General features: G+C 66.5%; 55 protein-coding genes and 2 tRNA genes. 32 read left to right on the forward strand and 25 right to left on the reverse strand.

Translation table 11 applies throughout. The annotated features are described in order from the left end of the window. Nucleotides 1–181: 181 nt before the first annotated feature. Entirely contained in the window at nt 182–1927 is a 1746-nt protein-coding gene (locus PMI14_RS23055) for a methyl-accepting chemotaxis protein (RefSeq protein ID WP_007857844.1), read from the forward strand. A gap of 177 nt (nt 1928–2104) precedes the next feature. On the opposite strand, the gene PMI14_RS23060 is transcribed toward PMI14_RS23055, so the two are convergent. After that, nucleotides 2105–2992 (reverse strand): aldo/keto reductase family oxidoreductase, encoded by an 888-nt coding sequence (locus PMI14_RS23060; protein WP_007857846.1) that lies wholly within the window; start codon nt 2990–2992, stop codon nt 2105–2107. Between the two features lie 120 nt (nt 2993–3112). Between PMI14_RS23060 and PMI14_RS23065 the strand changes: the two genes are divergently transcribed. Then, a complete protein-coding gene (locus PMI14_RS23065) occupies nt 3113–4069 on the forward strand; it encodes a LysR family transcriptional regulator (RefSeq protein WP_007857848.1) in 957 nt (318 codons plus the stop codon). On the opposite strand, the gene PMI14_RS23070 is transcribed toward PMI14_RS23065, so the two are convergent. Next, nucleotides 4037–5254 (reverse strand): GNAT family N-acetyltransferase, encoded by a 1218-nt coding sequence (locus tag PMI14_RS23070; RefSeq protein WP_007857851.1) that lies wholly within the window; start codon nt 5252–5254, stop codon nt 4037–4039. The genes PMI14_RS23065 and PMI14_RS23070 overlap by 33 nt on opposite strands. A 107-nt stretch (nt 5255–5361) precedes the next feature. Between PMI14_RS23070 and PMI14_RS23075 the strand changes: the two genes are divergently transcribed. Further along, nucleotides 5362–7026 carry an NAD+ synthase gene (locus tag PMI14_RS23075; RefSeq protein WP_007857853.1) on the forward strand — a complete coding sequence of 555 codons (1665 nt, stop codon included), beginning with the start codon at nt 5362–5364 and terminating at the stop codon, nt 7024–7026. A gap of 75 nt (nt 7027–7101) precedes the next feature. Further along, on the forward strand, nt 7102–7440 hold the full coding sequence (locus PMI14_RS23080) for a P-II family nitrogen regulator (protein ID WP_007857855.1): 339 nt from the start codon (nt 7102–7104) through the stop codon (nt 7438–7440). 117 nt (nt 7441–7557) lie between these two features. Here PMI14_RS23080 and PMI14_RS23085 read toward each other — a convergent pair whose 3' ends face one another. The 6 genes from PMI14_RS23085 to PMI14_RS23110 form a co-directional block, all read right to left on the reverse strand. Beyond that, complete coding sequence (locus PMI14_RS23085; RefSeq protein ID WP_007857857.1) at nt 7558–8154, reverse strand: TIGR00730 family Rossman fold protein; 597 nt, start codon at nt 8152–8154, stop codon at nt 7558–7560. Beyond that, nucleotides 8147–8548, reverse strand: a complete 402-nt coding sequence (locus PMI14_RS23090; protein ID WP_007857859.1) for a diacylglycerol kinase — start codon at nt 8546–8548, stop codon at nt 8147–8149. Before PMI14_RS23090 ends, PMI14_RS23085 begins: the two co-directional genes overlap by 8 nt. A 72-nt stretch (nt 8549–8620) precedes the next feature. Next, the gene (locus PMI14_RS23095; RefSeq protein WP_081497378.1) at nt 8621–9172 is read right to left on the reverse strand and encodes an RDD family protein; all 552 of its coding nucleotides are present in this window, start codon (nt 9170–9172) and stop codon (nt 8621–8623) included. Nucleotides 9173–9203: 31 nt separating this feature from the next. Then, nucleotides 9204–10106, reverse strand: coding sequence for a DUF3106 domain-containing protein (locus tag PMI14_RS23100; protein WP_007857861.1), 903 nt, complete (start codon nt 10104–10106; stop codon nt 9204–9206). A 20-nt stretch (nt 10107–10126) separates the two neighbouring features. After that, entirely contained in the window at nt 10127–10582 is a 456-nt protein-coding gene (locus PMI14_RS23105) for a DUF3619 family protein (RefSeq protein ID WP_007857862.1), read from the reverse strand. Beyond that, nucleotides 10579–11148: an RNA polymerase sigma factor gene (locus PMI14_RS23110; RefSeq protein ID WP_007857863.1), complete on the reverse strand. Its 570-nt coding sequence runs from the start codon at nt 11146–11148 to the stop codon at nt 10579–10581. The genes PMI14_RS23105 and PMI14_RS23110 overlap by 4 nt, the downstream gene beginning before the upstream one ends. A gap of 317 nt (nt 11149–11465) precedes the next feature. Here PMI14_RS23110 and PMI14_RS23115 point away from each other — a divergent pair, with 317 nt between their 5' ends. The 6 genes from PMI14_RS23115 (at nt 11466) to pbpG (ending at nt 19072) form a co-directional block, all read left to right on the forward strand. Further along, complete coding sequence (locus PMI14_RS23115; RefSeq protein ID WP_007857865.1) at nt 11466–13265, forward strand: acetolactate synthase 3 catalytic subunit; 1800 nt, start codon at nt 11466–11468, stop codon at nt 13263–13265. A gap of 166 nt (nt 13266–13431) precedes the next feature. Next, entirely contained in the window at nt 13432–13923 is a 492-nt protein-coding gene (gene ilvN / locus PMI14_RS23120) for an acetolactate synthase small subunit (protein WP_007857867.1), read from the forward strand. Between the two features lie 64 nt (nt 13924–13987). Next, nucleotides 13988–15004: a ketol-acid reductoisomerase gene (ilvC, locus tag PMI14_RS23125; RefSeq protein ID WP_007857869.1), complete on the forward strand. Its 1017-nt coding sequence runs from the start codon at nt 13988–13990 to the stop codon at nt 15002–15004. Nucleotides 15005–15291: 287 nt separating this feature from the next. Next, on the forward strand, nt 15292–16125 hold the full coding sequence (gene pssA / locus PMI14_RS23130; RefSeq protein ID WP_007857870.1) for a CDP-diacylglycerol--serine O-phosphatidyltransferase: 834 nt from the start codon (nt 15292–15294) through the stop codon (nt 16123–16125). Between the two features lie 216 nt (nt 16126–16341). Next, the gene (locus tag PMI14_RS23135) at nt 16342–17880 is read left to right on the forward strand and encodes a 2-isopropylmalate synthase (RefSeq protein ID WP_007857872.1); all 1539 of its coding nucleotides are present in this window, start codon (nt 16342–16344) and stop codon (nt 17878–17880) included. Between the two features lie 115 nt (nt 17881–17995). Beyond that, nucleotides 17996–19072 (forward strand): D-alanyl-D-alanine endopeptidase, encoded by a 1077-nt coding sequence (gene pbpG / locus PMI14_RS23140; RefSeq protein WP_007857875.1) that lies wholly within the window; start codon nt 17996–17998, stop codon nt 19070–19072. Nucleotides 19073–19196: 124 nt separating this feature from the next. Here the strand turns inward: pbpG and PMI14_RS23145 are convergent, their stop codons facing one another. From PMI14_RS23145 to PMI14_RS33685, 4 genes are all read right to left on the reverse strand, one after another. Beyond that, nucleotides 19197–20042 (reverse strand): IclR family transcriptional regulator, encoded by an 846-nt coding sequence (locus PMI14_RS23145; RefSeq protein WP_007857877.1) that lies wholly within the window; start codon nt 20040–20042, stop codon nt 19197–19199. A 111-nt stretch (nt 20043–20153) separates the two neighbouring features. Beyond that, on the reverse strand, nt 20154–20918 hold the full coding sequence (locus PMI14_RS23150) for an arginyltransferase (protein ID WP_007857880.1): 765 nt from the start codon (nt 20916–20918) through the stop codon (nt 20154–20156). Beyond that, a complete protein-coding gene (gene aat / locus PMI14_RS23155; RefSeq protein ID WP_007857882.1) occupies nt 20915–21670 on the reverse strand; it encodes a leucyl/phenylalanyl-tRNA--protein transferase in 756 nt (251 codons plus the stop codon). The genes PMI14_RS23150 and aat overlap by 4 nt, the downstream gene beginning before the upstream one ends. 90 nt (nt 21671–21760) lie before the next feature. Further along, nucleotides 21761–22405, reverse strand: coding sequence for a lysozyme inhibitor LprI family protein (locus tag PMI14_RS33685; protein ID WP_007857884.1), 645 nt, complete (start codon nt 22403–22405; stop codon nt 21761–21763). 234 nt (nt 22406–22639) lie between these two features. Between PMI14_RS33685 and PMI14_RS23170 the strand changes: the two genes are divergently transcribed. Both PMI14_RS23170 and PMI14_RS23175 read left to right on the forward strand, forming a co-directional pair. Then, nucleotides 22640–23236 carry a hypothetical protein gene (locus tag PMI14_RS23170; RefSeq protein WP_007857885.1) on the forward strand — a complete coding sequence of 199 codons (597 nt, stop codon included), beginning with the start codon at nt 22640–22642 and terminating at the stop codon, nt 23234–23236. An 89-nt stretch (nt 23237–23325) separates the two neighbouring features. Then, the gene (locus PMI14_RS23175) at nt 23326–23739 is read left to right on the forward strand and encodes a hypothetical protein (RefSeq protein WP_007857886.1); all 414 of its coding nucleotides are present in this window, start codon (nt 23326–23328) and stop codon (nt 23737–23739) included. Between the two features lie 37 nt (nt 23740–23776). On the opposite strand, the gene PMI14_RS23180 is transcribed toward PMI14_RS23175, so the two are convergent. From PMI14_RS23180 to PMI14_RS23190, 3 genes are all read right to left on the reverse strand, one after another. Further along, nucleotides 23777–23959 carry a DUF3606 domain-containing protein gene (locus PMI14_RS23180; RefSeq protein ID WP_007857887.1) on the reverse strand — a complete coding sequence of 61 codons (183 nt, stop codon included), beginning with the start codon at nt 23957–23959 and terminating at the stop codon, nt 23777–23779. Nucleotides 23960–23987: 28 nt separating this feature from the next. Beyond that, the gene (locus tag PMI14_RS23185) at nt 23988–24227 is read right to left on the reverse strand and encodes a hypothetical protein (protein ID WP_007857888.1); all 240 of its coding nucleotides are present in this window, start codon (nt 24225–24227) and stop codon (nt 23988–23990) included. Nucleotides 24228–24348: 121 nt separating this feature from the next. After that, nucleotides 24349–24930 carry an XRE family transcriptional regulator gene (locus PMI14_RS23190; RefSeq protein WP_035205300.1) on the reverse strand — a complete coding sequence of 194 codons (582 nt, stop codon included), beginning with the start codon at nt 24928–24930 and terminating at the stop codon, nt 24349–24351. A gap of 97 nt (nt 24931–25027) precedes the next feature. Here PMI14_RS23190 and PMI14_RS23195 point away from each other — a divergent pair, with 97 nt between their 5' ends. The 3 genes from PMI14_RS23195 (at nt 25028) to PMI14_RS33690 (ending at nt 28321) form a co-directional block, all read left to right on the forward strand. After that, the gene (locus PMI14_RS23195; RefSeq protein WP_035205323.1) at nt 25028–25558 is read left to right on the forward strand and encodes a GNAT family N-acetyltransferase; all 531 of its coding nucleotides are present in this window, start codon (nt 25028–25030) and stop codon (nt 25556–25558) included. A gap of 175 nt (nt 25559–25733) precedes the next feature. Then, nucleotides 25734–26057 carry a hypothetical protein gene (locus PMI14_RS35030; protein WP_146187922.1) on the forward strand — a complete coding sequence of 108 codons (324 nt, stop codon included), beginning with the start codon at nt 25734–25736 and terminating at the stop codon, nt 26055–26057. Nucleotides 26058–26323: 266 nt separating this feature from the next. After that, the gene (locus PMI14_RS33690) at nt 26324–28321 is read left to right on the forward strand and encodes a fibronectin type III domain-containing protein (RefSeq protein WP_158279161.1); all 1998 of its coding nucleotides are present in this window, start codon (nt 26324–26326) and stop codon (nt 28319–28321) included. A gap of 86 nt (nt 28322–28407) precedes the next feature. On the opposite strand, the gene def is transcribed toward PMI14_RS33690, so the two are convergent. Further along, complete coding sequence (gene def / locus PMI14_RS23205) at nt 28408–28947, reverse strand: peptide deformylase (RefSeq protein WP_007857894.1); 540 nt, start codon at nt 28945–28947, stop codon at nt 28408–28410. A gap of 202 nt (nt 28948–29149) precedes the next feature. Here def and PMI14_RS23210 point away from each other — a divergent pair. Together PMI14_RS23210 and PMI14_RS23215 are read left to right on the forward strand one after the other, a co-directional pair. Then, a tRNA-Asn gene (locus tag PMI14_RS23210) sits at nt 29150–29225 on the forward strand. Between the two features lie 111 nt (nt 29226–29336). After that, nucleotides 29337–29412: transfer RNA gene (locus tag PMI14_RS23215), tRNA-Asn, on the forward strand. 362 nt (nt 29413–29774) lie between these two features. Here PMI14_RS23215 and PMI14_RS23220 read toward each other — a convergent pair. Continuing rightward, on the reverse strand, nt 29775–29981 hold the full coding sequence (locus PMI14_RS23220; protein ID WP_007857896.1) for a hypothetical protein: 207 nt from the start codon (nt 29979–29981) through the stop codon (nt 29775–29777). 31 nt (nt 29982–30012) lie between these two features. Then, nucleotides 30013–31163, reverse strand: a protein-coding gene (locus tag PMI14_RS23225) for an IS3 family transposase (RefSeq protein WP_085947309.1) whose coding sequence is annotated in 2 segments (ribosomal slippage) — nt 30013–30926 and nt 30926–31163 — 1152 coding nt in all. Because the reading frame shifts where the segments join, the coding sequence is not laid out codon by codon here. Between the two features lie 77 nt (nt 31164–31240). On the opposite strand from PMI14_RS23225, the gene PMI14_RS23235 reads away from it, so the two are divergent. Together PMI14_RS23235 and PMI14_RS23240 are read left to right on the forward strand one after the other, a co-directional pair. Beyond that, nucleotides 31241–31807, forward strand: a complete 567-nt coding sequence (locus PMI14_RS23235; protein ID WP_007857903.1) for an SOS response-associated peptidase — start codon at nt 31241–31243, stop codon at nt 31805–31807. Then, complete coding sequence (locus tag PMI14_RS23240; RefSeq protein WP_007857905.1) at nt 31758–32117, forward strand: hypothetical protein; 360 nt, start codon at nt 31758–31760, stop codon at nt 32115–32117. Before PMI14_RS23235 ends, PMI14_RS23240 begins: the two co-directional genes overlap by 50 nt. Nucleotides 32118–32144: 27 nt before the next feature. Here the strand turns inward: PMI14_RS23240 and PMI14_RS23245 are convergent, their stop codons facing one another. Continuing rightward, nucleotides 32145–32630, reverse strand: coding sequence for a GAF domain-containing protein (locus tag PMI14_RS23245; protein WP_007857907.1), 486 nt, complete (start codon nt 32628–32630; stop codon nt 32145–32147). A 199-nt stretch (nt 32631–32829) separates the two neighbouring features. On the opposite strand from PMI14_RS23245, the gene PMI14_RS23250 reads away from it, so the two are divergent. Continuing rightward, nucleotides 32830–33474, forward strand: a complete 645-nt coding sequence (locus tag PMI14_RS23250; protein ID WP_007857909.1) for a hypothetical protein — start codon at nt 32830–32832, stop codon at nt 33472–33474. A 72-nt stretch (nt 33475–33546) separates the two neighbouring features. Next, on the forward strand, nt 33547–33981 hold the full coding sequence (locus PMI14_RS23255; protein ID WP_007857910.1) for an SHOCT domain-containing protein: 435 nt from the start codon (nt 33547–33549) through the stop codon (nt 33979–33981). On the opposite strand, the gene PMI14_RS23260 is transcribed toward PMI14_RS23255, so the two are convergent. Continuing rightward, on the reverse strand, nt 33935–34912 hold the full coding sequence (locus tag PMI14_RS23260; protein ID WP_007857911.1) for a LysR family transcriptional regulator: 978 nt from the start codon (nt 34910–34912) through the stop codon (nt 33935–33937). The two genes, PMI14_RS23255 and PMI14_RS23260, sit on opposite strands and share 47 nt — an antisense overlap. Before the next feature lie 74 nt (nt 34913–34986). On the opposite strand from PMI14_RS23260, the gene PMI14_RS23265 reads away from it, so the two are divergent. Then, entirely contained in the window at nt 34987–35583 is a 597-nt protein-coding gene (locus PMI14_RS23265; protein WP_007857912.1) for a GNAT family N-acetyltransferase, read from the forward strand. Next, nucleotides 35583–36776: an MFS transporter gene (locus tag PMI14_RS23270; RefSeq protein WP_007857913.1), complete on the forward strand. Its 1194-nt coding sequence runs from the start codon at nt 35583–35585 to the stop codon at nt 36774–36776. The genes PMI14_RS23265 and PMI14_RS23270 overlap by 1 nt, the downstream gene beginning before the upstream one ends. A gap of 101 nt (nt 36777–36877) precedes the next feature. Here PMI14_RS23270 and PMI14_RS23275 read toward each other — a convergent pair whose 3' ends face one another. From PMI14_RS23275 to PMI14_RS23285, 3 genes are all read right to left on the reverse strand, one after another. Then, nucleotides 36878–37636: a 3-hydroxyacyl-CoA dehydrogenase gene (locus PMI14_RS23275; protein ID WP_007857914.1), complete on the reverse strand. Its 759-nt coding sequence runs from the start codon at nt 37634–37636 to the stop codon at nt 36878–36880. A gap of 101 nt (nt 37637–37737) precedes the next feature. Further along, entirely contained in the window at nt 37738–38790 is a 1053-nt protein-coding gene (locus PMI14_RS23280) for a Fe(3+) ABC transporter substrate-binding protein (protein ID WP_007857915.1), read from the reverse strand. Between the two features lie 357 nt (nt 38791–39147). Next, nucleotides 39148–39696, reverse strand: coding sequence for a phasin family protein (locus PMI14_RS23285; RefSeq protein ID WP_007857916.1), 549 nt, complete (start codon nt 39694–39696; stop codon nt 39148–39150). Between the two features lie 200 nt (nt 39697–39896). Here PMI14_RS23285 and PMI14_RS23290 point away from each other — a divergent pair, with 200 nt between their 5' ends. From PMI14_RS23290 to PMI14_RS33695, 9 genes are all read left to right on the forward strand, one after another. Beyond that, nucleotides 39897–40874, forward strand: a complete 978-nt coding sequence (locus PMI14_RS23290) for a histone deacetylase (RefSeq protein ID WP_007857918.1) — start codon at nt 39897–39899, stop codon at nt 40872–40874. A 2-nt stretch (nt 40875–40876) separates the two neighbouring features. After that, the gene (locus PMI14_RS23295) at nt 40877–41335 is read left to right on the forward strand and encodes a thioesterase family protein (RefSeq protein WP_007857920.1); all 459 of its coding nucleotides are present in this window, start codon (nt 40877–40879) and stop codon (nt 41333–41335) included. Between the two features lie 135 nt (nt 41336–41470). Beyond that, entirely contained in the window at nt 41471–42691 is a 1221-nt protein-coding gene (gene pncB / locus PMI14_RS23300) for a nicotinate phosphoribosyltransferase (protein WP_007857922.1), read from the forward strand. 74 nt (nt 42692–42765) lie between these two features. Next, nucleotides 42766–44175, forward strand: a complete 1410-nt coding sequence (locus tag PMI14_RS23305) for a sodium:proton antiporter (RefSeq protein WP_007857924.1) — start codon at nt 42766–42768, stop codon at nt 44173–44175. Nucleotides 44176–44193: 18 nt separating this feature from the next. Beyond that, nucleotides 44194–45189 carry a D-glycerate dehydrogenase gene (locus PMI14_RS23310; protein ID WP_007857926.1) on the forward strand — a complete coding sequence of 332 codons (996 nt, stop codon included), beginning with the start codon at nt 44194–44196 and terminating at the stop codon, nt 45187–45189. A gap of 54 nt (nt 45190–45243) precedes the next feature. Beyond that, a complete protein-coding gene (gene rmuC, locus PMI14_RS23315) occupies nt 45244–47028 on the forward strand; it encodes a DNA recombination protein RmuC (RefSeq protein WP_007857929.1) in 1785 nt (594 codons plus the stop codon). Further along, nucleotides 47025–48200 (forward strand): MFS transporter, encoded by a 1176-nt coding sequence (locus PMI14_RS23320; RefSeq protein ID WP_007857931.1) that lies wholly within the window; start codon nt 47025–47027, stop codon nt 48198–48200. Before rmuC ends, PMI14_RS23320 begins: the two co-directional genes overlap by 4 nt. A gap of 178 nt (nt 48201–48378) precedes the next feature. Beyond that, nucleotides 48379–49722, forward strand: coding sequence for a surface lipoprotein assembly modifier (locus PMI14_RS23325; protein ID WP_007857932.1), 1344 nt, complete (start codon nt 48379–48381; stop codon nt 49720–49722). 17 nt (nt 49723–49739) lie between these two features. Further along, entirely contained in the window at nt 49740–50819 is a 1080-nt protein-coding gene (locus PMI14_RS33695; protein ID WP_199234353.1) for a FecR domain-containing protein, read from the forward strand. Nucleotides 50820–50876: 57 nt separating this feature from the next. Here PMI14_RS33695 and PMI14_RS23335 read toward each other — a convergent pair whose 3' ends face one another. Beyond that, entirely contained in the window at nt 50877–51740 is an 864-nt protein-coding gene (locus PMI14_RS23335) for a TIGR00730 family Rossman fold protein (protein ID WP_007857935.1), read from the reverse strand. A gap of 67 nt (nt 51741–51807) precedes the next feature. Then, nucleotides 51808–52194 carry a fluoride efflux transporter CrcB gene (gene crcB / locus PMI14_RS23340; protein ID WP_007857936.1) on the reverse strand — a complete coding sequence of 129 codons (387 nt, stop codon included), beginning with the start codon at nt 52192–52194 and terminating at the stop codon, nt 51808–51810. Between the last annotated feature and the right edge of the window lie 140 nt (nt 52195–52334).

A 52334-nucleotide genomic window follows, 5' to 3' on the forward strand; every position in this document is an offset into this window, starting at 1 on the left:
AGGCCCCGGCCAAGGCGGCTGGGGGTGGGGATGATGAATGGGAGAGCTTCTGATCCCAGGGTTCGCTGGCTGACAGGCCAGCCTGGAAGACCCTGTGAGGAGAAGGCAGGGTTTGGGGAGGTGCTTGCGGGCCCGGATCCTGCTATCCTGTGTTTACAGGTTGTTACTTCGGGAGCAGGCCATGAACCGGTTCAAGATCTCGACCCGCCTCGCGGGGCTTTTGGCGGTGCTGTGCTGCCTTGTGTTGCTGGTCGGCGGGGCCGGCTTGCTGGGCATGGGGCAGTCCAACGCCGGGCTCAAATCGGTGTACGACGACCGGGTGGTGCCCCTCAAGCAGATCAAGATCGTGGCCGACATGTACGCGGTCAACGTGGTCGATGCGGCGCACAAGGTGCGCGATGGCGGCATGACCGCCGCACAGGGCCTGCAGTCGGTGGCGGATGCGCGCAAGGCCATCGAATCCAACTGGAGCGCCTACCTGGCCACCAGGCTGGCGCCCGAGGAAAAGACGCTGGTCGACCGCTTCAAGCCCCTGCAGACCAAGGCCGACGCTGCCACCGAGACCCTGGTGGGCCTGTTCAAGGCAGGCGACGTAGCCGCCCTCACCGGCTTTGCCGCCAAGGACCTGTACCCGGCCATGGACCCGCTGCAGGAAGTGCTGGGCCTGCTCATGCAGGTGCAGCTCGACCAGGCCAAGATGGAGTACGACCGCGCTGCCGCCGGCTACCAGACCCTGCGGGCACTGGTCGTGGGCGCCGTGGTGCTGGGCGTGCTGCTGGCCGTGCTGATGGGCGGCGCCATGATCCGCCAGATCTCGCGCTCGCTGCGCAATGCAGTCGAAATCACCGATGCCGTGGCGCGCGGTGACCTCACGGTGTCCATCCAGGCGCAGGGGCGTGATGAGATCGCGCGCCTGCTCGGTGGCCTGACCGCCATGCGCGACAACCTGGCCCAGGTGGTGTCGGGGGTGCGTGGCAACGCCCAGGGCGTGGCCTCCGCGAGCGCCGAGATCGCCTCGGGCAACCATGACCTGTCCATCCGCACGGAGGAGCAGGCCAGCGCCTTGCAGGAGACCGCTGCCTCCATGGAGGAGCTGAGCTCCACCGTGCGGCAGAACGCCGACAACGCGCGCCAGGCCAACCAGCTGGCGATGAGTGCCTCGACCGTGGCCGTGCAGGGCGGCGATGTGGTGTCCGAAGTGGTCGAGACCATGAAGGGCATTAACGACAGCAGCAAGAAGATTTCCGACATCATCGGCGTCATCGACGGCATCGCCTTCCAGACCAACATCCTGGCGCTGAACGCCGCCGTGGAGGCCGCGCGTGCCGGGGAGCAGGGGCGCGGCTTTGCCGTGGTGGCCAGCGAGGTGCGCAGCCTCGCGGGCCGCAGTGCGGACGCCGCCAAGGAGATCAAGGGCCTGATCCACGCCAGCGTGGAGCGCGTGGAGCAGGGCACCACGCTGGTGGACAAGGCGGGCGCCACCATGACCGAGGTGGTGGCCTCGATCCGCCGCGTGACCGACATCATGGGCGAGATCAGCGCCGCCAGCACCGAGCAGAGCCAGGGCGTCTCCCAGGTGGGTGATGCGGTCACGCAGATGGACCAGGTGACCCAGCAGAACGCCGCCCTGGTCGAGGAAATGGCCGCCGCCGCGGGCAGCCTGAGCCACCAGGCCCAGGCCCTGGTCAGCGCCGTGGAGGTGTTCAAGCTGTCGGCCGACGCGCCGGCGGTCCAGGCCGCAGCAGCGCCTCGCCCGCGCCCTCCGGCAGCGCCGCCAGCCGCCCGCCCACCGGTCGCCAGCGTGGCACAGCGCAAGCTCGCGGCACCTGCGCCCGCCAAGGCGCAGGCCGTCTCCAAGTCGCCTGCTGCCGCGCCGCGGGCGGCAACTGCGACGACTGCCTCCGACGATGAATGGGAGAGCTTCTGAACCAGGGGGCAGCCGCTGCGCTTTGAAGGTACGGACCCGCACCAAAATGGGTTGCTTGTTGGCGTGCGGCGGCTGATCTGCTGCGGATTGCACTGATTTGGTGCTTGTGGTGTCGTGTTGAACCGTTGTGGTGCGCCGGTGGGCTGTTGCCCTGGCGCTTGGTGATCGGCCGCTGGCTCAGCGCGTTGCGGTGGTACCCGCCTCTTGCAAGGAGTCCAGCCGTGCCACGGCATCGGGCGGCAATGCCAGCTGTGCCGACGCCATGTTCTGCTGCAGGTGGGCGACCGACGAAGTGCCCGGGATCAGCAGGATGTTGGGCGAGCGCTGCAGCAGCCAGGCCAGTGCCACCTGCATGGGCGTGGCGCCCAACTGAACGGCCACGGCAGACAGGGCGTCCGACTGCAATGGCGTGAAGCCGCCCAGCGGAAAGAAGGGCACATAGGCTGTACCCTCGCCCGCCAACTGCGTGAGCAGGGCTTCGTCTTCGCGGTGGGCCAGGTTGTACAGGTTCTGCACGCAGGCGATCGGCGCGATCCTGCGCCCGTCCTGCACCTGGCGCGCCGTCACATTGCTCAGGCCGATGTGGCGGATGAGGCCCTGGCGCTGCAGTTCGGCCAGCGCCGTCAGCGGTTCTTCCAGTGAGCCTTCCGCCGGCCCGTGCACGCTGAACATGGCACGCAGGTTCACCACGTCCAGCACGTCGAGGCCCAGGTTGCGCAGGTTGTCGCGCACCGCCTGCGTGAGTTCGGCCGCAGAGAACGCGGGCAGCCAGGAAGCATCGTCGCCACGCCGCGCGCCCACCTTGGTCACGAGGGTCAGGCCATCGCGGTAGGGGTGCAGTGCCTCCCTGATGATCTGGTTGGTCACGTGCGGGCCGTAGAAATCGCTGGTGTCGATGTGGTCCACGCCGCTTTCCACGGCGGCGCGCAGCACGGCCACGGCTGCGGCCCGGTCCTTGGGCGGGCCGAACACGCCCGGGCCGGCCAGTTGCATGGCGCCGTAGCCCAGGCGCTTCACATCACGGTGGCCGAGCCGGTAGCTGCCGGCCTTGTCGATTGCTGTCATGGAGGTGTCCTTTCAAATGGGGGATGCATCGACTGTAGGCACTCCGCCTGTGTACGATAAGCCGGTTGAGTGCGCACGGGTTGTGCGGTACAGCGAACAGTCAAGCGAAGGGTTCTGTCCATGGCCGAGCAGTTGGGTGATCTGGCCGCCTTTGTCGCGGTGGCACGCGGCGGCGGTTTCCGCGAGGCGGCGCGCCTGGGCGGCGTCGGCGCGTCGAGCCTGAGCGAGGCCGTGCGCCGGCTGGAGGCCCGCTTGGGCGTGCGCCTGCTGCACCGCACGACGCGCAGTGTGGCGCCCACTGAGGCGGGCGCCCGCCTGCTCGAACGCCTGGGCCCGGCGCTCGGCGAGGTGCAGGCCGCGCTCGACGTGGTCAACGGCTTTCGCGACCGGCCTGCCGGCACCTTGCGCCTGAATGTGCCCGCCAGCGCCGCACGCCTGGTGCTGCCCGCCATCGTGCCGCCCTTCCTCGCGGCCTACCCCGACATCCGCCTGGACGTGGTGGTGGAGGAGGGCTTCGTCGACATCCTGGCCGAGGGCTGCGACGCCGGCATCCGCTATGACGAGCGCCTCGAGCAGGACATGATCGCCCTGCCCATCGGCCCGCGCTGGCAGCGCATGGCCACGGCCGCATCGCCGGCCTATTTGGCTGCGCGCGGCCGGCCGCAGCACCCGCGCGATCTCATGCAGCACGCCTGCCTGCGTGGCCGTTTTGCCAGCGGCACCATGCCCACCTGGGAGTTCGAGCGCGATGGCGAGGTGGTCGCCGTGGACCCCACCGGCCCCTTGATCGTGCGCATCTCGGGCGGCGTGGACCTGGCGGTGGAGGCGGCGCGCGCGGGCTGCGGCATCATCCACATGTTCGAAGGCTGGCTGCAGCCGCATCTCGACAGCGGGGCGCTGGTGCCGGTGCTCGAAGACTGGGCCCGGCCTTTCACCGGGCCGTTTCTCTACTATCCCGGGCGGCGCTATCTGCCGGCGCCGCTCAGGGCGTTTGTGGATTTTGTGCGGGAGCAGTCTGCGGCCGCCGGCATGGAGGGGCAGGCGCTACACGTGCCTGAACGGACTGCGCCCCTGTAGCTCTTCCAGATAGCCTTCCACCCCCTGGCCCTCGCGTTCCAGAAAGCGCTCCACCGCTTCGGCAAACGCCGGGTGCGCGATCCAGTGGGCGCTGCTGGCCTGCACCGGGAGCAGGGCGCGGGCCATCTTGTGCTCGCCCTGGGCGCCGCCCTCGAAGCGTGCCGCGCCGTGGGCTATGCACCACTGCAGCGGCTGGTAGTAGCAGGCCTCGAAGTGCAGGCAGTCCACGCGCTCCAGCGCCCCCCAGTAGCGGCCATAGGCCACGAGCCCGTCCGTGCCATCGTCCCCCAGCGCGATCAGGCTGCTGGCGATGGGGTAACCCTCCTTCTCGGCGATGAACAGCAGCCAGGCCTCGGGCATGGTGCCGGCCATGCGCGCGAAGAAGTCGCGCGTGAGGTAGGGCGGGTTGCCGTGTTCGAGGTAGGTGCGCTCGTAGCAGCGGTAGAAGAAATCCCAGTCGGCGGTGCGGATGTCGGCGCCGCGCGACCAGCGGAACGTGACGCCCGCTTCGGCCACGCGGCGGCGCTCCTGGCGGATCTTCTTGCGCTTGTCCTGGGCCAAGCTGGCCAGGAAGTCATCGAAGCTCGCGTAGCGGGCTGGGGTGTCCTTCCCTTCCAAGGCGCCTTGTGAAGATGCGCTGGCTGGTGGTTCGTTCTTCCAATGGAATTGCACCGTGTGGCGCAGCATCAGGCCTTCATCGGCGCTGGTCTTCACATCGTCGCCGCTGGCGAACAGCACATGCACGGACGAGACATCCTGGCTCTCGCACCACTGGCAGACGGCCTGCACCAGCAGGGTGCGGCTCTCTTCGTCGCGTGCCAGCAGCCGGGTGCCGGGCACTGGCGTGAAGGGCACGGCGATGGTGGCCTTGGGGTAGTAGGGCACGCCGTGCTGCTCATAGGCATTCGCCCATGCCCAGTCGAAGACGTATTCGCCGTACGAATGGCTCTTGAGGTACAGCGGGCAGGCGGCGATCAGCGCATCGCCGTCCCACAGCGTCATGAAGCGCGGCGTCCAGCCGCGTTGGGGCGTGGCGCTGCCGCTCTCGTGCAGGGCCGTGAGGTATTCGTGGCGCAGGAAGGGCGTGGGGTGGCTCTGCAAAGCCAGCAGGCCGTTCCAGGCATTGGCGTCCACCTCCTGCGGGGAGGCCAGCACGCGGGCGATAATGTGCACTTCTTCAGCCATGTGCGCCCTGCGGCCTGCACTGCACTGCCATAGGGCGGTCAGCGGCGGGTTGCGGGCCTGCATTGGCGGTTGTCTTCAACCTGGCCCCAGGGGCCTTCTCCAGTTCCATGACGCTCTCCATTTGCACAGCGCAGCTCAATTTCGTGGTGGGCGACATGCCCGGCAATGCGCAGAAGATCATTGCCGCGGCGCGTGACGCCCATGCCCAGGGTGCGCAGTTGCTGCTCACGCCCGAGCTGGCGATCTGCGGCTACGCGGCAGAGGATTTATTCCTGCGCCCGGCCTTCATCGCCGCCTGCGATGATGCCGTGAAAACCGTGGCCCGTGAGACCGCAGGGTTGAAAGGCCTGGCCATCGTGCTCGGGCATCCGCAGGCCGTGCGCGCCGATGCCCCGGCCTTCAGCGCCTGCTTCAATGCCGCCAGCGTGCTGCGCGATGGCGTGGTGGAGCAGACCTATGCCAAGCGCGAACTGCCCAACTACCAGGTGTTCGACGAGCGCCGCTACTTCGTGGCCGGGCAAGCACCCTGCGTGTTCGAGGTGGCCGGCGTGCGCGTGGGTGTGCTGGTCTGCGAGGACGCCTGGTTCGCCGCCCCCGCGCGCGACGCGGCAGCGGCCGGGGCGCAACTGCTGGCGGTGATCAACGCCTCGCCCTTCCATCTGGGCAAGAGCGCCGAACGTGAAGACACCATGCGCGAGCGCGTGAAGGAGACGGGCCTGCCCCTGGTCTATGCCCACCTGGTGGGCGGGCAGGACGAGGTGGTGTTCGAAGGCCGCTCCTTCGCCCTGGGCGCCGACGGTGCCGTGGCGGCGCGGGCCCCGGGCTTCGAGGAAACGCTGTTCACCGTGCAGGTGCAGGCCGGCCAGGGCGCCACGCCGCCGGCAGTGCACGGCGACATCGCACCGCTGCGCAGCACCGAGGCCGACCTGTGGGACGCGCTGGTCCTGGGCGTGCGCGACTATGTGGGCAAGAACCGCTTCCCTGGCGTGCTGCTGGGCCTGTCGGGCGGCATCGACTCGGCCCTGGTGCTGGCCATCGCCGTGGATGCGCTGGGCGCGGACAAGGTGCGTGCGGTGATGATGCCCTCGCCCTATACGGCCGACATCAGCTGGATCGACGCGCGCGACATGGCGGCCCGCCTGGGCGTGCGCTACGACGAGATCTCCATCCAGCCGCAGTTCGAGGCCTTCAAGGCCGCGCTGGCCAGCGATTTTGCGGGTCGGGCCGAGGACACGACCGAGGAGAACCTGCAGGCACGCATCCGCGGCACGCTGCTCATGGCGCTCTCCAACAAGTTCGGCTCCATCGTGCTGACCACGGGCAACAAGAGCGAGATGTCCACCGGCTACTGCACGCTCTATGGTGACATGGCCGGCGGCTTCGCCGTGATCAAGGACGTGGCCAAGACCACCGTGTTCGCGCTGTGCCGCTGGCGCAATGCCCACGACCCTTATGGCACGGGCACGGGCCCCATCCCCGAGCGCATCATCACCCGCCCGCCGAGTGCCGAGTTGCGCCCCGACCAGAAGGACCAGGACAGCCTGCCGCCCTACGACGTGCTGGACGCCATCGTCTCGCGCTACATGGAAAACGACGAGCCCATCGAGTCCATCATCGCGGCCGGCTTTGCGCGCGCCGACGTGGAGCGCGTGACCCGGCTCATCCAGATCAACGAATACAAGCGCCAGCAGGCGCCCGTAGGGATTCGCGTCACCCGCCGCAGCTTCGGCAAGGATTGGCGTTACCCTATCACCAACCAGTTCCGAGCTTGAAGCAGTCAGTGTTGATGGCCTGAGCCGAGACCGCGAGCACGCCTTTCCTTTTTTCGTATCCACAGGAGACCCGCCATGAAAATGATCACCGCCGTCATCAAGCCCTTCAAGCTCGAAGAAGTCCGCGAAGCCCTGGCCGAGTGCGGCGTGACCGGCCTGACCGTCACCGAAGTCAAGGGCTTCGGCCGCCAGAAGGGCCACACCGAGCTGTACCGTGGCGCCGAATACGTGGTGGACTTTCTGCCCAAGGTGAAGGTCGAAGTCGTCGTGAAGACCGAGGACGTGGACCGCTGCGTCGATGCCATCGTCAACGTGGCGCGCACCGGCAAGATCGGCGACGGCAAGATCTTCGTGACCGCCGTGGAGCGCGTGGTGCGCATCCGCACCGGTGACCTCGACGACGCAGCTGTATAAGCTCCCCCCTGAGTCGCTTCGCGCCTTCCCCCCTGAGGGGGGACGCCCCCAGCGCGGCGGGGCGGCCCTTGCGCGGGGGCGCTGGCCTCGGCAGTGCCCGTTTCGTAGTTCTTGGGCTTAGATCACCGACCGCAGTGGGATCTGGCTGGCATTGTTTCCGGCCTGCTCGACCAGGGTCTGGAGCAGGGTGGTGGTGTCGCTGCCGGCGTGCAGCAGCCCCATCTGCCACTCACCCATGAAACCGCTGGCCACGCTGTGGTCCAGGAAGGCCAGCAGGCCGTCATAGTAGCCGGCCACGTTGAGCAGGCCCAGGGGCTTGTCGTGGTAGCCGAGCTGGCGCCAAGTCCAGACCTCGAACAGTTCCTCGAAGGTGCCGATGCCGCCGGGCAGGGCGATGAAGGCATCACTGCGCTCGGCCATCATGGCCTTGCGCTCGTGCATGGTCTGCACGATGTGCAGTTCGTCGCAGGCCCGGTTGGCCAGTTCCTTGTCCACCAGGGCCTGGGGGATGATGCCGACCACGCGGCCGCCGGCCTGGCGTGTGGCCTCGGCCACGGTGCCCATGAGGCCGCTGCGCCCACCGCCATACACCAGTTGCCCGCCATGGGCGCCGATCCAGGTGCCCACCGCCGTGGCCGCCTGGGCATAGGCCTCGTTCTCGCCGGGGCGCGAGCCGCAGTAGACGCAGATGGAGAAAGCCGGTTTGTCAGCCATGGGTGATCCTCTGGAAGATGGCCCCCGCCCAGATGCCCACGCACAGCAGCAGGGCTAGCAGCACCGCGGCGCTGCCCATGTCCTTGGCGCGCTTGGACAGGTCGTGCCACTCGGGCCCGATGCGGTCGATGGCGGTCTCGATGCCGGTGTTGAGCAGCTCGACGATCATCACGATGACCACCGAGCCGGCCAGCAACGCCACTTCGACCCAGCTGCGGCCCAGCCACAGCGAGACAGGCAGCAGCACGATGGCGGCGATGGCCTGGCGAAAGGCCTTTTCACCCCAGCCGGCGCGCAGGCCCTCCAGCGAGTAGCCGGCAGCGTGCCAGATGCGGTTCAGCCCGGTGCGGGCTTTCTGGGGGTTGGCGGGGGCGGTGGGGCGGGGTGTGGACATAGGGAAAACCGCGATTCTCGCGCAGTGTTGTGACGGCGGGCTTAAGGACGTCGAAACGCTCCCGCCCAGGGCTTATTTCTTGCGGTGCTCGAAATGCACCAGCCGGGTGCCGGCCAGTGCATCGTGCCAGAACTGCCGCTGCGGATGAAAGCGCGCAAGAATGGCCCATATGGCCACCCAGCCGATGACGAGCACCGTGGTCTCCGCGCCCGAAAGTGCAAAAGGCGACACGGCGGCCAGCGGCGGCAAAAACCACAGCCAGCTGAGCACGTAGCGCAGCAGGGCGCGCGGCTGGCTGATGGGGCGCCCGGCGCGGTCCACCACGCGGATGTTCCAGGTCTTCATGGCCAGGGTCTGGCCCTTGGCCCAGAACCAGGTGAAATAGATGCCGAACACCACGAACAGGAAGGCCTGCAGCGCATGGCGGTTGTCCAGCGCATGGCGTGTCTGGCTCAGGGTGCCGAAGAGGTAGCCGGCGATGAACACCACGCCGAACATCAGCATGCCCTCGTACAGCCAGCAGGCCATGCGGCGCATGAGGCTGGGGGTCGCCGCGGCAGGTGGTGTGCCCGGGGGCGCCGTGGCGTCTGCCGGCGGCGTGCTGGAGGTGGGGGAGGCGGGCATTCCGGACTGCGGATCGGCGCGGCGGGCGCCGTCAGTTGTTGGGGTACAGGCCTGAATTGTCGGCGCTGGGCGGTGCGGCGGGGGTTGCCGGGTCGGAGCCCGCGGGCGCCAGCGGTGGCAGTGCAGCGGGTACGGCGGTGGGTACGGCCACGGGGGCGGTTTCCACCACCGCAGGGGCGGCCGGGCTGGAGGCCGAGGCCTCCGTGGGGGGCTGCGCTGCAGAAGGTACCGGCATGGCCAGACGCGGGCCATGGTCGGTCAACGGCGGGATCTTGGGCGCGTTGGGGCGCAGGGGGTTGGCCTGCGTGGCGGCGGGCACCTGCGCCAGTTTGCGGGTAGGCACCGGGCGCAGCGCGGTTGCCGCGCCCTGGGGCTTGGGCGGTGCCGTGGCGGCCAGCAGGTCGCGCTCCTCGGCGGTCAGCGCCTGGTAGGCCTCCCACTGCGCGAGCTTGTTGTCCCGGGCCAGGCGGTTGGTGCTGGCGTAGTTCAGCCGTGCCTGGCTGCGCTGCTGGGCGCTCAGGCTGGCCCATTCGGTCATGCGGCTGTGCAGCTTGGCCTGCTCTTCCTCGGGCAGTTCCGGAAAATTCACTGCCAGCGCCAGCCAGCGGCGCTTTTGCACCTCGCTGATCAGCGCCCAGCGCTCAGCCAGCGGGTAGAGCGCCAGCTTTTGCCGGGTGTTCAGGGTTTCCCAGCCGGGGCCGGCGGCCACTTCGGCCAGGCCTTCGGAGGGCAGGGCGGTGGCGCTGCCCGAGGGGCGCAGGGCCGTGGCGGCCGTGGGGGTGGGGCGCGTGGCGGCAGAAGGCAGCAGGGTGGCCGGCGCCATGCCCACCCGTTGCACGACCATCACGGAGACGGCGGTCAGCGCGCCCAGAAGCGCCAAAGCCAGCACGATGGCTGGCAGTGGTGGGCGGGCGTCGGGAAGTCCTTTATGCATGCATCGGGCAGTGGGCCAAATCAGTGATTCTGCGCTGCCGTCTTGAGGAACTGGACAAATCCCGGGTCGGAATAGGCTTCTGGCGGCAATTCGTCGGTCAGCAGGGCGGCATCGACTTCGGCGATCTCGTTGGCGCCGAACTCATCCTGCACCGTGCTGATGAAGAACAGGCCCACCACCAGGGCGATCAGCGGCACAGCCGACACCAGGGCATTCCACCAGCTGTTGCCTTCGCCGCCACCGGCGCCCAGGCTGGCCGAGGAGCCGCTGGCCAGCACCACCGGGGCGCTTGCCCGGGCGGGGGCGCGCACGGGGGCCAGCACCTTGCGCCGCGCCAGTGCCTGCATGCGCGATGCGCGCAGGCGCTCCGAGATGTCATAGGGCAGATCCTGCGAGCCGTCCGTCAGCCGCGCCGATACGCGGCGGGCAAAACGTTCTGCTGCAGCTTCCTGGGAGGAGGTAAGGGTGGTGTTCACAGTTCTATTCCTTTGGCTTTCAGTGCCTTGCTCAGGGTTTGTATGGCACGAAAACAGTGCGTTTTCACACTGCCTTCCGAACAACCCATCGCGGCTGCCGTTTCTGATACATCCATTTCTTCCCAGTAACGCATGAGGAAGGCTTCCCGTTGACGTGCTGGCAATTCTTCTATTTCCGCCTCGATGCTGCGGAAGATCTGGGCTCTTTCGGTCAGGTCTTCGGCACTCGCGGCCTTGTCGCCGTCTTCCGGGCCGGAGTACGCCTCCAGTAGATCAAAATCCATGCCATCTTCGCCGGGCCCTTCGAAGTCGCTCATGCTCGAAAACAGTGCATTGCGTGTCTTCTGGCGCCGAAACCAGTCCAGAGTGCTGTTCGAGAGGATGCGCTGGAACAGCATGGGCAGCTCGGCCGCCGGCTTGTCCCCATAGTGCTCGGCCAGCTTGAGCATGCTGTCCTGCACGATGTCCAGGGCCGCTTCCTCATTGCGGACGTGGTAGACCGAGCGCTTGAATGCGCGCTTTTCTACACTTTTGAGGAAATCGGAGAGTTCTTGTTCGGTTGCCAAGACGGGTCAGCCCGGGAATGGGACGCGTGTCGGGCACGCCGGTGCGGCGCCCCAACAACAGGTGCAGAGCCCCCTCCACGAAGGAGCCCAGCCGCCGATTATCGCATCCCCCGGTGTTTTTTTAGGCATGGTGCGCAATTGGGCGTGTTGCAGTGCGATAATCGCGGCTGCAATTCAAAAGGCAAACGGGTCACGGTCCGGCGCGGCAATCATCCACGCCCATGTCCTTGGCCTCAAGTTCCAAGCTGGCTTCACAAGGGTCCATGCGAGGAGCACCCAAGGTTTTTCGTCAGAGAAATTCACAAAGGTTGATCATCATGGAAATCTCCAAGGCCGAAATCACTTCGGCGGCCGCTGCTGCGCAGGGCAATTCCCCTTCTTCTTCCGCTCCCGGCTCTGTGGACCTCATGGGTTCCGAGATCCTGGTCAAGTCGCTGCAGGCCGAGAACGTCCAGTACATCTGGGGCTACCCCGGCGGTGCCGTCCTGTACATCTACGACGCGCTGTACAAGCAGGAAACCATCCAGCACGTGCTGGTGCGCCACGAGCAGGCTGCCGTGCACGCCGCCGACGGCTATGCCCGCGCCACCGGTGAAGTCGGCGTCGCCCTGGTCACCTCGGGCCCCGGCCTGACCAACGCGGTCACCGGCATCGCCACGGCGTACATGGATTCGATCCCCATGGTGATCATCTCCGGCCAGGTGCCCACGCCCGCGATCGGGCTCGACGCCTTCCAGGAGTGCGACACCGTCGGCATCACGCGCCCCATCGTCAAGCACAACTTCCTGGTCAAGGACCCGCGCGACCTGGCCGTCACGCTCAAGAAGGCCTTCCACATCGCCCGCACCGGCCGCCCCGGCCCCGTGGTGGTCGATATCCCGAAGGACGTGTCCTTCAAGAAGGCCGCCTACAGCGGCTACCCCCAGAGCGTGGAAATGCGCTCGTACAACCCCGTGCGCAAGGGCCACAGCGGCCAGATCCGCAAGGCCCTGCAACTGCTGCTGGCCGCCAAGCGCCCCTACATCTACACCGGCGGCGGCGTGCTGCTGGGCAATGCCACCAACGAGCTGCGCACGCTGGTGGACATGCTGGGTTACCCGGTCACCAACACGCTGATGGGCCTGGGCGCCTACCCCGCGTCGGACCGCAAGTTCCTGGGCATGCTGGGCATGCACGGCACCATCGAAGCCAACAACGCCATGCAGAACTGCGACGTGCTGCTGGCCGTGGGCGCGCGCTTCGATGACCGCGTGATCGGCAACCCCAAGCACTTCGCGCAGAACGACCGCAAGATCATCCATGTGGACATCGACCCGTCGAGCATCTCCAAGCGCGTGAAGGTCGACATCCCGATCGTCGGCGACGTGAAGGATGTGCTCACCGAGCTGATCTCCATGGTCCGCGAAAGCAGCACCCGCCCCGACGCCGGCGCGCTGGCCGCCTGGTGGGACACCATCGAAGGCTGGCGCAAGCGCGACTGCCTGAAGTACAGCATGGGCAGTCCCGACGTCATCAAGCCCCAGTACGTGGTGGAAACGCTGTGGAACATGACCAAGGACGTCGACACCTACATCACGTCCGACGTGGGCCAGCACCAGATGTGGGCAGCCCAGTACTACCGCTTCGATGAGCCGCGCCGCTGGATCAATTCCGGCGGCCTGGGCACCATGGGCGTGGGCATTCCCTACGCCATGGGCATCAAGCTGGCCAAGCCAGAGGCCGAGGTGTTCTGCATCACCGGCGAAGGCTCGGTGCAGATGAACATCCAGGAACTGTCGACCTGCCTGCAGTACAACACGCCGATCAAGATCTGCTCGTTGAACAACCGCTACCTGGGCATGGTGCGCCAGTGGCAGGAAATCGAGTACTCCGGCCGCTACAGCCACAGCTACATGGATGCGCTGCCCAACTTCGTGAAGCTGGCCGAGGCCTATGGCCACGTGGGCCTGCTGATCGAGCACCCCAAGGACGTCGAGCCCGCGCTGCGCGAAGCGCGCAAGCTCAAGGACCGCACGGTGTTCCTGGACTTCCGTACCGATCCCACCGAGAACGTGTTCCCGATGGTGCAGGCCGGCAAGGGCATCACCGAAATGCTGCTGGGCTCCGAGGACCTGTAAACACAGGCCTTCGGCTCCCGCTGCGGCCTGCAGCCACAGCAGTGTGATGCTGCAGGCCAATCTCCTGCTATCAGTTCGATAGCTTCACTTCGACGAATCTATTGTCTGCCGAGCCTGCGCATTACCGTGCGCAGGGGAGGGCAGCGAAAAGAGGAATGTCTTCATCATGAAACACATCATTGCCGTTTTGCTGGAGAACGAACCCGGCGCGCTGTCGCGCGTCGTGGGCCTGTTCTCTGCCCGTGGCTACAACATCGAATCGCTCACCGTGGCGCCCACCGAGGATCCATCGCTCTCGCGCATGACCATCCAGACCACGGGCTCCGACGATGTGATCGAGCAGATCACCAAGCACCTGAACCGCCTCATCGAAGTGGTCAAGGTGGTCGACCTCACCGAGGGTGCCTACACCGAGCGCGAGCTCATGATGGTGAAGGTGCGCGCCGTGGGCAAGGAGCGCGAGGAGATGAAGCGCATGGCCGACATTTTCCGCGGCCGCATCATCGATGTGACCGAGAAGAGCTACACCATCGAGCTCACCGGCGACCAGTCCAAGAACGACGCCTTCCTGCAGGCCATCGACCGCACCGCCATCCTGGAAACCGTGCGCACCGGTGCCAGCGGCATCGGCCGCGGCGAGCGAATCTTGCGCGTGTAAGACAATCCACCCCGCATTTCCCGATTTCAACCCCCCAAACAACGCATTTCAACCGGAGCGACCCATGAAAGTTTTCTACGACAAAGACTGTGACCTGAGCCTGATCAAGGGCAAGACCGTTGCCATCATCGGCTATGGCTCGCAGGGCCACGCCCACGCACAGAACCTGAACGACAGCGGCGTGAAGGTCGTGGTCGGCCTGCGCAAGGGCGGCGCCTCCTGGGACAAGGTCGGCAAGGCCGGCCTGAACGTGATGGAAGTCAACGACGCCGTCAAGGCCGCCGACGTGGTCATGATCCTGCTGCCCGACGAGCAGATCGGCGAGGTCTACACCAACAACGTGGCCCCGAACATCAAGCAAGGCGCTTCGCTGGCCTTCGCCCACGGCTTCAACGTGCACTACAACCAGGTCGTGCCCCGTGCCGACCTCGATGTGTGGATGGTTGCCCCCAAGGCCCCCGGCCACACCGTGCGCAACACCTACACCCAGGGCGGCGGCGTGCCCCACCTGGTGGCCGTGCACCAGGACAAGTCCGGCAAGGCCCGTGACCTGGCCCTGTCCTACGCCATGGCCAATGGTGGCGGCAAGGCCGGCATCATCGAGACCAACTTCAAGGAAGAAACCGAGACCGACCTGTTCGGCGAACAGGCCGTGCTGTGCGGCGGTGCCGTCGAGCTGATCAAGATGGGTTACGAAACCCTGGTCGAAGCCGGCTATGCCCCTGAAATGGCCTACTTCGAATGCCTGCACGAGCTCAAGCTCATCGTGGACCTGATCTACGAAGGCGGCATTGCCAACATGAACTACTCGATCTCGAACAACGCCGAGTACGGCGAGTACGTGACCGGCCCTGAAGTCATCAACGAGCAGTCGCGCGTGGCCATGCGCAATGCCCTGAAGCGCATCCAGAGCGGCGAGTACGCCAAGATGTTCATCCAGGAAGGCCGCCTGAACTACCCAAGCATGACGGCACGCCGCCGCAACACCGCCGACCACAGCATCGAAGTGGTGGGTGGCAAGCTGCGCGCCATGATGCCTTGGATCGCCAAGAACAAGCTGGTCGACCAAACCCGCAACTGATCGGCGACCACGCGCCTCGCGTACACGATCCCAAAAGGCCACCTCGGTGGCCTTTTTTCATGGCCGGCGGGGCCGCATGCCCTGGTGTGGCGCGGCTCGCTGGGCCGGTCATGCATTGTTGACAGGCCGCCTTCGCCCAGGCCCCCAGGGTGCAGCTACACTGCGCCTTCGGTCTGGAGCGTGCACACGCTCCCGGGAGGGGTGCCGTGCGCCATGCGTGCGCGTGCCAATTACTATAATTTTGATAGCTGTTCACGCCGGCTGGCCTGGCGATGGAGATTTTTTCGATGCATGACGGCAAGGATCTGGCCGACGGCTCCGGTGTGATGGTGCGCAAGCGGCGCAAGGGCATCTACATCCTGCCCAATCTGTTCACGCTGGCGGCCTTGTTCGGGGGCTTCTATTCCATCGTGATGGCCATGAACGGGCGCTTCGACCTGGCGGCCGTGGGGGTGTTCTGCGCCATGGTGCTCGACAGCCTGGATGGCCGCGTGGCGCGCATGACCAACACGCAAAGCGCCTTCGGCGAGCAGATGGACTCGCTGTCGGACATGGTGTCCTTCGGTGCCGCGCCCGCGCTCATCGCCTACGAGTGGTCGCTCAAGGGCCTGGGCCGCTGGGGCTGGATCGCCGCCTTCGTGTACTGCGCCTGCGCCGCGCTGCGGCTGGCGCGCTTCAATGTGAACACGGGGGTGGTCGACAAGCGCTACTTCCAGGGCCTGCCGTCGCCTGCGGCGGCCGCGCTGGTGGCTGGCTTCATCTGGCTCATGACCGAGCTCGGTGTGCGCCGCGGCGTGGACCTGTGGCTCACCTGGGACCAGGTCACCTGGGTGATGTTCGCCTTCACGCTGTATGCCGGGCTCACCATGGTGACCAATGTGCCGTTCTACAGCTTCAAGGACATCCAGATGAAGAAGAGCGTGCCCTTCGCCGCCATCGTGCTGATCGCGCTGGGCATCGCCGTCATCAATATCCATCCGCCCATCGTGCTCTTCAGCGTGTTCGTGTTCTATGGGCTGAGCGGCTACGGCGTCTACGCCTGGCGCAAGGCCAAGGGGCAGCACAGCAGCGTGATCAGCACGTCCACCGACGAACCCGACGAGCGCGGCCTGCACAAATGACGGCTGGGAACCGCGCGCCCTGCACTTGTGCTACATTGCACTGCATGAACACGTTGGCCATTGCAATCCTACTGCTAGCTCCCCACGGGCGGAGACGGTAGGCGCACGCGCACACGTTTTCCACAAAGGCCCGTATGCACCCGCAACGGGCCTTTTGCTTTGGGCGCCAGAATTCAGCGTTGCGGACCACCCCACCATCAATACCAGGAGAACCCCATGGCCGACAAACTCATCATTTTCGACACCACCTTGCGCGACGGCGAGCAATCGCCCGGCGCCTCCATGACCCGGGACGAGAAGCTGCGCATCGCACGCCAGCTCGAGCGCCTGAAGGTGGACGTGATCGAGGCCGGGTTTGCCGCCAGCTCCAACGGCGACTTCGAGGCCGTGCAGGCGATTGCCAACGCCATCAAGGACTCGACCATCTGCTCGCTCTCGCGCGCCAATGACCGCGACATCTCGCGGGCGGCCGAGGCCCTCAAGGGCGCCAACAGCGCGCGCATCCATACCTTCATCGCCACCTCGGCGCTGCACATGGAAAAGAAGCTGCGCATGACGCCCGAGCAGGTGCTCGAGCAGGCGCGCCAGTCGGTGCGCTTTGCACGCAACCTGGTGGCCGACATCGAGTTCAGCCCCGAAGACGGCTACCGCAGCGACCCGGACTTCCTGTGCCGCGTGCTCGAAGCCGTGATCGCCGAAGGTGCCACCACCATCAACGTGCCCGACACCGTGGGCTACGCGATCCCCGAGCTGTACGGCAACTTCATCAAGACGTTGCGCGAGCGCATTCCCAACAGCGACAAGGCCATCTGGTCCGTGCACTGCCACAACGACCTGGGGATGGCCGTGGCCAACTCGCTGGCCGGCGTGAAGATCGGCGGTGCCCGCCAGGTCGAATGCACCATCAACGGCCTGGGCGAGCGTGCCGGCAACTGCTCCCTCGAAGAAGTCGTCATGGCCATCAAGACGCGCCGTGACTACTTCGACCTGGACCTCAACATCGACGCCAAGCACATCGTCGCTGCCAGCCGCATGGTCAGCCAGACCACCGGTTTCGTGGTGCAGCCCAACAAGGCCGTGGTGGGCGCCAACGCCTTTGCGCACGCCAGCGGCATCCACCAGGACGGCGTGCTCAAGGCGCGCGACACCTACGAGATCATGCGTGCCGAAGACGTGGGCTGGAGCGCCAACAAGATCGTGCTGGGCAAGCTGAGCGGCCGCAATGCCTTCAAGCAGCGCCTGCAGGAGCTGGGCGTGAGCCTGGACAGCGAGACCGAGGTCAACAGCGCCTTCACCCGCTTCAAGGAGCTGGCCGACCGCAAGAGCGAGATCTTCGACGAGGACATCCTGGCCCTGGTCAGCGACGAAAGCGTGACGGCGGAGAAGGAGCAGTACGGCTTCGTCTCGCTGTTCCAGCAGAGCGAGACCGGCGAGCAACCCCGTGCGCGCATCGTCTTCACGGTGGACGGCCACGAGGTGCGCGGCGAGTCCGAGGGCAACGGCCCGGTGGACGCGTCGCTCAAGGCCATCGAGTCCCACGTCAAGAGTGGTGCGGAGATGGTGTTGTATTCCGTCAACGCCATCAGCGGCTCCACCGAGAGCCAGGGCGAGGTCACCGTGCGCCTGCAGAACAGCGGCCGCGTGGTCAACGGAGTGGGCGCTGACCCCGATATCGTGGTCGCGTCAGCCAAGGCCTACCTCAGCGCGTTGAACAAATTACAAAGTAAAGCTGACCGGGTGGCTGCACAGGGATAAGCGTTGAATTTATAATTCATTCACTTTCTTGGAAAGTCGCGCAAGGTCTTGATCTTGCGCGACTTTTTTTGATTCTGTACACTGGCCCACACTTCTTACCCTTTGGAGCACTTTGATGCACCATGGCCGCAGCACCGCAATGAACCGTTTTTTCCAGCTTCTGGGCTTTGTTGTTGTGAGTGCGGCGCTCGCGTCGCCCATGGCACACGCCAACGAGCGCAAGAAGGCGCCCGCCAAGAAGCAGGTGGCATCGGCCACCGCCAAGAAGTCCGCCGGCCCGCGCAAGGCCGCCGTTGCCGCCAAGCCTGTGCGTATCACCGCCAAGACCTCCAAGGCCGCCACCCGCGTGGCCTTCATCCCCGCCAAGCCTTCCTTCGGCCAACTGGCGGGCCTGCACGAAGTCAATGACCCGCTGGACCTCAAGTCCAGCGTGGCCCTGGTGATCGACCAGGAAACCCATGAAGTGCTGCTCAGCAAGAACGACCATGCCGTTCTGCCGATCGCATCGCTCACCAAGCTCATGACCGGCCTGATCATCTCCCAGGCCAAGCTGCCCATGGACGAGCAGCTCACCATCACCCAGGACGACGTGGACACCGAAAAAGGCAGCCGCTCGCGCTTGACGGTAGGCTCCACGCTGACCCGCGGCGAAATGCTGCACCTGGCCCTGATGTCCAGCGAGAACCGCGCCGCCCATGCGCTGGGCCGCACCTACCCCGGTGGCCTCGATGTGTTCGTGGCGCAGATGAATGCCAAGGCGCGCCTCCTGGGCATGACCGACACCAAGTACGTGGAGCCCACGGGCCTGTCCAGCCGCAACCAGAGCAGCGCCCGCGACCTGGCCACCCTGGTCAACGTGGCCCATGGCGACCCGGTGATGCGCGAGCTGTCCACCTCGCCCGGCTACGAGCTGGCCCTGGGTGCGCGCACCCTGCAGTTCAACAACACCAATGGCCTGGTGAAGAACCCCACCTGGGACATCGGCCTGCAAAAGACTGGCTACATCTCCGAAGCCGGGCGCTGCCTGGTGATGCAGGCGCAGGTGGCCGGCCGCAAGATCATCATGGTGTTCCTGGATTCCGCCGGCAAGTTCAGCCGCCTGGGCGACGCCGAGCGCGTGCGCCACTGGGTCGAATCCATGCCCGCCGCCATCAGCCCCGTGAAGACGGTAGTGCACAGCTCCAACGGGTGATCGATCAGAGCACCACGGCCCCTGGCACCCCGTTCCCGTGGCGGCCAGGGCATCAAAAAACCCCGGTGGCGCAGGCTCCCGGGGTTTTTTGTTTTTCAGGCCGGGGCTGCGCGCCCTTCGGCGATCACTCGACCGGTGTGTGCAGGACCTCGCTGCCGTGCAGGGAGGAGGACAGGGGCGAGGTGGGCACCTTGGTCGGCACATAGCCCAGCGCCAGCGAAATCTCCTGCGCCGTGGCCTGCAGCTTGGCCATCCAGCCCTCGTCGAGCCGGTCGGCCGGGGCCGAGATGGACAGGCCGGCCACCAGCTTGGCCTGGTCGTCGTACACGCCGGCGGCCATGCAGCGCACGCCCAGCTCCAGCTCCTCGTTGTCGCGGGCCGTGCCGTACTGGCGTGCCTTGGCCAGCTCGCGCTCGAGCACGGGCAACTGGGTAATGCTGTTGCGGGTGTGGCCCGCCAGCCCGGTGCGGGTGGCGTAGGCGCGCACGCGCTGGGGGTCGTCCAGCGCCAGGAAGAGCTTGCCGGTGGAGGTCAGGTGCAGCGGCGCGCGGCCGCCGATGGCGCGCACCACCTGCATGCCCGAACGCTCGCTGTAGGCGCGCTCCACGTACACGATCTCATCGCCCTGGCGCATGCTCAGGTTCACCGGCTGCTGGATCAGCTTGTGCAGGTTGCGCATCGGGGCCAGGGCCGCATCGCGCACGCTCAGGCGGGCCTTGACCAGGTTGCCCAGCTCCAGCAGGCGCATGCCCAGCCGGTAGCTGCCCGACTCGGGCCGGTCCACGAAGCGGCCGATGGTCAGGTCGTTCAGGATGCGGTGCGTGGTGGACGGGTGCAGCCCCGTCTTCTCGCTGATCTCCTTGAGCGAGATGGCGTCCTCGCGCGATGCGAGCACGTCGATCAGCGTGAACATGCGCTCCAGTACCTGGACGCTGGGTTTGATCGGGATACCAGGGTCGATTTTTTTCATGGGCGGCAGGAATGCGGGAATGGTGTGGAGTAAGGGATATCCACAACATCCTCTGATCGCCGCATCTTACCTTGTGAAATGCAACGGCACCATCGGGCGCCTTGGAAGCCGTCAGCCGCTGGCACCTGGGTGACGCTGGTCCACCCGCCGCCATTCGCTGCCCTGGCGGATCTCGTGCGGCAAAAAGCGCGCCTTGTAGTTCATCTTGGGGCTGGCCTCGATCCAGTAGCCCAGGTAGACATAGGGCAGGCCCATGGAGCGCGCCTGCTCGATCTGCCAGACCACGTTGTAGGTGCCGTAGCTGGCCCGCGCCTCGGGCTCGTAGAAGGTGTACACGGCCGACAGGCCGTCGTTGAGCACGTCGAGGATGGACACCATCTTCAGCGCCCCCGGCTCACCGGTTTCCGGATCCACCTCGCGGAACTCCACCAGCCGCGAATTGACGCGGCTTTGCAGCAGGAACTGGGTGTACTGGTCGATGCTGTCCTGGTCCATGCCGCCGCCCGCGTGGCGCCCGTTCTGGTAGCGCAGGTACAGCTGGTAGTGCTCGGGCACGAAGCACAGGCGCAGCACGCGCGCCTGCAGCGCGCCATGCTGCAGCGCAGCGCGGCGCTGGCTGCGGTCGGGCCGGAACTCCTGCGCGCGCACGCGCAGCGGGGTGCAGGCCTGGCAGCCATCGCAATAGGGGCGGTAGGTGAACATGCCGCTGCGCCGGAACCCCGTGGCCACGAGGCCCGAATACACATCGCTCTGGATCAGGTGGCTGGGCGTGGCGACCTGCGAACGCGCCTGCCGGTCCGGCAGGTAGCTGCACGGGTAGGGCGCTGTCGCATAGAACTGCAAGGTCTGCAGCGGCAGGTCGTTGAGTTGCGTCATGCCATGGGCGAGGGGTGGGGCAACAGTTGGTTCCAGTATACGGGCTCGAAACGCCAGGTGCCGCCCGGAAGGTCTTGCGCCGCGGCGATCTTGCCCAGGAACTCGCTGCGCGGGATCTCGCGCGCCCCCATCGACGCCAGGTGGCGCGTGTTCTGCTGGCAGTCGATCAGCGCCACGCCGTGCACGCGGCAAATCGCCACCAGCGCCGCCAGCGCGATCTTGGAGGCATCGGTCGCATGCGCGAACATCGACTCGCCGAACACCGCGCGCCCGAGCGCCACGCAGTACAGGCCACCCACCAGCCGCCCATCGGCCCAGGTCTCCACGCTGTGGGCCGAGCCCGCCGCATGCAGCGCCTCGTAGGCACGCACCATGTCGGGCACGATCCAGGTGCCCGCCTGGCCCTCGCGCGGCGTGGACGAGCAGGCGCGTATCACCTGGCCGAAGGCCGTGTCCACCCGCACCTCGCAGTGGCTGCTGGAGGCGAATTTCTGCAGCGTCTTGCGCAGCGAGCGATGCAGCCGGAACTCGGCCACCGGCAGCACCATGCGCGGGTCGGGCGCCCACCACAGGATGGGCTGGCCCTCGCTGAACCAGGGGAAGGTGCCCTGCCCGTAGGCCGCCCTGAGGTGCTTCACATCCAGAGCGCCCCCGGCGGCCAGCAGGCCGGGCGCCGGGTCATCGGGGCCCCAGGCGCTCGCCGGGCTGGGGAAGGGGTCAAGGGGTTCCAGCCAGGGGAGTTGGGCGGGCATGGGGGCGAGGCAGGGATGCGAAGGAACGACGAATGAATGGTTTGATTGTGCGGCAAGCACCGCGGCTGACGCAGGCCCGTGGTGTTTGCGCTACTTGCGCCGGTACTCGCCCACAAAGCTCACGTTCATTCCGCCGCAGCCATCGTCCTCCCTCACGGCCAGGCCGCCGCGCTGCAGGGCCAGTGTGGCCGTGCAGCCGTCGCTGTCGTACGCCAGCAGCCCGTTGCGCAGGGTGCCCACGCCCCGTATCTCACCCACGTTGACCTGGCCATTGGCGGCGTTGGGGCCGAGCCAGACGGCGTCGCCCGCCAGGTAGACCTTGCCGCCCTGCAGGCCGACGACGGCCAGGCTGGCGCTGTCCTTGTCGGGCTTGCCCTGGAGGTAGCGCGTGTAGCTGCCGTTCCACTGGGCACTGGGCCTACTGGCGGGCGCAACGCTTTGCAGCAGCGCAATGCGGCCCGAGAACTCCTGGGCCAGGCAGCGCGCATCCTTGCACTGCGTGACCTCGTACGACTTGAGCCACTCGCGCTGCCACTGCACCAGCTGCGGCCGGGCCTTGGAGCGGGTGATTGCCTCCTTGAAGGCGGTGTTGAGCTGCTCGTCCAGCGCCGAGAGCGGGGCGTCCGAGCAGATCAGCTTTTCCATGGGCGACTTGGCCTTGGTGCAGTCGAAGCTGGCGGCGCTGGCCAGTGGGGCCAGGGCCATCAGCAGGGCGGCGGCAATACAGGGGCGCATCGTTCTGTTTAGGGGCATGGTGCGTTCAGTGGGCTGGATCGTGGTGGGCGGGCGGTATCCATCATACGAAGCTGCACGGTGGGCCACTTTGTACTGCGCAGGGTGCGCTTTGTACTAGAACAAAGAAGGGGGAGAGGGCGCGGCAGCCAATCGGCACTTGACACTCCGGGGCGCTGGACGCACCCTACGGCCCGCCGCAAATCTGCGCACCACACAACACAGGAAAGAACCAACATGATCAACAAGCGCCATTTCGTCACCACCATCGGCCTGGCCGGCGTGCTGCCCGCTACCAGCGCCATCGCAGCCCCCAATGCCAAGGCCGGTGTTGCCCAGCCCGTCTTGCTGACCGTGAGCGGTGCCGTCGGCAAGACCAACCGCGGCGCGCTCGACCCTGTCATCGACCAGATGATGGGCAAGCACAAGATCCAGTTCAGCAAGGCCTTCGCGTTCGACGCAACTGCGCTGCAGCGCCTGCCCGCGGTGACCATCAAGCCCACGCTCGAATACGACGGCAAGCCCCACACGCTGGAAGGCCCGCTGCTGGTCACCGTGCTCGAAGCCGCTGGCGTGCCGCGCGGCAGCAATGTGCAGCTGGGCCTGCGCGCCGTGGACGGCTACAACGTGGCCGTCAGCCTGGCCGATGCGGCGCAGTACCGCATGATCGTGGCCACGCGCCTGGACGGCCAGCCCATGGCGCTGGGCGGCCTGGGGCCACAGTGGGCCGTGTACGACGCGGACAACGTCGCGCCCTTCAAGGACAAGCCCGTGAAGGAGCGCTTTGCGCTGTGCCCCTGGGGCCTGTACCACATCGACGTGAAGGCGGCCTGAGCTGTAGGACTGCACCGGAAATCGCGGGCGTGCCCCCGCGGCTGGCCTACCATCGCTGAGCATCCGAACACTGATGGAAGGCAATCCCCGTGGCAACCGTTCAAGAAGCCCGTGTCGTCAGCCAGTCCGTGGCGGTGGCGGCCAACACCGTCTATGACTTTGCCCACCGCATGGAGAACCTGCCGCTCTGGGCATCGGGCCTGGCCACAGGCATCGAACAGCGCGATGGCCAGTGGTTCACCGATTCGCCCATGGGCAAGGTCCGGGTCGACATGGCACCCCACAACCCCTTTGGCGTGCTCGACCACGATGTGACCTTGCCCGACGGAACCACGGTGCACAACGCCTTTCGCGTCACACCGTGTGGTGGGCATGGCAGCCTGCTGAGCTTTGTGGTGCTGCGCTTCGAGGGCGTGGGCCAGGCCAATTTCGAGGCCGACGTGGCGCATGTGCGCAAGGACCTTGCCGCACTGCAGCAACTGCTGGAGCGGCAGGCTTCCTGATGCCGCGGCTGGACGGCTGCGAATGGCCTGAAGCCAGTCAATCCTTGTTGCGCGTCAGATGGTTGAGCACCGCATCCGCCGAGTTGCCCACTGCCGCCACCGCGTCGCGCAGCTCCTGTTCGGAGCATTCGAGGGAGGTGGTCCAGGCGTGGATCTCGTGGTCCTGCGCCAGGCTGATGAAACGGCGGTCCGTATCGGCATCGTGCGGAATGTCGGGCATGGTGGAGGGCCTCGCGTTGGCGCTTGGCCTAGCGCTGCTTGTCGTCGGTCTCGCCCGTCACACCCGTGCCCTGGCGTGATGCCGGCTTGGGATCCGGGTGCTCTTCGATCACGCCCAGCCGGTGGCCCGAGGGGTCTACCGCATCCAACGGGCCCACCCCCGGCTGTTCTCCGCCCGGGCGGTTGGCATAGGTCTCGCCCAGCGTGCCGGAGGCGTCTTTCAAGCCATACTGGTGGTGGCCGGGTTTCGGGGTGGTGCTGTCGGGCATGGCGTGCTCCTCAGGGAAGAAGCCTTGATGCTAGGGGCGCAGCGCACGGCGGGCTGTAGGACCCCATCGGCTACGCCGGTGCTCGCCGTCCTGCCCGGGCCGTGGCGACAGGGGGGGGGGCTCAAACGCGGCGCAGCACCACCACGGCGTAGGTGCAGTCTGCCGCCGTTTCGTTGCGGAACACGCAGTCCGCAGGCGGCCCCAGTTCCAGGCAGTCGCCGGCATCCATGGCATGCCGGGTGTCGCCCTCCATGAACACCAGCGAGCCTTGCAATACCCAGATCAGCTGCCGTTTCGCGGTGTAGGCAGCAGCCGGCATGGGCACCCGCGCACCGGCGGGCAGCACCACCTGCACCAGGTCCAGCGGCAGGTCGGAGGGGGGCGATACGTGCGTGCGCACATAGCCGGTCTGCGGGTCGGTCCACACGGGCTGGTCGGCCCGGCGCAGCAGCCGGCCCTCCTTGGCCTCGGCGCGGGCGATCAGTTGCGACATGCTCAGCCCGAACGCGCCCGACAGCCGTGCCAGCAGCGTTGCCGTGGGGCTCGATTCACCCCGCTCCAGCTTGTGCACCATGGCCCGCGACACGCCGGAGTGCGCCGCCAGATCGGTCAGCGACCAGCCCCGGCCTTCGCGCTCGATGCGCACGCGGGCGCCAATGCGTTGGCTCAGGCTATCGACTGCTAAATCTACTTTGGTGGACATGTGTTTCATCATGGTGGACAATAATCCACCAAAATACCTTATTCGTCCATCATAGTGGATGGTAAACCGTGCAACCCCTGACAGCCGCGCCATGACCCTGCAGATACGCGATGCCCACACGGGCGACATCGAAGGCATCCTTGCCATCTACAACGACGCCGTGGCCAACACCACCGCCATCTGGAACGAAACCCTGGTGGACGCAGCCAACCGCGCCGCCTGGCTGGCCGACCGCCAGCGCCTGGGCTACCCCGTGCTCGTCGCCATCGACGACCAGGGTGCCGTGGCCGGCTACGCCTCGTTTGGCGACTGGCGCGCTTTCGACGGCTACCGCCACACCGTCGAGCATTCCGTGTACGTGCACCAGAACGCCCGCGGCGCAGGCCTGGGCAAGCTGCTGATGCAGGCCCTCATCGAGCGTGCCCGCGCCATCGGCAAGCACGTCATGGTCGCCGGCATCGAGGCCGGCAACACCGCATCGATCCAGCTGCACGAGCGCCTGGGCTTCATCCAGGTGGGCCTGCTGCCCGAAGTGGGCACCAAGTTCGGCCAGTGGCTGGACCTGGCCTTTTTGCAGCTCAAGCTCGATGCGCGCACCGATCCCGATGGGGCAGGGCGCGGCGGTTGACCGCCCCGCTTGGCCGGCGCTTCTTTCTCTGCGGCCGAGCGCGGCCGCTGCAGCGTGGGCCAGCCCTGGAAAATGGGCTCAGATCCATTTCCCCGTGCATATTGGCATCATGTGATCTGCCTTTTCATGTCTTGTTATGAAGCCAAACGCTGCGACTCGCAGATTGCAGTGGAAAATGCGGAAAGGCGTGGCCGCAGATAATGGTATCCGGAAGGCATTGAAAATACCGGTGGTCCATTGGATTCAACCGCTCGGCGAGAGACTCTGGTTTTGCCTGCCGGTGTTTGCTAAGGGATGGTTTGCCCGCAAAGGCCCTGCACATGCGGCCCTCATGCCTTTCGGGCGGTGGCCGGGCGCCGCTCTTGGTGCCATCTGTGCTGCTTTGTCCAGATCAAAGTCCACCCATTTCACTATTTTCTACCGCCAGTGCCTGCTGGTTGCCTTGGTTTTCTCTTTGGTGGCGATGGTCGATGGAGTGAATTATGCTGGCTCGGATTGAATCGTATCAAATGGTACCTGTTGTTATGGAAGACTTCGCATTTGATTTTCAAAAACCAAGCGCCTACATTTCCCCCTCCCCTGTAAGTCCCCCAGAGGACACGCAGGTTCTTTCAAATCAGGGAGGGTATGAAAATGGCGGTAGCGGTACAGCGGTCGGTATGGGCGGTAGAGATGCTTGTTCTTGCATCCTTGGCTGCCTGCGGTGGGTCCGGCAACGGGGACGAAGCCCCTGCGCTGCAGCAGGGCAGAGCCGTATCGGCCGCGGTGCAAGGGCCTGACACAACCCAGGCCGCGGCGGCGGCCATTCCTGATGCTGTGGCCGTGGTGCCGTTGCAGGGCGGTGTCGACGACATCGCCCCGTCTGCGCCCCACAGCGTCAGCGCAAGCGCCACTGCGGATGGCCGGGTGGCGCTTTCCTGGTTGCCTGCCAGCGACAACGTGGGTGTCGCCAGCTACCACGTCTGGCGCGACGGCCAGCCCCTGCACAGCGTCAACGGCAGTACCACGGCCTATACCGACAGCTCACTCGCCAGCGCGACCACCTATGTGTACCGCGTCAGCGCCGCGGATGCGGCAGGCAACAGCTCGCCCCAGAGCGTCGAATACAGTGTGACCACGGCCAAGGCGGTGCCAGCAGGCGAGAACGAAGTGCCCGCCGCGCAGGGCGGCGAGCGCATTGCCGCAACCACCAGCGTGCGGACCGTGCAGGCCGCGCTGGTGCCGCGCGAGCCCGACACCAGCTCGCCCACCAACCCTCCTGACTTGGTGGCGCACAGCCGCACCGAATCGAGCCTGGTGCTGCAATGGCGCGAAAGCACCGACAACGTGGGCGTGGTGGGCTACGACGTGTTCAAGAACGCCGTGTGGGTGGGCGGCACATCGGGCCGCGAATTTTCCTTTCGCAACCTGGCGCCAGCCAGCCGCTATGAGTTCAGCGTCAGGGCTTATGACGCGGCCGGCAACCGGTCTGCCGCCACCACGGTGACCACGGCAACGCTGGGCGGCGCGAGCCCGGTCGACATCGTTGCGCCCACCATCCCGGCCGGCGTGACCACCGGGGCGGTCACATCGTCCAGCGTGGTCGTGCAATGGAAGGCCAGCAGTGACGCCACCGGGGTGGCCGGGTACGAGCTGTACCAAAACGGAATATCGACCGGTGAAGTGACCCGCCAGACCAGCTACACCTACGGCGACCTGGCCGCCGGCACGGCCTACAGCTTTGCCGTCAAGGCCTTCGATGCCGCGGGCAACAAATCCGCGGCCAGCGCCCCGATCAGCGTGCGAACCACCCCCGCAACGGTGCTTACGGCCAGGTGGATCGCTGGCGGCGTTGTGATCGAAGGCCGCAACCCCTGGAACGAAAACCCCATGATGTTCTGGGACGACGTGGCGACCGCCTTCGCCGCGTCGGGCCTGCCCGACGGTGCTGAAGTGCCCGCCGGTGCGGACAAGCTCTACGGTGCCAGCAGCACCGTGGTGGCGTCGCGCTTCAAGTACCAGCGCACCAGCGAAACCCGCTCCGGCGAGGCGGGCGTGGTGTATGCCGCCACCGGGCACAAGCCGGTGCTCAGCTACCCCAACTACAACGGCCCCGCACGCACCTTCAACAAGATGTATGTGTCGTGGTGGTACAAGCCCTCTGTCTCGCCCGGGGCGGAAGGCGCATCCAACAAATTCATCCGCCTGTGGGACAACGGCAACGGCTATGGCACCCGCATCTCCTGGACCCAGATGCACATGACCTGCGCCGTGCCCGCCGACTACAAGCCCGAAGTCAGCTGGGGCAACTGGTGGGACAAGGGCGGTGTGGCCGGTCGGTGGAACCGGCATGAGGTGGAGGTAGACCTGTCGGTGCCGCACGTGCGCACCTGGGTCAACGGCGTGGCCGGGCACAACCACCCCTGTGTGAAGAGTGCGGACTATGCCAACTCACCCATCCGCATCGGGCTCATTGGTTTCGACCACGGCGGCTACGCCGACAACACCCACGGCTACGACACCATGAAAACAGCCATGGACGACATCTACATCGCCAACAGCCCTGCACGTGTGGAACTGTCGGACAGCCCCACCTGGTCGACCACCAGCAACCGCGAAGTGCTGCCCGTCAAAAGCTGGGCGCCCAACCGCATCGAGCTAGGCCAGGTGCGCGGCGTGCTCAAGGGCGCCGCAAAGCTGTATGTCTACGTGGTCGCGCCGGACGGCAGCGTCAACGCCAACGGCATGGCGTTGAGCTGCGGCAGCAGCACGGCCTGCCCGTAAGCAAGGCCTTGGAGTGTGCCGAGCGTGCCGCCCTTCTGCCCTTCTATAGTTAGAAGGCGGCCGCTTCGCGATTGCCAGGCGCCGCCTCAGTCGTCTTCCTGGGCGCTGATGTCGGGAAAGAGAACTTCGGTGAATCCGAACTGCGTGAAGTCCCGCACCCGCATCGGGTACAGCTTGCCAATCAGGTGGTCGCACTCGTGCTGCACCACCCGGGCGTGGAAGCCATCCACCGTGCGGTCGATCGGGTCGCCATACAGATCGAACCCCGTGTAGCGGATGCGCGACCAGCGCGGCACCTTGCCGCGCAGGCCCGGCACCGACAGGCAGCCCTCCCAGTCCTCTTCTTCCTCATCTCCCAGTGGCGTGATCACCGGGTTGATCAGCACCGTGGGCGGCACGATGGGCCTGCTCGGGTAGCGCGGGTTGCGGTCGTTGGAGCCGAAGATCACCAACTGCAGGTCCACCCCGATCTGGGGCGCCGCCAGCCCCGCGCCGTTGACGGACTGCATGGTCTCCAGCATGTCGCGCACCAGCAGGTGCAGCTCGTCCGTATCGAACGCGGTCACGGGCTGGGCCACGCGCAGCAGGCGCGGGTCGCCCATCTTCAGGATGGTGTGGATGGTCATGGATGGCGTGGGAAGAAAGAATGCGATGCTGGTCATCGCGGTCAGCAGCAGCCACACATCATGCCGCAACGTCGACAGCCCCGCCGCCGTAGGGCGAGGCTGGCGGCGACCCCGCACAGCGCCAAAACTTTCCTCCAGATTGCACGCAACAGCACCCGGACTGGAAAACGCCCGAATTTTGTGTATATAATCTAAGTCTTGTTCCTCGATAGCTCAGTCGGTAGAGCGCCGGACTGTTAATCCGTAGGTCCCTGGTTCGAGCCCAGGTCGAGGAGCCAAGAATTCGCGTGCTGTGCCCCGCTGCAATCGGGCACACCACCGGCAAGCCGTGAGCAAGCTTGCCACCACCGCAGCACACCATCATTGTTGATGTCGTCAGTACCGATCATTCCTCGATAGCTCAGTCGGTAGAGCGCCGGACTGTTAATCCGTAGGTCCCTGGTTCGAGCCCAGGTCGAGGAGCCATTCATTGGCAGTAAAAGGCTACCCTTTGCGGGGTGGCCTTTTTGCTTTGGGGCGGCCGTTCATGCTGGTCATTGGGCACTGCGATGAGGCGTACATCATCGGGTGATGGCTGAGGGCATTGCGGGTCGGTGCGGTTCGGCTGGCTCAGCGGCGAGAGTGTTGCGGGGCGAGGCTCAGCGGACTGCTCGGGGCTGCGAACCCTCGGCTATGGGCTGATGATGGCCGGCATTGGCGAGTGCTATGCGAAGGCGTGGCGGGCTTCAATGTGGGTGGCCTGGCCGGGGCTCATTGAGGCGATAGATGGTGCACGGATTGATGCTGGGTGGATTAATGGCGGCTATGGTTCGTCTGGCCTTGCTCAGCTATGCAGCAGCGCGCTCAAACTCCATGAACTCCGCAAAGCGTTGGTCAACCTCAGGTTTCATCGCCATCAACTCTTTCCTGCGTTCGCCCTTTGCTTTTCCTAGCTGGGCGCGGAGTTCTTGAGGTGCATGTTCGTCATAGCTGTTCTGGGCTGCCACATAGTCGGCCATCTTGTGCCACAGGTCTCCCTCCAAGAACTCCTGCATGTCTTTGCCGAACTGAATCGCCCCGGCTTATCTAGACACTTTTGAGCCGTTGGGAATGTCGCTGTTCGAACTCTACAGGGGATAGTCCTGCCGCCGATGAATGACGGCGCTGTGAGTTGTAGAACATTTCGATGTAGTTGAAGACGTCCGCTCTCGCATCATCACGGGTTGCATAGACCCGCCTGCGGATGCGTTCGCGCTTGAGCAGTTGGAAGAAGCTCTCGGCCACAGCGTTGTCGTGGCAGTTGCCACGCCGGCTCATGCTGCTGACCAGGTTGTGCTCGCGCAGGAAGGTCTGCCACTCGTGGCCGGTGAACTGACAGCCTTGATCGGAATGAACCATGACAGGTGTACGCGGCTGGCGGCGCCATAGCGCCATCAGCAGTGCATCGAGGACCAGGCTCGTGTCAATGCGGCTGCCCATGGACCAGCCCACTACCTGGCGTGAGAACAGATCGACCACAACCGCCAGGTACAGCCAGCCTTCGTGGGTTCGGATGTAGGTGATGTCAGTGACCCAAGACTGATTGGGCTCATCCACCTTGAACTGACGCTTCAGATGGTTTGGTGCGACCACGGCGGGCTTGCCGCCTCGCACTCCAGGCCGGCGGCCGTAGCCCGTCTGCGATCGCAGGCCTTCGATCTTGAGCAACCGCGCCACGCGATGCTTGCCGCAACGCTCGCCCAGGTCGCGCATGTCCAGCGTGAGTTTGCGGTAGCCGTAGACACCGCCACTCTCCAGCCATGCCTGCTTGAGCAAGCCCTGAAGCCTGTGGTCGTCCTTGGCCCGTGGGCTATGCGGCGCTGCCTTCCACGCGTAGTAGCCGCTGGGGTGTAGCTGCATCACATTGCACATGCGCCGCACGCTGTGTTCCTGCGCATGCTGCTTGATGAACGCGTACCTCACCCGGACTGCCTGGCAAAGTACGCGGCGGCTTTTTTTAGGATGTCACGCTCCTCGGTCACGCGCTTGAGTTCAGCCTTCAGCCGTCGCAGCTCCTCGGTCTGGGACGTCTGCATCTGTCGTTCTGGCGCAGGCACCGAATAGACCTTGATCCACTTGTACAGGCTGTGCTGGCTCACGCCGATCCGGGCGGATACATCGGCTACTCGGTGGCCTCGCTCCGTTATCTGCTTGACCGCTTCGATCTTGAACTCTTCGGGATATGGCTGCTTTGTCATGGCACCTCCTATTGGGCCTCAGGTTTGAGGCTCGAAGGTGTCTAGTTCAGCCGGGGCGATTCAGTAGCGCCAGGCCCGTGGAGCTGGTCATTGGGCAATGGGGGCTCATCCCGGCCTTCTCCGCGACATCCCACGTGGCCTACTCCACCAGCAACGCCAAGTCAGAGGAACTGCTGGGCAAGCCGAGCTACCGGCATCCCTGGTTGAGCGGTCAGAGATGCCTGATACCTGCCATGAGTTTCGATGAGCCGTGCTGGGAATCCGGGGTCAATCAGTGGTGGCGCTTCCACCGCGCAGATGGTCGGCCGTGGGCGCTGGCGGGCCTGTGGAATACCTGGACTGATCGGCTGACGGGTGAGGCCTTCGAGAGCTACACCATGCTCACGGTCAATGCGGATGACCACCCGGTGATGTGCCGCATGCACAAACCCAAGTTCCACCCGACGACCCGACGGCCGTTGATCCCCCAGGACAAGCGCAGCGTGATTTCCATCGAGGCCCGTGACGTGGGCACATGGTTGTTCGGCACGGTCCAGCAAGCGCAGCGACTGCTCAAACCACCATCGGTAGAACACCTGAAAGGAGCGCCCCACCATGACACACACCATCAGCATCTACGCACCACACCTCAACTGTTCGCCTGAGACCCTGGAGCGGGCAAAGGCAGCCGCCGTGACCATCCTGGAGCACCTTGGGGTGACCCTTGAGCAGGCCATGGACGCGAGGTTTGAAATCGAATGCTGGGACGACATGGGCTGCCCCGACGACCACAACTTCGCGGATGTGGACGGCAAGCGCTTGGAGGCTTTTCATGCGGCACACCAAGCGGCCATGCAGGTCTGTGGAGTGAACTTCGATGACGGAATGTTCGACATCGGGATAGACGAGGTAGACCTGCCGCAGCATCTGCCCGAATGGCTGCCCGCGTATGGTCCCTTCGCGCTATCGACTTGACCCGTCGATGCTTCCGCCTGCTTCGCGTCAGGTCGTGACAGCCGGGTAGGGCGGCACCAGATCGTTCATGGTCAGGTAGCTGGCCACCAGCAACATCAGCTTGGTGTCGACCTGCGCCACATCCCTGGGCACCAGGTCGTAGTGGCACAGCGTGCCCACGATGGCGCCGTTGGAGTCCATCACCGGGACGCCCACGTACGACGCCACGGCATCCTTGGCGGGGTGGGATGCCAGACGCTCGTCGAGCAGTGCGTGGGGCGTCTTGAACGGTGCACCGCTTTCGCGCACATAGCAGCAGTAGGTGGCGGTTTGTGGCACCACGCCGGATGCGATGGCGGAGGGGTCGAGGCGGTCGAAGTGCACGGCGGCAGTGGCCATGCCGTCCTGGAATCGCCAGATGCCGATGTACCGAAAATCGGTCAGGGTGAGCAGCTTGGCCAGCGCATCGCGCACGGACTTCGTTTTGGCGGTGAGGACGAAATCGGCAAAGGTGGCGCTGCTGGGCTTGGTCATGGGATCTCAACGGGGGTGGGCAATTGATTGTGCAGTACCCCGGGCGGTGCTATTGCCTCGCAAAACGGGTCGCCCATCTCCAACCCTGTAGGACAAATGCCCGAGAGCGATGGCATGGGGCGGGGCCTGGCTTTCGCTCTGCGCAAACCAGTACGATCTGCACAGGCCAGGTGGGCAGGCTATGCGCAGGAGAACATTCATGATGATCCGCAAAAGGCCTCGGTGGGGTTGGCAGGCAGCAGCACTGCGGTGGTGCATTGCCATGGCCTGTTGCGGCCTTTTGGGCATGGCCGCATCGGCTGGCGTGACCGATGGCGACCTGTTCGGCCACCGCCTGGGCGCCCGCCTCGCGACGTCGCCGAGCACCATGGGCTACTGGAGCCAGGGGCGGGCCGTCATCATTGTCGACAAGCCGGAGATTCCGCCCGAGTTCGAGAAGCTCGAGCTGCTGGCCACGCCCAAAAGCTACACCATCGGCACCATCTACGCGACCAAGAGCCTGCCGGAACGGTCGGCGGCCTTCGCCCTGGCCGGCAAGTACAGGGACCTGCTGTCCACGCTCTACGCCGAGCAGTGCGCGCGCGAAAGGGATGGCTCGGGCGGGCTCATCCTCAATATGCGCTGCGGCCAGTACCAGTTGAGCATTCAACTCTTCTCCCCAGACCGGCAGAACCCGAGCGGCCCGTACACGGTGCAGGTGGGCTTGACCATGGCCGATGAAACCCGGGTCGGCTATGACTGGCAGATGCTGCTGGACCAGGAGCGCGACGCTGCCGACAAAGAGGGGCGCCAGCAGCGGCTGGAGCAGGCGAGGAAGGACCGAAGCCTGCGCGGCTTTCCTTGAGCAGAGATGTCTGAGGACACACCTCTGCCAGTACGAGCGGCAAGAGGGTTGAAGCACCAATTCAGGAGTGATATGTCGGCTGTATATTGTTTTGAAGGGGCGGGAAGCGTTCTCGAGGTGTTCGAGGACAAAGTGAAAATAATGCCCAAAGGCTTTTTGGATAAATTGCTGCACGGCGGAGAAAGGAATATTCCGTACACCTCGATCCAGTCCATCCAGTTCAGAGAGGCCGGCGGCCTGCTTGCCGGGCGAATTCAGTTCATAGTCCCTGGGGCGAACGGGAGTGAGGACATGGCGAATGCGGTCTACTTCAGTAGTGCCGGAAACTTTGCAGCGAGAGAAATTTATGAGTTCATCGAGCAGGCTGTCGCAAAGCCCCGGAATCCAGAAGTGGCCGGCGGGCCTGCAAGCATGTCTGATGAGCTGATCAAGCTTGCAGAGCTTCGGGACAGAGGCATCCTCACGGAAGAGGAGTTTTTGATGGCGAAGAAAAAGATACTGTCTTAGCGTGTTTGTTTCGGCCAGGCTGGTAGGTGCTGCTACCGGAATTGCCTAGCGCCTTCAACGCCGCCACCGTCTCCCGCAGCCCCCGGTGCAGCCGCTTGTCCTTGCGTACCACCACGGCCAGGGTGCGGGCAAGCGGCGGTGACAGGGGGCGCACTTCCACCGCGCTGCCCTGCGTGCCATATGCCGTGCCCTGCACGGCCATGCCGGGCAGCACGGCGCAGCCCAGGCCGGCGGCGACCAGTTCCTTGATGGCCTCCACGCTGCCCAGCGACATGGCGGGCTGCAGGGCCACGCCGGCCTGGGCGAACCAGGTGTCGGCAATGCGGCGGGTCTGGCCGCCGGGTTCGAACAGCAGCACCGGGTGGCGGGCCAGGTCGGCAGCCGTCACCTTTTTGGGCAGTGCGGTGCCCTTGGGCGCGATGGCGACGAAGGCGTCCTGCAGCACGGGCGTGACGTCGAGCATGCGGCCGCTGGCGGGCAGGGTGACCAGGCCCAGGTCCAGCGTGTTGTCTTCCACGGCCTGCACGATGTCGGCGGTGTTGCCGGTGCGCACGGTGATCTCCAGGCCCGGAAAGCGCTGGCGCAGTGCGCCCAGCACCGGCGGCAGCAAGAAGATGCAGGCCGTGGCCCCTGTGCCCAGGCGCACGCGGCCTGCCGTGCCGCTGGCGTGGTGGGCCACGGCGTGCAGGGCGTCGGCCACGGCGGCGTCGATGCGGGCCACGTGCACCAGCAGCTCGGCGCCGGCGGCCGTGGGGCGCAGCACGCGGCCCACGCGCTCCACCAGCGGCGTGCCCAGGCGCTTTTCTAGTTGGCGCACCTGCAGGCTCACGGCCGGTTGGGTCAGGTCCAGCCGCTGGGCCGCGGCGGAGAAGCTGCCCAGTTCGATGGCGGTGGCAAAGCCGTGCAGCTGGTCGAGGTTGATGCGTTCCATGGCAAAGAATTTCTCATACTTTGCATAAGTTGCAAAAGCTTCTTTTATGGCCTGCGGCGCGCCACACTGGCGCCATGCATTCCTCTTTCGCGCCCACCTCCTCACTGCCTTCACCCTCTGCTGCAGCACCGCATGTGCGCGATGCGGCCGACGCCGATCTGCCCGCCATCCAGGCCATCTATGCCCACCATGTGCTCCATGGCCTGGCCTCGTTCGAGGAGGTGCCGCCCGGCGTGGACGAGCTGCGCACCCGCCATGCGGCCGTGCGTGCCGCAGGCCTGCCCTACCTGGTGGCCGAGGTTGACGGAGTGGTGGCGGGCTATGCCTACGCCACGCTGTACCGCCCGCGCTCGGCCTACCGCCACACCGTGGAGGACTCGGTCTACGTGGCCCAGGGCATGGCGGGGCGGGGCATTGGTGCGGCGCTGCTGGCTGCGCTCATCGCGCGCTGCGAGGCGGGGCCCTGGCGCCAGATGCTGGCCACCATAGGGCAGGGCGATGGCAATGCGGGCTCCATCGCGCTGCATGCGCGCATGGGCTTTACGCGCATCGGGGCCTTGCGGTCGGTGGGCTTCAAGCACGGGCAGTGGCTCGATACGGTGCTGATGCAGCGGCCCCTGGGGACGGGCGACGGCACGTTGCCCGCCGTGCAGTGGCGTCCCCTGGCGTGATGCGCCGGCTGGTGTGGTGCCTGGGCTTCTCGCAGTTCATCTGCTGGGGCATTTCGTACTACATGCTCGGCGCATTCGGCGAGGCCATGGTGCGCGACCTGGGCTGGCCGCGCACGCTGGTGCACGGCGGCTTTGCGCTGGCGCTGCTGGTGATGGGCGGCGTGTCGGGCCTGGCCGGCCGCTGGGTGGACCAGCGCGGTGGCCGCACCGTGATGGTGGCGGGCTCGCTGCTGCTTTTTACCGGCTGCCTGGGGCTTGCCGTCGGGAAGGGGGTGGCGGCTTACTACCTGGCCTGGGCCGTGGTCGGGCTGGCCATGCGGCTCACGCTGTACGACGCGGCCTTTGCCACGCTGGCCCATGTGGCCGGGCAGGGCGCGCGCCGGCCCATGGCGCAGATCACGCTGCTGGGCGGGCTGGCCTCCACGGCCTTCTGGCCGCTGGGGCATGCGCTCGCCGAGTCGCTGGGTTGGCGTGGGGCGCTGTGGGTGTATGCGGCGCTGGCGCTGCTCACGGTGCCGCTGCACCTGGCGATTCCGCGCGCTGGCGGGCCGGCGCACGCCACCCAGGTGCCGCCTGCGCCGCCCGAGCCCCTGGCCGCTGCGGGGCCGGACCGCCTGTGGGCGGCCGCGCTGTTTGCTGCGGTGACCACGCTGGTGAATTTTCTCAACGCAGGCATGTCGGCGCACATGGTGGGCCTGCTCGCGGGCCTGGGCCTGGCGCTGCCCCTGGCGGTGGGGATGGCGGCGCTGCGTGGCGTGGGCCAGTCGGGTGCGCGCCTGGCCGAGGTGCTGTTCGGCGCCCGGCTGCACCCGCTGGCGCTGGGGGCGTTTGCCGCCCTGCTGTTGCCGCTGGCCTGCCTGGCGGGCGTGTGGGCGGGGCAGGTGCTGGCCATGGCCGTGGTGTTTGCACTGGTGTACGGCGCGGGCAATGGGCTGCTCACCATCACACGGGGCACCTTGCCGCTGGTGCTGTTCGACCACCGCACCTACGGCGCTTTCGTGGGGCGGCTGGTGGCACCGGGGTTTCTGCTGTCGGCCTGTGCGCCGGTGGTCTATGCGGCGGTCATGGATGGGTATGGTGCGGCGGCAGCGCTGTGGATGTCGGTGCTGGTGGCGGCACTGGTGTTTGCGGCATCGATGGCGCTGCAGCTGCGCTTTGGGGCGCGGGCTCGGACTACGCCCCTTCACCCGTGAAACTGGCGCGGACCAAGCCAGCGCCCCCGCGCAAGGGCCGCCCCGCCGCGCTGGGGGCGTCCCCCCTCAGGGGGGATGGCGCGAAGCGACTCAGGGGGGAGTCATTTCGGTGCCAGGCGGATGGCGCCGTCCAGGCGGATCACTTCACCGTTGAGCATGTCGTTTTCGAGGATGTGCTTGACCAGCTTGGCATAGTCCTGCGGCGTGCCCAGGCGGCTGGGGAAGGGCACGCCGGCGGCCAGCGCGTCCTGCACTTCCTGGGGCATGCCGAACAGCATGGGCGTGCCGAAGATGCCGGGGGCAATGGTCATGTTGCGGATGCCGTTGCGCGCCAGGTCGCGGGCGATCGGCAGCGTCATGCCGACCACGCCGCCCTTGGATGCGGCGTACGCGGCCTGGCCGATCTGGCCGTCGTAGGCGGCCACGCTGGCGGTGGAGATCAGCACACCGCGCTCGCCGGTGGCTTCGGGTTCATTCTTGCTCATGGCCTCGGCGGCCAGGCGGATCATGTTGAAGCTGCCGATCAGGTTCACCGTGATGGTCTTGCTGAACACGGCCAGCGCGTGCGCGCCGTTCTTGCCCACGGTCTTTTCCGCGGGGGCAATGCCGGCGCAGTTCACCAGGCCGGCCAGCTTGCCCAGCGACACGGCCTTGGCCACCACGGCCTGGCCATCGGCCTCGTTGCTCACATCGCACTTCACGAAGGCGCCGCCGATGTCCTTGGCCACAGCCTCACCCTTGTCGGCCTGCATGTCGGCAATCACCACGGTGCCGCCCTGGGCGGCCAGCATGCGCGCCGTGCCTTCGCCCAGGCCCGATGCGCCGCCGGTCACGATGAAAACCTTGCCCTTGATGTCCATGTGCTGTCTCCTGAAAAATGAGTGACGTTAACGTAAACGTCAATTATGAACGCAAAAAAAGCCCGGGCAGTGCCGGGCTTTCCGTGGACTGGCGGGCCTGCTTACTGGAAGCCCACGCGGTCCAGCATCTGCTGCACCTTGGTCGTGTTGGCGCCCACGGCGCTGATCGGGATGGTTTCGCTCTTGAAAGGCGCATTGCCCGTCATGGCCTTGAGGGCCGGGTTGTCGATGTTCAGGCCCTTGGCGGCGGGCCATTCGTTGTTGCCGTTGGCAAAGTAGTTCTGCGCTTCGGCGCTGGCCAGGTATTCGAGGAACTTGATGGCGTTCTCGCGGTTCTTGGCGTTCTTGGCGACGGCGCCGCCAGCGATGTTCAGGTGCGTGCCCCAGGATTGCTGGTTGGGGAACACCACGCCGACCTTGTTGACCACGGCCACATCCTCGGGCTTGCCCGAGCGCATCATGCGTGCCAGGTAGTAGCTGTTGGTGACGGCGATGTCGCATTCACCCGATGCCACGGCCTTGATCTGGTCGGTGTCGCCACCCTTGGGGGCGCGCGCCAGGTTGCCGACCATGCCCTTGAGCCAGGCCTCGGCCTTTTGCTCGCCCATGTGCTCGGTCACGGCGCCGAACAGGCTCAGGTTGTAGGGGTGCGAGCCCGAGCGGATGCACAGCTTGCCCTTGTTCTTGGCGTCGCCGAGTTCCTCGTAGGTGTCCACGTCTTCCTTTTGCACCTTGACCTTGTTGTAGACGATCACGCGGGCGCGGGTGGACAGGCCGAACCAGGCGATGCTGCCGTCGGCCGTGGGCGTGCTGCGCAGGTTGGCGGGGATGGCGTCGGTCAGCACCTTGGACTGGATGGGCTGGAACAGGCCGTCGACCTCGCCCTTGTACAGGCGCGCAGCATCCACCAGCAGGATCACGTCGGCCGGGGAGGCCGTGCCTTCGGCCTTCAGGCGCGCCAGGATGCCGGCGTCGTCCGCGTCCACGCGGTTGATCTTGATGCCCGTGGCCTTGGTGAAGCCGGTGTACAGCGCTTCGTCCGTGGAGTAGTGGCGCGCCGAGTACAGGTTCACCACCTGCTCCTGGGCAGATACGGCGCCGGCGGCAGCGGCCAGTGCACAGGCGGTGAGCAGGGCTTTCACGGTCTTCGACATGGGATGCATCTTTCGAGGTGTAACGACCGGGCGATGATAAAACAAACGCGAATTATTCTTAATAAAACCAAGGGGGAGGGATGGATTTGATGGCCGTGCTCCAGGGGCGTGGGTCCATCCATGGCAAGCGAAATTGCAGGCCGCCTGAATGCTATCAAATGAGGAGCAACGCGGGCAAAAAAAAGCCCGGGGGTAACCGGGCTTTGAATTGGATCCAAGAAACGGGGGTTTCGAGAGGATCCAAGGAGACAACTGGGGGCCCCGAACTGCATTTTTGCGTCTCGGGGCCATGGGTTGAATTATCAGGGTAATCCCTGCGTTGCGCCTAGAGTCTGCACTCCAGACGCAATGGATGGCTTAGCGCTTGCGGGGAGCAGCGGTCTTGGCGGCGTTGGCAGCGGTGCTGGCCACGGCGTTGAAGTTGGCTTCGGCCACGTCCGACGCTTGCTTGACGGCCTTTTGCACCGATTCAAACGCGTTGTTGGCGGCAGAGACGGCGCTCTTCATCACGGCCACGGCGGTTTCGGAACCGGCGGGGGCGTTCTTGGCGGCGCTGTCGACCAGGTTGGTGAAGCTCTTTTGAGCGTCAGCAGCTTGCGATTCGAAAGCCTTGCCGAATTCGGCAGCGGTGCCCGAAGAGATGTCGTACAGGTGGCGGCTGTAGGCAGCGGTCTTTTCAGCCAGGGGCTGGAACAGGCCGGCTTGCAGGGCCAGCAGTTCTTGTGCGTCCTTCACGCCCAGGAAAGCCTGGGTGTGGGTGGAGGCTTCCGACAGGGCAGCGCGCGAAGCGGTCACGTTCAGTTCGACCAGCTTTTCGACGCCTTCGAAAGCCTTGGTGGTCAGACCAAACAGGGTTTCGATGTTGGCCTTGTGGGATGCCAGAATTTGTTCAGCGGTCAGCGACATGTCATATCTCCTGAGAATAGGGCCCAGCGGGCCGAGGTGGTTTACAGAGAATCTGCGCTGTCGTTGACTTCGTGAGTCATGTTGCAGTGCAGCATGGGTTGAATTTTAGGGGCTTGAGCGGGGATTGCAAGTTCTTTTTGTTGCGCTGCAGCAATTTAGAGGTGACAGTCCAACACCGCGCCCCTTGCCACAATGGCGTCATGCATGCCTATTACGCAGACCAGTTCGTGCTGCCGCTGCCCGAGGGCCACCGTTTTCCCATGGCCAAGTACCGCCTGCTGCGCGATGCGGTGACCGCCCACCTGCCCGGCGTGGCCCTGCAGGTGGCGCCGCCCGCGAGCGACGCAGAACTGGCGCTGGCCCACACGCCGGCCTATATCGACGCCATTGCCAACGGCACCCTGCCTGCGCCCGCGCAGCGCGAGATCGGCTTTCCCTGGAGCCCGGCCATGGCCGAGCGCGCGCGCCGCTCGGTGGGGGCCACCATCGCGGCCTGCCGGGTGGCCATGGCCGGCGGGGAGGGCGGCGGCATCGCCGGCAACCTGGCCGGTGGCACGCACCACGCCTATGCCGACAAGGGCAGCGGGTTTTGCGTGTTCAACGACATGGCCGTCGCGGCCCGGCTGATGCAGGACGAGCATGCGCGCGCCGCCTCGGCCATGGGCGCCAACCCGCTGGCACTGCGCGTGGCCGTCATCGACCTCGATGTGCACCAGGGCAACGGCACGGCGCGCATCTTCCAGGGCGACGACTCGGTGTTCACGCTCTCGCTGCATGGCGCGCGCAACTTCCCCTTCCGCAAGGAGGCGGGCGACCTCGACGTGGAACTGCCCGACGGCTGTGGCGACGACGAATACCTGGCCGCGCTGGAGCAGGCGCTGGACACGCTGGAGCAGCGCTTTGCGCCCGGCCTCGTGCTCTACCTGGCCGGGGCCGACCCGCACGTGGGCGACCGCCTGGGGCGCCTGCACCTGAGCCACGACGGCCTGGAGGCGCGCGACCGGCGCGTCTTCGACTGGGCCTGGCAGCGCCGCGTGCCCGTGGCCTTTGCCATGGGCGGCGGCTACGGCACGGACATTGCCGACACCATCAAGGCCCAGCTCGCCACCTGGCGCGTGGCCCACCAATACCAGCAGCGCTGGCTGAAATCCTTGCAACCCTCTCCTTCTTCTGTTTGACCATGACGACCACTTCCCCCGCGCCGCGCCCGGCGCCGCAGCCCCGCAGCGCCTACCGTGCCTTCCGCTCCATCAGCACCCGCTGGGCCGACAACGATGTCTACGGCCATGTCAACAACGTCGTCTACTACAGCTGGTTCGACACTGCCGTGAACGCCCACCTCATCGAGCAGGGTGTGCTCGACATCCACGCCGGCACCACCATCGGCCTGGTGATCGAGACGCAGTGCAACTACTTCGCCCCGCTGGCCTTTCCGCAGACGGTGGAGGCCGGCATCCGCGTGGCGCGCCTGGGTGGATCGAGCGTGCGCTACGAGGTGGGCCTGTTCGCCCAGGGCGAGGAGATGAGCGCCGCGGCCGGGCATTTCATCCACGTGTATGTGGACCGCGAAACGCGCCGCCCCGTACCCGTTCCGGAGCCGCTGCGCAAGGTGCTGCAGACACTGGTGGTGGGGGCCTGAGGCGCCTGCGTCCCCCGGCGAAAACCCCTTGCGGCCCTGCGCTGCAGTGATCGTTGCAATGGCCTACACTGTGATGCTTTGCTGCCCGTTGGCCGGCAGTGCTTTCAGGGCCTTGCGCTGTGGCCCGCTTCGACAATGATCATCACCAGCCTGCTCGACACCGACCTGTACAAGTTCACGATGATGCAGGTGGTGCTGCACCAATTCCCCGGGGCACAGGTCGAGTACCGCTTCAAGTGCCGCAACCCCGGCGTGCAGCTGGCGCCCTATGCCAACGAGATCCGCGACGAGATCCGCTCGCTGTGCAGCCTGCAGTTCCAGGACGCCGAGCTGGCCTACCTGCGCTCCATGCGCTTCATCAAGAGCGACTTCGTGGACTTCCTCGGGCTGTTCCGCCTGAACGAGAAGTACATCACCATCACGCCACAGCACAACGGCGAGATCGAGATCACCATCCGCGGGCCCTGGCTGCACACCATCCTGTTCGAGATCCCGGTGCTGGCCATCGTCAACGAGGTCTACTTTCGCAACACGCAGAAGGTGCCCAATTTTCCCGAAGGCCGCCGCCGCCTGGACACCAAGATCGCCCAGCTGCAGGCCGAGGGCCTGTCCGAACTCAAGATCGCCGACTACGGCACGCGCCGGCGCTTTTCGCGCGCCTGGCACGAGGAAGTGCTGCGCGTGCTGTGCGCGCGCCTGGGCACGGGCGACCGCCGGCCCGGCGCGCCCGTGGGGCCCGGCCAGTTCGCCGGCACCAGCAATGTGCTGTATGCGATGAAGCTGGGCGTGACGCCGCTGGGCACCATGGCGCACGAATACCTGCAGGCCTGCCAGGCGCTGGGCCCGCGGCTGCGCGACAGCCAGGTCTTCGGCTTCGAGATGTGGGCCAAGGAGTACCGGGGCGACCTGGGCATCGCCCTGTCCGACGTGTACGGCATGAGCGCCTTCCTGCGCGACTTCGACCTGTACTTTTGCAAGCTGTTCGACGGCGCGCGCCACGACAGCGGCGACCCGTTCGCCTGGGGCGAGCGCCTCCTGGACCACTACCGCAAGAACCGCGTGGACCCGCTGACCAAGACGCTGATCTTCAGCGATGCGCTCACCGTGCCGCGCACCATCGAGCTGTACCAGCAGTTCCGCGGCCGCTGCCAGCTGGCCTTCGGCATCGGCACCAACCTGACCAACGACCTGGGCAGCCCGCCCGATCACGAGCCGCTGCAGGTGGTCATCAAGATGACGCAGTGCAATGGGCAACCCGTGGCCAAGCTCTCGGACACGCCCGGCAAGGGCATGTGCGACGACGAGAAGTACCTGGCCTACCTGCGCCAGGTGTTCGAGATTCCCACGGCCCAGTGAGGGTGGCTCACCCGCGCGGCGGCGTGGTGGCGCTGCCTTCCTGTGCCTGTCCAACCATGAGGGAGTATCTGTCCATGAAGGTTCCAAGCGGGCTGCTGCTGACCGCACTGCTCCTGCTGCCGGGCATGGCCACGGCCGCCGAGGTGGACGGCAGCGCGCTGTCCGTCCTGTGGGGCGTGCCGTTTGCCGGGGTGCTGCTGTCCATTGCCATCATGCCGCTGCTGGCGCCCACGGTGTGGCACCACCATTTCGGCAAGATCACGGCCGCCTGGGCTCTGGCCTTTGTAGTCCCGTTCGCGCTGGTATTCGGGGCATCCGCCGCGGGCGCGAGCCTGGTGCATGCGCTGCTGGCCGAGTACATCCCCTTCGTGATCCTTCTCACCGCGCTGTTCACGGTGGCGGGCGGTATCTACATCCGCGGCAACCTGCATGGCAGCCCGGGGCTCAATACCGCCATCCTGGCCATCGGTGCCGTGCTGGCCAGCTTCATGGGCACCACGGGCGCATCGATGCTGCTGATCCGCCCACTGATCCGCGCCAACGACAACCGCAAGCACACGGCGCACGTGGTGGTGTTCTTCATCTTCATCGTCTCCAACGCGGGGGGATCGCTCACTCCGCTGGGCGACCCGCCGCTGTTCCTGGGCTTCCTCAAAGGGGTGGATTTCTTCTGGACGGTGCGCCACATCTTTCCCGAAACGCTGTTCCTGGTGGGCAGCCTGCTGGTGATCTTCTTCGTGCTCGATTCCTGGTACTACCATCGCCGCGAGGAGGTGCTGCCGCAGGACCCCACGCCCGACACGCCGGCCCTGGGCTTCGAGGGCAAGGCCAATTTCCTGCTGCTCGGGGGCGTGGTGGCCCTGGTGCTGCTCAGCGGGTTCTGGAAGTCGCCCGTGGCCTGGAGGATCGCCGGCACCGAGGTCGGCCTGCCCGGCCTGGTGCGCGATGCCGGCCTCATCCTCGTCACGCTGGTCTCGCTGCGGCTGACGCCCGCCAAGGTGCATGAGGACAACCAGTTCGGCTGGGGGCCGATGCAGGAGGTGGCCAAGCTGTTCGCGGGCGTCTTCCTGACCATCATCCCGGTGATCGCCATGCTCAAGGCCGGCGTCAATGGCCCGTTCGGTGCCATTGTGGCCGCCGTCACCCGGCCAGACGGCTCGCCCGACCCGGCCATGTACTTCTGGGCCGCGGGCGCGCTCAGCTCCTTCCTGGACAATGCGCCGACCTACCTGGTGTTCTTCAACACCGCGGGCGGCGATCCGGCCGTGCTCATGACCACCCTGGCCCCCACGCTGGCCGCCATTTCGGCCGGCGCCGTGTTCATGGGCGCCAACACCTACATCGGCAATGCACCGAACATGATGGTCAAGGCCATTGCCGAGGACCGGGGCGTGAAGATGCCCAGCTTCTTCGGCTACATGCTGTGGTCGGGCGGCATTCTGGTGCCGCTGTTCGTTGTGATGACTTTCATCTGGTTTCGCTGATCTGGAGATCTGACTTTCATGAGCAAGCCCCGCATCCTGGTCGCCCGCGCGATCTTCCCCGACATCGTTGACCGCCTGCGCCAGCACTTCGAGGTGCAGGACAACCCCGAGGACGTGATCTGGACCCCGGCCGAGCTGGCCGCGCGCCTGGCCGACAAGGACGGCGCCTTCACCACCGGCAGCCAACGCATCGATGCCGGGCTGCTCGCCGCCGCGCCGCACCTGCGCATCGTGGCCAACATGGCCGTGGGCTACAACAACTTCGACGTGGACGCCATGACGGCCGCCGGCGTGCAAGGCACCAACACGCCCGACGTGCTGACCGAGACCACGGCCGACTTCGGCTTTGCCCTCTTGATGGCCACCGCGCGCCGCATGACCGAGAGCGAGCACTACCTGCGCGCCGGGCAGTGGACCAAGTGGAGCTACGACATGTTCTCGGGCTCGGACATCCATGGCAGCACGCTCGGGATCATCGGCATGGGTCGCATCGGCCAGGGCATTGCGCGCCGCGGCGCGCACGGCTTCGGCATGAACGTGGTCTACCACAACCGCTCGCGCCTGTCGCCCGAGCTGGAGGCCGAATGCAAAGCCCGCTACGTCGGCAAGGAAGAGCTGCTGCGCACGGCCGACCACGTGGTGCTGGTGGTGCCCTACACCCCGGCCTCGCACCACACCATCGGCGCGGCCGAACTGGCCTTGATGAAGCCCACGGCCACGCTGGTCAACATTGCGCGCGGCGGCATCGTCGACGACGCAGCGCTGGCCGTGGCCCTGCGCGAGCAGCGCATCGCGGCGGCGGGCCTGGACGTCTTCGAGGGCGAGCCCAGCGTGCACCCGGACCTGCTCACCGTGCCCAACGTGGTGCTCACGCCGCACATCGCCAGCGCCACCGTGCCCACGCGCCGCGCCATGGCCAACCTGGCGGCGGACAACCTGATCGCCTTCTTCGAGCAGGGCGCGCCGCTCACGCCGGTGAACACGCCCGCACCGAACCGTTTGCGTACACAATAACCGCCTTGCTTTCGCGCACCGCCCTGGTGCGCTCTTTCTAGCCCAGCCCCGCTTTTGACCACCGACACCCTCATCCTGCTGGCCGCGCTGGCCCTCGTCCTGTTGCTGCTGGTGCTCGTGCTGCTGCGCCGCCCGCGCGTCGATCTGCCGCCCGAACTGGCGGCCCGCCTGCAGGCCCTGGAGCAGACGGCCCAGGCCACGCAGCTGGCCGTGGCCCGCAACGATGGCGGGATGGAGGCCCTGGCCCAGCAGATGCGAGGTTTCACGCAGACCACGCAGGCCACGCTCGAAACCGTGCGCCACGCCGTGGACGAACGCCTGGCCCAGGCCGTGACCGAGTCGCGCACCGGCCGCGCCGAGCTGCTGGCGGCCTTTGGCGTGTTCGAGGGCCGGCTGGAGCAGCGCATTGAAGGACTGCAGCAGGTGGTGGCCGGCCGGCTGGAGGACAGCCGCAAGGCGCTGCTGGAGAACCTGGCCCAGGGCCAGGCCGATTCGGCCGTGGCGCGCAAGGAGCTGTCGGACACACTCACCGGTTTTCGCACCGAGCTCACCACCACCACGGCGGCGCTGGCGGCCGAGAGCGTCAAGTCGCGCGAGGCCATGACCGAGAGCGGGGTGCTGTTCGAAAAGCGCATCCAGGAGCGCTTCGAGGCGCTGACGCTGGCCACGCGCACCACGCTCGATTCGCTCAAGGGCGACATCCAGAGCCAGCTCGGGACCATGTCCGGCGCGCTCAAGGACCAGCTCGAAGCCAACGGCAACCAGATCCGCCACCAGTTCTCGGTGCTGCAGGACGCCGTCTCGCAGCAGCTCACGGGCATGCTGCAGGGCAGCCAGACCAATGCCGAGCAGCTGCGCAACGCGCTCAACGAGCGCCTGGCCGCGATCCAGGCCGACAACTCCACCAAGCTCGAGGAGATGCGCCGCACGGTGGACGAAAAACTGCACGCGACGCTGGAGCAGCGCCTGGGCGAATCCTTCAAGCTGGTGAGCGACCGCCTGGAGCAGGTGCACAAGGGCCTCGGAGAGATGCAGACCCTGGCCGGCAGCGTGGGGGACCTGAAGCGCGTGATGACCAACGTGAAGTCGCGCGGCACCTGGGGCGAAATGCAGCTCGGGGCCATCATCGAGAACGTGCTCACGCCCGACCAGTTCGCGCGCAACGTGAAGACCGTGCCGGGCAGCGACGACCTGGTGGAATTCGCCATCCGCCTGCCGGGCAGGAGCGACGAGCACCCCGTGTGGCTGCCCATCGACTCCAAGTACCCGGTGGAGCAGTACCAGCGCCTCATGGACGCGCAGGACGCGGCGGACAAGGGGCTCATCGCCTCGGCCGGCAATGCTTTCGAGGCCTCGATCAAGCTCGAAGCCAAGAAGATCTTCGCCAAGTACGTCTCGCCCCCGCACACCACCGACTTCGCGGTGCTCTACCTGCCCACCGAGGGCCTGTTCGCCGAGGTGATCCGCCGCCCCGGCCTGGTGGAGGCCTTGCAGAACGACTGCCGCGTGATGATCACCGGCCCGGCCAACCTGGCGGCCATGCTCAACAGCCTGCAGATGGGCTTCAAGACCCTGGCCATCGAGAAGCGCTCGTCCGAGGTCTGGAGCCTCTTGGGCATGGTGAAGACCGAGTTCGCCAAGTTCGGCGACGTGGTGGAGGCGACCAAGAAGTCCATCGACTCGGCCGCCAAGCGCTTTGAAGAAGTGGGCGTGCGCACCCGCGCCATCCAGAAGCGCCTGCGCGACGTGCAGGACCTGCCCGCACCCGATGCGGCCGGCGTGGTGCCCAAGCTGCGCCCGCCCATGTCGGCCGCTGACGCCCAGGACGAGCTGCTGTGAACGTGGCGCTGGCCCGCCTGATCGCCGGCCAGATCTGCGTGCACGCCTGCATGGCGGGCATGCGCCTGGCCGCCCCCCTGCTGGCCCTGCGCGAGGGCTACAGCGCCGCCGCCGTGGGGGTGCTGCTCGCCCTGTTCGCGCTCACGCAGGTGTTCCTGGCGCTGCCGGCCGGGCGCTATGCCGACCGCCATGGCCTGAAGCGCCCGGTGGGCTATGCGGTGGCGGTGGCCACCGCAGGCGCTGCCGCCGCGCTGGTGTTCCCGGTGTTCCCCGTGCTGTGCCTGGCGGCGCTGGCCACCGGGGGCGCCACGGGCGCCGCCACGATTGCGCTGCAGCGCCATGTAGGCCGCGCGGCCCACGACGCCACGGCGCTCAAGCAGGTGTTCAGCTGGCTGGCCATCGGGCCGGCGGTGTCCAATTTTGTCGGGCCGTTCTGCGCCGGGCTCATGATCGACCATGGCGGCGTCATCGCGGGCGATACCCAGGGCTACCGCGCCGCGTTCGCGCTCATGGCGCTGCTGCCGCTGGCCACCTGGTTCTGGGTGCGCGACACGGTCGAGCTGCCGCCGGTGATCGCCGCGGCCGGCGGACCGCCCCAGCGTGCCTGGGACCTGATGAACGAGGTGCCCTTCCGGCGCCTGCTCATCGTCAACTGGATCCTGTCCTCGTGCTGGGACGTGCACACCTTCGTGGTGCCACTGATCGGGCACGAGCGCGGGCTGTCGGCCTCGGTCATCGGCTCCATCCTGGGCGCCTTCGCCATTGCCGCGGCCTTCATCCGCGTGCTGATGCCCCTGGTGGCCGAGCACCTGCGCGAGCGCGTGGTGGTGGCCGTGGCCATGGTGGTCACGGCGGTGCTGTTCGCGGTCTACCCCGTGATGCCCACCGCGCTCACGATGGGCGTGTGTTCGGTGCTGCTGGGCTTTGCGCTGGGTTCGGTGCAGCCCATGGTGATGAGCCTGCTGCACCAGATCACGCCTTCCCACCGCCACGGCGAGGCGCTGGGCCTGCGCCTGATGGCCATCAATGCATCGAGCGTGCTCATGCCCATGCTGTTCGGCACCGCCGGTGCCGTGATCGGCGTGGGCGGGGTGTTCTGGGTGGTGGGCGCCGCCGTGGGAGCGGGCGCGCGCATGGCCTGGAACATGGGCGCGCCCAAGGCCGGGCACTGAGAGGCGCACCCGCTGCCGCGCTTGTAACAAATCTCCCATGCGGGCCAAATCGGAGTAGATTCCGGTAGCGTCTGCTCACATTGCTTGCAAATCGCTGCAAGCGAATGGATCAGCGCTGCTGCCCACGACGCGGCCATCCCCGCAACGGTACGCCATTGCCCGCTTGAGGAGATCTCCCATGGGTATTGTTCGTCTGTCTTGTCGCAGGCCGCTGCTGCGGCTGGTTCCGGTTCTGCTCGGTCTGGCGCTTGCTGCTGGCGCCGCCCATGCCGATGCATTGCTCGACCGGGCGGCGGCCCTGGTGCAAGGCGGTGCGGCCCGTGAGGCCTTTGACCTGCTCGACCCGCTGGAGGCCGCCCGCGCCGGGGATCCGGCCTTCGATGCCGCCATGGGCCATGCCGCCCATGCCGCAGGCCAGTACAGCCGTGCCGTGCTGGCCTGGGAGCGCGTGGTGGCCGCACAGCCGGATGACATGGCCGCGCAGGTGGCCCTGGCCCGCGCCCTGTATGCGGTAGGTGACCAGCGCGGGGTGCTGGCTCTCTCGGAACGCGCGCGCGCTCTGGGCATTCCGGTGGATGCCGCGCTCAGCATCGACCAGTTCCTCGTGTCTTACGACCGGGCCGCGAGCGAGGGCGGCTCCACCCTCAAGGGCTATGCCGAGCTGGCGCTGGGCCACGATTCCAACGTCAATGCCGGGCCGGCGTCGATGCTGCTGCCTTCGCCCGTGCCGGGCACTCCGGCATGGACGCTGGCGCCCTCGGCGCTGGCGCGGTCCTCCGATTTCCTGGCGGCGCTGGTTGCGGTGCGCGGGCGCTACGTGCTGGACTCGCGCTGGTCCCTGGTCGGCGCGGCCGCCGGCACGCCCCGCCGCAACGAGGGTGGGGCAGGGGCCTTCGACTCCGACCAGTTCGATGCCAGTGCCGGCGTGGCCTGGCGCTCGGAGCGCCATGAACTCATCGTGCAGGGCCAGGGCTCCTACTATGCGCTCGACGGCACGCGCCTGCGCACCATCGGCGGTGTGCTGGGCGAATGGATCTACCGGTTCGATGGCTTCCGGCAATGGGGCAGTTTCCTGCAGTCGGCCCGCCTGCACTATCCCACGCAGCCGCTGCGCGACGTGCAGCGCACGGTGCTGGGCACTTCGTATGCCCATGTGTTCCGCGATGGCAGCCTGGCCTATGCGGGCCTGCATGGCGGGCGCGAGGAGCCTGATGCGGCCGGCGTGGACTACCTGGGCCACCGCCTGGTGGGCGCGCGTGCCGGCGGGCAACTGGCGCTGGCCCGCAACTGGGCGCTGTTTGCCAACCTGGACTGGGAGCGGCGCCGCTATGGCGCTGCCGACCCCTTCTTTGCCGTGGTGCGGCGTGACCGGCAGGTGAATGCCTCGCTGGGCGTGTCATGGATCCCCGCCACGGCCTGGCGTGTCACGCCGCAGTGGACGGGCACGCACAACGATTCGACCCTGCCGGTTTCCGAATACAGGCGGCGCATCTGGTCCGTCACCGTACGCCGTGAGTTTTGATGCAGAAGGGGTACTTCATGACGACCGAACCTCGCCTGTCCCGCATTGCGCTGCTGATGGCCATGGTGGCCGCGTGGCCGGCTTCCACACTCGCTGCAGCCGGGCTGGTGCAGTTCGCCACCGGCGAGGTCAGTCTGCGCCGGGGCGATGCCACCACCGGCGTGGCCAAGGGGGCCGAGGTGGACATGGGCGACGTGCTGCTGACCGGCAGCGCAGGCCGCGCGCAGATCCGCTTCACCGACGGCGGCCTGGTGGCGCTGTACCCGGATTCGCAGTTCACCGTGACCCGGTATTCCGACAGTGGCGACGTGGCGCAGGACGGCTTTGCGGTGACCTTGCTGCGCGGCGGCATGCGTGCGATCACGGGCCTGATCGGCAAGCGCAACCCGGGCAGCTACAAGGTCATCACGCCCACGGCCGTGGTGGGCATCCGCGGCTCGGCCTTCCTGGTGGGCTTCAATGCCCAGGGCCAGCTCACCGTGGCGGGCGAACAGGACGAGATCGAGGTCTGCACCGAGGCCGGCTGCGTGGGCGTGAAGGCCGGCGAGTCGGTGCTGGTGCTCTCCAGCCAGAAGCTGCCGGTGTACACGAACACGCGCGCACTGCTGCCCCTGCCGGCGCTGCCCCTGCCGCAGATGGCGGGCGACCAATTGCAGGGTGATGGCCACCGCAGCAGCGTGTTCGTGATTCCGCGGCCGCCCTCGCCGCCACCGGTGCATGTAGCACCCCCACCGCATGTGGAAGATCCGGTCGTGCCCCTGCCAACGCCGACCCCACCGTCGTCGCCTGTACCTGTGCCAGCACCGGTTCCGGCACCGGTGCCTGCGCCCGTACCGGTGCCGGCCCCACCGTCCACGCAGGTGCCCACCCCGGCACCGCCCACCACCGGTACCGGGACCACCACCACGCCGGGCACCACCACACCGCCGACGACCACGCCGCCTGTGACAACGCCGCCCACCACCACGCCACCTGTAACCACCGCTCCGCCGACGACTACACCACCCCGGCCGGTGCCACCGCCACCGACCACGCCGATCTTTGTGCTGCCGCCAGGGGTGATCCTGCTGCCCCCGGCACCACCGCCGATACGCTGATGGCCCCACGGCGGGGCATCAGCGCCGCGCCGGTCGGCGCCGGGTGCCTGCGCGGCGTCAGATCTTGTAGAACGCCTTGATCAGGTCCCAGGCTTCCTGGGGATCATCGGTGTAGTGGAAGAGCTTGAGGTCCTGCGGCGAGATCGTGCCTTCCTCCACCAGCACGTCGAAGTTGACCAGGCGCTTCCAGTAGTCGGTGCCGAAGAGCACGATGGGCACGGGCTTGGCCTTGCCGGTCTGCACCAGGGTCAGCACCTCGAACAGCTCGTCCAGCGTGCCGAAGCCGCCCGGGAAGGCCACCAGCGCCTTGGCACGCATCATGAAATGCATCTTGCGCAGCGCGAAGTAGTGGAACTTGTAGCACAGCGAGGGCGAGATGAAGCGGTTGCCGCTCTGCTCGTGGGGCAGGGCGATGTTCAGGCCCACGTTGAGCGCGCCCACGTCGTGGGCGCCGCGGTTGGCGGCCTCCATGATGCCGGGGCCGCCACCGGTGCACACGTAGATGCGGTCGGCCGGGGCATTGCGCTCGCTGTGCTCGGCCACCAGGCGGGCGAACTGCCGGGCCAGGTCGTAGTAGCGCGCATTGCGCACGGCCTGCCGTGCCTTGGCAATCACCGCCTCGTCACCGCCGGCCTCGGCTGCAGCCAGCTGTTCGGCCGCCTCGTCGGGCGCGACGAAACGCGCACTGCCGTAGACCACCACGGTGCTCTCGATGCCCTGCGCGGCCTGACCGAGGTCGGGCTTGAGCATCTCCAGCTGGAAGCGGATGCCGCGCGTCTCGCGGCGGAACAGGAATTCGGGGTCCGCGAACGCCAGGCGGTAGGCATCGGCGTGCAGGGGGTTGCCTTGGGAGGCGTGGTTCTGCAGTTCGGCCCAGGCATCGGCCAGGCGGCTCTCGTTGAGTTGGGTATTGGCGTCCATAGGGCCATTGTGCCGAGGTTCTGTGGCACTTTCTGGCGCAAGGGTGCTCTTTTTGTGAGCAACCGCCTCAGGCACGCTGTGCGAGAAACCAGGTGGCGCTCTGGATGCCCAAGACAGTGAGCGCCAGCGAGCCCGCCACGTGCAGCCCGGTCGTGCCCAGCGCCAGCACATAGCGCTGCTGCAGCAGCATGCCCACCACCTCGGCCGAGAAACTCGAAAACGTCGTGAGCCCGCCCAGGAAGCCCGTGACCAGCGCCAGCCGCCAGGTCGGATCGAGCTGCGGCAGGGCCTGGAACACGGCCACGCAGACCCCGACCAGGTAGCCCCCCACCAGATTGGCCGCCAGCGTGCCCCAGGGCAGCACCGAGCCCGCCGTGGAGAGCCACAACCCCAGCCGCCAACGCGCCAGCGCGCCCAGGCTGGCGCCAATGCAGATAGCAACGACTGCGAGCATGGTGTGTTCTCTCCGTGTTGGTTGGAGCGCCATTTTGGCGCAAGAACAACCGCGCTCGAAAACTGGCGCGGCCCCTGCCAGCGCTCCCGCGCAAGGGCCGCCCCGCCGCGCTGGGAGCGTCCCCCTCCCGACTCGCGCAG

Origin of the sequence: Acidovorax sp. CF316, from assembly GCF_000276605.1 — a bacterium.
In the GTDB taxonomy this organism is placed as follows: Bacteria; Pseudomonadota; Gammaproteobacteria; order Burkholderiales; family Burkholderiaceae_C; genus Acidovorax.

What these genes read in the sequence shown, in the direction of transcription:
- PMI14_RS23070 (WP_007857851.1), bottom strand. Translation starts at nt 5,254, where the DNA reads ATGGCTGAAGAAGTGCACATTATCGCCCGCGTGCTGGCCTCCCCGCAG.
- PMI14_RS23095 (WP_081497378.1), bottom strand. Translation starts at nt 9,172, where the DNA reads ATGCCCGCCTCCCCCACCTCCAGCACGCCGCCGGCAGACGCCACGGCG.
- PMI14_RS23265 (WP_007857912.1), top strand. Translation starts at nt 34,987, where the DNA reads ATGCATTCCTCTTTCGCGCCCACCTCCTCACTGCCTTCACCCTCTGCT.
- PMI14_RS23260 (WP_007857911.1), bottom strand. Translation starts at nt 34,912, where the DNA reads ATGGAACGCATCAACCTCGACCAGCTGCACGGCTTTGCCACCGCCATC.
- PMI14_RS35030 (WP_146187922.1), top strand. Translation starts at nt 25,734, where the DNA reads ATGCGGAAAGGCGTGGCCGCAGATAATGGTATCCGGAAGGCATTGAAA.
- PMI14_RS23170 (WP_007857885.1), top strand. Translation starts at nt 22,640, where the DNA reads ATGATCAACAAGCGCCATTTCGTCACCACCATCGGCCTGGCCGGCGTG.
- PMI14_RS23220 (WP_007857896.1), bottom strand. Translation starts at nt 29,981, where the DNA reads ATGCAGGAGTTCTTGGAGGGAGACCTGTGGCACAAGATGGCCGACTAT.
- def (WP_007857894.1), bottom strand. Translation starts at nt 28,947, where the DNA reads ATGACCATCCACACCATCCTGAAGATGGGCGACCCGCGCCTGCTGCGC.
- PMI14_RS23255 (WP_007857910.1), top strand. Translation starts at nt 33,547, where the DNA reads ATGTCGGCTGTATATTGTTTTGAAGGGGCGGGAAGCGTTCTCGAGGTG.
- pbpG (WP_007857875.1), top strand. Translation starts at nt 17,996, where the DNA reads ATGCACCATGGCCGCAGCACCGCAATGAACCGTTTTTTCCAGCTTCTG.
- PMI14_RS23275 (WP_007857914.1), bottom strand. Translation starts at nt 37,636, where the DNA reads ATGGACATCAAGGGCAAGGTTTTCATCGTGACCGGCGGCGCATCGGGC.
- PMI14_RS23185 (WP_007857888.1), bottom strand. Translation starts at nt 24,227, where the DNA reads ATGCCCGACAGCACCACCCCGAAACCCGGCCACCACCAGTATGGCTTG.
- ilvC (WP_007857869.1), top strand. Translation starts at nt 13,988, where the DNA reads ATGAAAGTTTTCTACGACAAAGACTGTGACCTGAGCCTGATCAAGGGC.
- PMI14_RS23055 (WP_007857844.1), top strand. Translation starts at nt 182, where the DNA reads ATGAACCGGTTCAAGATCTCGACCCGCCTCGCGGGGCTTTTGGCGGTG.
- PMI14_RS23325 (WP_007857932.1), top strand. Translation starts at nt 48,379, where the DNA reads ATGGGTATTGTTCGTCTGTCTTGTCGCAGGCCGCTGCTGCGGCTGGTT.
- PMI14_RS23115 (WP_007857865.1), top strand. Translation starts at nt 11,466, where the DNA reads ATGGAAATCTCCAAGGCCGAAATCACTTCGGCGGCCGCTGCTGCGCAG.
- PMI14_RS23305 (WP_007857924.1), top strand. Translation starts at nt 42,766, where the DNA reads ATGAAGGTTCCAAGCGGGCTGCTGCTGACCGCACTGCTCCTGCTGCCG.
- crcB (WP_007857936.1), bottom strand. Translation starts at nt 52,194, where the DNA reads ATGCTCGCAGTCGTTGCTATCTGCATTGGCGCCAGCCTGGGCGCGCTG.
- PMI14_RS23270 (WP_007857913.1), top strand. Translation starts at nt 35,583, where the DNA reads ATGCGCCGGCTGGTGTGGTGCCTGGGCTTCTCGCAGTTCATCTGCTGG.
- PMI14_RS23280 (WP_007857915.1), bottom strand. Translation starts at nt 38,790, where the DNA reads ATGTCGAAGACCGTGAAAGCCCTGCTCACCGCCTGTGCACTGGCCGCT.
- PMI14_RS33695 (WP_199234353.1), top strand. Translation starts at nt 49,740, where the DNA reads ATGACGACCGAACCTCGCCTGTCCCGCATTGCGCTGCTGATGGCCATG.
- PMI14_RS33685 (WP_007857884.1), bottom strand. Translation starts at nt 22,405, where the DNA reads ATGCGCCCCTGTATTGCCGCCGCCCTGCTGATGGCCCTGGCCCCACTG.
- PMI14_RS23245 (WP_007857907.1), bottom strand. Translation starts at nt 32,630, where the DNA reads ATGACCAAGCCCAGCAGCGCCACCTTTGCCGATTTCGTCCTCACCGCC.
- PMI14_RS23335 (WP_007857935.1), bottom strand. Translation starts at nt 51,740, where the DNA reads ATGGACGCCAATACCCAACTCAACGAGAGCCGCCTGGCCGATGCCTGG.
- PMI14_RS23065 (WP_007857848.1), top strand. Translation starts at nt 3,113, where the DNA reads ATGGCCGAGCAGTTGGGTGATCTGGCCGCCTTTGTCGCGGTGGCACGC.
- aat (WP_007857882.1), bottom strand. Translation starts at nt 21,670, where the DNA reads ATGCCCGCCCAACTCCCCTGGCTGGAACCCCTTGACCCCTTCCCCAGC.
- PMI14_RS23295 (WP_007857920.1), top strand. Translation starts at nt 40,877, where the DNA reads ATGACGACCACTTCCCCCGCGCCGCGCCCGGCGCCGCAGCCCCGCAGC.
- PMI14_RS23285 (WP_007857916.1), bottom strand. Translation starts at nt 39,696, where the DNA reads ATGTCGCTGACCGCTGAACAAATTCTGGCATCCCACAAGGCCAACATC.
- PMI14_RS23090 (WP_007857859.1), bottom strand. Translation starts at nt 8,548, where the DNA reads ATGTCCACACCCCGCCCCACCGCCCCCGCCAACCCCCAGAAAGCCCGC.
- PMI14_RS23080 (WP_007857855.1), top strand. Translation starts at nt 7,102, where the DNA reads ATGAAAATGATCACCGCCGTCATCAAGCCCTTCAAGCTCGAAGAAGTC.
- PMI14_RS23085 (WP_007857857.1), bottom strand. Translation starts at nt 8,154, where the DNA reads ATGGCTGACAAACCGGCTTTCTCCATCTGCGTCTACTGCGGCTCGCGC.
- PMI14_RS23145 (WP_007857877.1), bottom strand. Translation starts at nt 20,042, where the DNA reads ATGAAAAAAATCGACCCTGGTATCCCGATCAAACCCAGCGTCCAGGTA.
- PMI14_RS23250 (WP_007857909.1), top strand. Translation starts at nt 32,830, where the DNA reads ATGATGATCCGCAAAAGGCCTCGGTGGGGTTGGCAGGCAGCAGCACTG.
- PMI14_RS23290 (WP_007857918.1), top strand. Translation starts at nt 39,897, where the DNA reads ATGCATGCCTATTACGCAGACCAGTTCGTGCTGCCGCTGCCCGAGGGC.
- pssA (WP_007857870.1), top strand. Translation starts at nt 15,292, where the DNA reads ATGCATGACGGCAAGGATCTGGCCGACGGCTCCGGTGTGATGGTGCGC.
- PMI14_RS23240 (WP_007857905.1), top strand. Translation starts at nt 31,758, where the DNA reads ATGACACACACCATCAGCATCTACGCACCACACCTCAACTGTTCGCCT.
- PMI14_RS23060 (WP_007857846.1), bottom strand. Translation starts at nt 2,992, where the DNA reads ATGACAGCAATCGACAAGGCCGGCAGCTACCGGCTCGGCCACCGTGAT.
- PMI14_RS23100 (WP_007857861.1), bottom strand. Translation starts at nt 10,106, where the DNA reads ATGCATAAAGGACTTCCCGACGCCCGCCCACCACTGCCAGCCATCGTG.
- PMI14_RS23180 (WP_007857887.1), bottom strand. Translation starts at nt 23,959, where the DNA reads ATGCCCGACATTCCGCACGATGCCGATACGGACCGCCGTTTCATCAGC.
- PMI14_RS23075 (WP_007857853.1), top strand. Translation starts at nt 5,362, where the DNA reads ATGACGCTCTCCATTTGCACAGCGCAGCTCAATTTCGTGGTGGGCGAC.
- PMI14_RS23150 (WP_007857880.1), bottom strand. Translation starts at nt 20,918, where the DNA reads ATGACGCAACTCAACGACCTGCCGCTGCAGACCTTGCAGTTCTATGCG.
- PMI14_RS23190 (WP_035205300.1), bottom strand. Translation starts at nt 24,930, where the DNA reads ATGTCCACCAAAGTAGATTTAGCAGTCGATAGCCTGAGCCAACGCATT.
- PMI14_RS23310 (WP_007857926.1), top strand. Translation starts at nt 44,194, where the DNA reads ATGAGCAAGCCCCGCATCCTGGTCGCCCGCGCGATCTTCCCCGACATC.
- PMI14_RS23135 (WP_007857872.1), top strand. Translation starts at nt 16,342, where the DNA reads ATGGCCGACAAACTCATCATTTTCGACACCACCTTGCGCGACGGCGAG.
- ilvN (WP_007857867.1), top strand. Translation starts at nt 13,432, where the DNA reads ATGAAACACATCATTGCCGTTTTGCTGGAGAACGAACCCGGCGCGCTG.
- pncB (WP_007857922.1), top strand. Translation starts at nt 41,471, where the DNA reads ATGATCATCACCAGCCTGCTCGACACCGACCTGTACAAGTTCACGATG.